The organism is Candidatus Odyssella thessalonicensis L13 (assembly GCF_000190415.1).
In the GTDB taxonomy this organism is placed as follows: Bacteria; Pseudomonadota; Alphaproteobacteria; order Paracaedibacterales; family Paracaedibacteraceae; genus Paracaedibacter; species Paracaedibacter thessalonicensis.
Genome location: NZ_AEWF01000001.1, coordinates 115,343 through 173,013, shown reverse-complemented (window position 1 = coordinate 173,013; position 57,671 = coordinate 115,343). Strand labels below are relative to the sequence as shown.

The 57,671-nt window shown below is 42.4% G+C and carries 52 protein-coding genes (2 of these 52 running past the window's edge); 24 read left to right on the top strand and 28 right to left on the bottom strand.

What is annotated here, in order from left to right:
• Positions 1-313 carry the 5' end (the start) of a hypothetical protein gene (locus HMO_RS0100845; RefSeq protein WP_010297411.1) on the bottom strand. The gene continues 1,106 nt to the left of window position 1, outside the view, so 313 of the gene's 1,419 nt are visible here — the first part of the coding sequence; its start codon is at positions 311-313; the stop codon falls past the left edge of the window.
• A gap of 231 nt (positions 314-544) precedes the next feature.
• Positions 545-2,035, bottom strand: a complete 1,491-nt coding sequence (locus HMO_RS0100840) for a S8 family peptidase (protein ID WP_010297409.1) — start codon at positions 2,033-2,035, stop codon at positions 545-547.
• Between the two features lie 334 nt (positions 2,036-2,369).
• Here HMO_RS0100840 and HMO_RS0100835 point away from each other — a divergent pair, with 334 nt between their 5' ends.
• Positions 2,370-4,478, top strand: coding sequence for an ankyrin repeat domain-containing protein (locus tag HMO_RS0100835; RefSeq protein ID WP_010297407.1), 2,109 nt, complete (start codon positions 2,370-2,372; stop codon positions 4,476-4,478).
• A gap of 562 nt (positions 4,479-5,040) precedes the next feature.
• Here HMO_RS0100835 and HMO_RS0100825 read toward each other — a convergent pair.
• The 4 genes from HMO_RS0100825 to gpmI are packed head-to-tail and all read right to left on the bottom strand — an operon-like array spanning position 5,041 to position 9,708.
• Positions 5,041-5,574, bottom strand: coding sequence for an RNA pyrophosphohydrolase (locus HMO_RS0100825; RefSeq protein ID WP_010297403.1), 534 nt, complete (start codon positions 5,572-5,574; stop codon positions 5,041-5,043).
• Positions 5,552-6,988, bottom strand: coding sequence for a divergent polysaccharide deacetylase family protein (locus HMO_RS0100820; RefSeq protein WP_010297400.1), 1,437 nt, complete (start codon positions 6,986-6,988; stop codon positions 5,552-5,554). The genes HMO_RS0100825 and HMO_RS0100820 overlap by 23 nt, the downstream gene beginning before the upstream one ends.
• Positions 6,988-8,172, bottom strand: a complete 1,185-nt coding sequence (locus HMO_RS13335; RefSeq protein ID WP_010297398.1) for a S41 family peptidase — start codon at positions 8,170-8,172, stop codon at positions 6,988-6,990. The genes HMO_RS0100820 and HMO_RS13335 overlap by 1 nt, the downstream gene beginning before the upstream one ends.
• Before the next feature lie 42 nt (positions 8,173-8,214).
• The gene (gene gpmI / locus HMO_RS0100810) at positions 8,215-9,708 is read right to left on the bottom strand and encodes a 2,3-bisphosphoglycerate-independent phosphoglycerate mutase (RefSeq protein WP_010297396.1); all 1,494 of its coding nucleotides are present in this window, start codon (positions 9,706-9,708) and stop codon (positions 8,215-8,217) included.
• A 302-nt stretch (positions 9,709-10,010) separates the two neighbouring features.
• Between gpmI and HMO_RS0100805 the strand changes: the two genes are divergently transcribed.
• The 5 genes from HMO_RS0100805 (at position 10,011) to HMO_RS0100785 (ending at position 14,147) form a co-directional block, all read left to right on the top strand.
• Positions 10,011-10,475, top strand: coding sequence for a hypothetical protein (locus HMO_RS0100805; protein WP_010297393.1), 465 nt, complete (start codon positions 10,011-10,013; stop codon positions 10,473-10,475).
• Between the two features lie 64 nt (positions 10,476-10,539).
• Entirely contained in the window at positions 10,540-10,992 is a 453-nt protein-coding gene (locus tag HMO_RS0100800) for a hypothetical protein (RefSeq protein WP_010297390.1), read from the top strand.
• A gap of 192 nt (positions 10,993-11,184) precedes the next feature.
• Positions 11,185-12,303, top strand: coding sequence for a Re/Si-specific NAD(P)(+) transhydrogenase subunit alpha (locus HMO_RS0100795; RefSeq protein WP_010297387.1), 1,119 nt, complete (start codon positions 11,185-11,187; stop codon positions 12,301-12,303).
• Positions 12,304-12,315: 12 nt separating this feature from the next.
• Positions 12,316-12,723 (top strand): NAD(P) transhydrogenase subunit alpha part 2, encoded by a 408-nt coding sequence (locus tag HMO_RS0100790; RefSeq protein WP_010297384.1) that lies wholly within the window; start codon positions 12,316-12,318, stop codon positions 12,721-12,723.
• A gap of 14 nt (positions 12,724-12,737) precedes the next feature.
• Complete coding sequence (locus HMO_RS0100785; protein ID WP_029448077.1) at positions 12,738-14,147, top strand: NAD(P)(+) transhydrogenase (Re/Si-specific) subunit beta; 1,410 nt, start codon at positions 12,738-12,740, stop codon at positions 14,145-14,147.
• 153 nt (positions 14,148-14,300) lie between these two features.
• Here the strand turns inward: HMO_RS0100785 and HMO_RS0100780 are convergent, their stop codons facing one another.
• Positions 14,301-15,200: a hypothetical protein gene (locus tag HMO_RS0100780; RefSeq protein ID WP_010297376.1), complete on the bottom strand. Its 900-nt coding sequence runs from the start codon at positions 15,198-15,200 to the stop codon at positions 14,301-14,303.
• A gap of 495 nt (positions 15,201-15,695) precedes the next feature.
• Here HMO_RS0100780 and HMO_RS16935 point away from each other — a divergent pair, with 495 nt between their 5' ends.
• Complete coding sequence (locus tag HMO_RS16935) at positions 15,696-17,309, top strand: hypothetical protein (RefSeq protein ID WP_010297372.1); 1,614 nt, start codon at positions 15,696-15,698, stop codon at positions 17,307-17,309.
• 101 nt (positions 17,310-17,410) lie between these two features.
• Here the strand turns inward: HMO_RS16935 and HMO_RS0100770 are convergent, their stop codons facing one another.
• Positions 17,411-17,938 carry a demethoxyubiquinone hydroxylase family protein gene (locus HMO_RS0100770; protein WP_010297370.1) on the bottom strand — a complete coding sequence of 176 codons (528 nt, stop codon included), beginning with the start codon at positions 17,936-17,938 and terminating at the stop codon, positions 17,411-17,413.
• A complete protein-coding gene (mutL, locus tag HMO_RS0100765; RefSeq protein WP_010297365.1) occupies positions 17,925-19,769 on the bottom strand; it encodes a DNA mismatch repair endonuclease MutL in 1,845 nt (614 codons plus the stop codon). The genes HMO_RS0100770 and mutL overlap by 14 nt, the downstream gene beginning before the upstream one ends.
• Before the next feature lie 124 nt (positions 19,770-19,893).
• On the opposite strand from mutL, the gene HMO_RS0100760 reads away from it, so the two are divergent.
• From HMO_RS0100760 to gcvPA, 4 genes are read left to right on the top strand one after another with little or no spacing between them, the layout of a single operon-like run.
• Positions 19,894-20,118, top strand: coding sequence for a CDGSH iron-sulfur domain-containing protein (locus tag HMO_RS0100760; protein WP_010297361.1), 225 nt, complete (start codon positions 19,894-19,896; stop codon positions 20,116-20,118).
• Positions 20,119-20,127: 9 nt separating this feature from the next.
• Complete coding sequence (gene gcvT, locus HMO_RS0100755; RefSeq protein ID WP_010297358.1) at positions 20,128-21,234, top strand: glycine cleavage system aminomethyltransferase GcvT; 1,107 nt, start codon at positions 20,128-20,130, stop codon at positions 21,232-21,234.
• 30 nt (positions 21,235-21,264) lie between these two features.
• The gene (gene gcvH / locus HMO_RS0100750) at positions 21,265-21,630 is read left to right on the top strand and encodes a glycine cleavage system protein GcvH (protein ID WP_010297352.1); all 366 of its coding nucleotides are present in this window, start codon (positions 21,265-21,267) and stop codon (positions 21,628-21,630) included.
• 7 nt (positions 21,631-21,637) lie between these two features.
• The gene (gene gcvPA, locus HMO_RS0100745; RefSeq protein ID WP_029448069.1) at positions 21,638-22,975 is read left to right on the top strand and encodes an aminomethyl-transferring glycine dehydrogenase subunit GcvPA; all 1,338 of its coding nucleotides are present in this window, start codon (positions 21,638-21,640) and stop codon (positions 22,973-22,975) included.
• A gap of 136 nt (positions 22,976-23,111) precedes the next feature.
• Here gcvPA and HMO_RS0100740 read toward each other — a convergent pair whose 3' ends face one another.
• The gene (locus HMO_RS0100740; RefSeq protein WP_139016791.1) at positions 23,112-23,744 is read right to left on the bottom strand and encodes a hypothetical protein; all 633 of its coding nucleotides are present in this window, start codon (positions 23,742-23,744) and stop codon (positions 23,112-23,114) included.
• Between the two features lie 336 nt (positions 23,745-24,080).
• Between HMO_RS0100740 and HMO_RS0100735 the strand changes: the two genes are divergently transcribed.
• Positions 24,081-24,269: a hypothetical protein gene (locus tag HMO_RS0100735; RefSeq protein WP_010297342.1), complete on the top strand. Its 189-nt coding sequence runs from the start codon at positions 24,081-24,083 to the stop codon at positions 24,267-24,269.
• A 60-nt stretch (positions 24,270-24,329) separates the two neighbouring features.
• Entirely contained in the window at positions 24,330-25,178 is an 849-nt protein-coding gene (locus tag HMO_RS0100730; protein WP_175282076.1) for a TraB/GumN family protein, read from the top strand.
• Positions 25,179-25,346: 168 nt separating this feature from the next.
• Here the strand turns inward: HMO_RS0100730 and rnc are convergent, their stop codons facing one another.
• Positions 25,347-25,985: a ribonuclease III gene (rnc, locus tag HMO_RS0100725; protein WP_010297336.1), complete on the bottom strand. Its 639-nt coding sequence runs from the start codon at positions 25,983-25,985 to the stop codon at positions 25,347-25,349.
• A gap of 327 nt (positions 25,986-26,312) precedes the next feature.
• Here rnc and HMO_RS0100720 point away from each other — a divergent pair, with 327 nt between their 5' ends.
• Entirely contained in the window at positions 26,313-26,984 is a 672-nt protein-coding gene (locus HMO_RS0100720; RefSeq protein WP_010297333.1) for an outer membrane beta-barrel protein, read from the top strand.
• A 613-nt stretch (positions 26,985-27,597) separates the two neighbouring features.
• On the opposite strand, the gene HMO_RS0100715 is transcribed toward HMO_RS0100720, so the two are convergent.
• Both HMO_RS0100715 and HMO_RS16930 read right to left on the bottom strand, forming a co-directional pair.
• Positions 27,598-28,962, bottom strand: coding sequence for a hypothetical protein (locus HMO_RS0100715; RefSeq protein WP_139016790.1), 1,365 nt, complete (start codon positions 28,960-28,962; stop codon positions 27,598-27,600).
• A gap of 1,040 nt (positions 28,963-30,002) precedes the next feature.
• Entirely contained in the window at positions 30,003-30,881 is an 879-nt protein-coding gene (locus HMO_RS16930; RefSeq protein WP_010297327.1) for a hypothetical protein, read from the bottom strand.
• A gap of 502 nt (positions 30,882-31,383) precedes the next feature.
• Here HMO_RS16930 and HMO_RS0100705 point away from each other — a divergent pair.
• The 7 genes from HMO_RS0100705 (at position 31,384) to rlmN (ending at position 36,849) form a co-directional block, all read left to right on the top strand.
• Positions 31,384-31,980 (top strand): OmpH/Skp family outer membrane protein, encoded by a 597-nt coding sequence (locus HMO_RS0100705; RefSeq protein ID WP_010297324.1) that lies wholly within the window; start codon positions 31,384-31,386, stop codon positions 31,978-31,980.
• Between the two features lie 10 nt (positions 31,981-31,990).
• Complete coding sequence (locus tag HMO_RS16925; protein WP_010297320.1) at positions 31,991-32,128, top strand: hypothetical protein; 138 nt, start codon at positions 31,991-31,993, stop codon at positions 32,126-32,128.
• Positions 32,129-32,171: 43 nt separating this feature from the next.
• Positions 32,172-32,624, top strand: a complete 453-nt coding sequence (gene fabZ, locus HMO_RS0100695) for a 3-hydroxyacyl-ACP dehydratase FabZ (RefSeq protein WP_010297317.1) — start codon at positions 32,172-32,174, stop codon at positions 32,622-32,624.
• Between the two features lie 12 nt (positions 32,625-32,636).
• Positions 32,637-33,434, top strand: coding sequence for an acyl-ACP--UDP-N-acetylglucosamine O-acyltransferase (gene lpxA / locus HMO_RS0100690; protein WP_010297313.1), 798 nt, complete (start codon positions 32,637-32,639; stop codon positions 33,432-33,434).
• Between the two features lie 100 nt (positions 33,435-33,534).
• The gene (gene lpxD / locus HMO_RS0100685) at positions 33,535-34,557 is read left to right on the top strand and encodes a UDP-3-O-(3-hydroxymyristoyl)glucosamine N-acyltransferase (RefSeq protein WP_010297310.1); all 1,023 of its coding nucleotides are present in this window, start codon (positions 33,535-33,537) and stop codon (positions 34,555-34,557) included.
• A 59-nt stretch (positions 34,558-34,616) separates the two neighbouring features.
• A complete protein-coding gene (locus HMO_RS0100680; RefSeq protein WP_010297306.1) occupies positions 34,617-35,441 on the top strand; it encodes an LpxI family protein in 825 nt (274 codons plus the stop codon).
• 307 nt (positions 35,442-35,748) lie between these two features.
• Positions 35,749-36,849 (top strand): dual-specificity RNA methyltransferase RlmN, encoded by a 1,101-nt coding sequence (rlmN, locus tag HMO_RS0100675; protein WP_010297304.1) that lies wholly within the window; start codon positions 35,749-35,751, stop codon positions 36,847-36,849.
• Here the strand turns inward: rlmN and HMO_RS0100670 are convergent.
• The 12 genes from HMO_RS0100670 to HMO_RS0100615 all read right to left on the bottom strand — a co-directional run bounded on the left by HMO_RS0100670 (position 36,846) and on the right by HMO_RS0100615 (position 53,497).
• Positions 36,846-37,271, bottom strand: coding sequence for a flagellar export chaperone FliS (locus tag HMO_RS0100670; protein WP_010297301.1), 426 nt, complete (start codon positions 37,269-37,271; stop codon positions 36,846-36,848). The two genes, rlmN and HMO_RS0100670, sit on opposite strands and share 4 nt — an antisense overlap.
• Before the next feature lie 71 nt (positions 37,272-37,342).
• Positions 37,343-39,520, bottom strand: coding sequence for a flagellar filament capping protein FliD (fliD, locus tag HMO_RS0100665; protein ID WP_010297297.1), 2,178 nt, complete (start codon positions 39,518-39,520; stop codon positions 37,343-37,345).
• 55 nt (positions 39,521-39,575) lie between these two features.
• Positions 39,576-41,060 (bottom strand): flagellin, encoded by a 1,485-nt coding sequence (locus tag HMO_RS0100660; protein ID WP_010297293.1) that lies wholly within the window; start codon positions 41,058-41,060, stop codon positions 39,576-39,578.
• Positions 41,061-41,479: 419 nt separating this feature from the next.
• Positions 41,480-42,973: a flagellin gene (locus HMO_RS15335; protein WP_010297291.1), complete on the bottom strand. Its 1,494-nt coding sequence runs from the start codon at positions 42,971-42,973 to the stop codon at positions 41,480-41,482.
• Between the two features lie 245 nt (positions 42,974-43,218).
• Positions 43,219-44,619 (bottom strand): dihydrolipoyl dehydrogenase, encoded by a 1,401-nt coding sequence (gene lpdA, locus HMO_RS0100650; RefSeq protein WP_010297289.1) that lies wholly within the window; start codon positions 44,617-44,619, stop codon positions 43,219-43,221.
• 309 nt (positions 44,620-44,928) lie between these two features.
• On the bottom strand, positions 44,929-46,152 hold the full coding sequence (odhB, locus tag HMO_RS0100645) for a 2-oxoglutarate dehydrogenase complex dihydrolipoyllysine-residue succinyltransferase (RefSeq protein WP_010297287.1): 1,224 nt from the start codon (positions 46,150-46,152) through the stop codon (positions 44,929-44,931).
• Positions 46,153-46,204: 52 nt separating this feature from the next.
• Entirely contained in the window at positions 46,205-49,081 is a 2,877-nt protein-coding gene (locus HMO_RS0100640) for a 2-oxoglutarate dehydrogenase E1 component (protein ID WP_010297284.1), read from the bottom strand.
• Positions 49,078-49,725 (bottom strand): hypothetical protein, encoded by a 648-nt coding sequence (locus HMO_RS0100635; protein ID WP_029448062.1) that lies wholly within the window; start codon positions 49,723-49,725, stop codon positions 49,078-49,080. Before HMO_RS0100635 ends, HMO_RS0100640 begins: the two co-directional genes overlap by 4 nt.
• A 28-nt stretch (positions 49,726-49,753) precedes the next feature.
• Positions 49,754-50,674: a succinate--CoA ligase subunit alpha gene (gene sucD / locus HMO_RS0100630; protein WP_010297279.1), complete on the bottom strand. Its 921-nt coding sequence runs from the start codon at positions 50,672-50,674 to the stop codon at positions 49,754-49,756.
• Entirely contained in the window at positions 50,674-51,843 is a 1,170-nt protein-coding gene (sucC, locus tag HMO_RS0100625; RefSeq protein WP_010297277.1) for an ADP-forming succinate--CoA ligase subunit beta, read from the bottom strand. Before sucC ends, sucD begins: the two co-directional genes overlap by 1 nt.
• 12 nt (positions 51,844-51,855) lie before the next feature.
• Entirely contained in the window at positions 51,856-52,818 is a 963-nt protein-coding gene (mdh, locus tag HMO_RS0100620) for a malate dehydrogenase (RefSeq protein WP_010297274.1), read from the bottom strand.
• Between the two features lie 19 nt (positions 52,819-52,837).
• Positions 52,838-53,497, bottom strand: coding sequence for an alpha/beta hydrolase (locus tag HMO_RS0100615; protein ID WP_010297271.1), 660 nt, complete (start codon positions 53,495-53,497; stop codon positions 52,838-52,840).
• 315 nt (positions 53,498-53,812) lie between these two features.
• On the opposite strand from HMO_RS0100615, the gene HMO_RS0100610 reads away from it, so the two are divergent.
• A complete protein-coding gene (locus HMO_RS0100610; protein ID WP_010297268.1) occupies positions 53,813-54,379 on the top strand; it encodes a hypothetical protein in 567 nt (188 codons plus the stop codon).
• Positions 54,380-54,648: 269 nt separating this feature from the next.
• On the opposite strand, the gene HMO_RS0100605 is transcribed toward HMO_RS0100610, so the two are convergent.
• Entirely contained in the window at positions 54,649-55,125 is a 477-nt protein-coding gene (locus tag HMO_RS0100605) for an Lrp/AsnC family transcriptional regulator (RefSeq protein ID WP_010297265.1), read from the bottom strand.
• 214 nt (positions 55,126-55,339) lie between these two features.
• Here HMO_RS0100605 and HMO_RS0100600 point away from each other — a divergent pair, with 214 nt between their 5' ends.
• Positions 55,340-55,687, top strand: coding sequence for a hypothetical protein (locus HMO_RS0100600; protein ID WP_010297263.1), 348 nt, complete (start codon positions 55,340-55,342; stop codon positions 55,685-55,687).
• A gap of 62 nt (positions 55,688-55,749) precedes the next feature.
• Positions 55,750-57,138 carry a mechanosensitive ion channel family protein gene (locus HMO_RS0100595; RefSeq protein ID WP_010297259.1) on the top strand — a complete coding sequence of 463 codons (1,389 nt, stop codon included), beginning with the start codon at positions 55,750-55,752 and terminating at the stop codon, positions 57,136-57,138.
• Between the two features lie 120 nt (positions 57,139-57,258).
• On the opposite strand, the gene HMO_RS16920 is transcribed toward HMO_RS0100595, so the two are convergent.
• Positions 57,259-57,414, bottom strand: a complete 156-nt coding sequence (locus tag HMO_RS16920; RefSeq protein WP_010297253.1) for a hypothetical protein — start codon at positions 57,412-57,414, stop codon at positions 57,259-57,261.
• Positions 57,415-57,497: 83 nt separating this feature from the next.
• Positions 57,498-57,671: the final stretch of a hypothetical protein gene (locus HMO_RS0100585; protein WP_010297250.1), read on the bottom strand. It continues 1,050 nt past the right edge of the window; 174 of the gene's 1,224 nt are visible here — the last part of the coding sequence; its start codon lies beyond the right edge, outside the window; the stop codon is at positions 57,498-57,500.

Here is a 57,671-nt window from a genome sequence, read left to right as displayed (position 1 = left end):
GTTTTTTATTGAGCTGAGCTCGCCTAATATCAGTTAATATACTTGCAAACAGTGAGTTCTTTTTGGCAAATTTAATATGCTCCTGCATAAAAAAGCTCTCTAAGCGCTGATGATACTCAATACGAGCTTGAATAAGCCTTAAATGGCTAGCGCAGGCTTCCCTTAAATTTTGAGCATCCGGAAGAGCATAAGGCGCTTCTACCTTAAGGGAGACAGAATTACGGTTAGGCTCGCTTGCACCACTTATCTCACACCCAATCGTTTTGGAAGAAAAAAGTGACACGGATAGAGAGCAAAGCAATATTTTTTTCATTATTATTTCCTTAAAATTTACCTTCTTTTTCTATTACATTTTCCTTCTCTACGGAAGAAAATATGATGCTGCTTTGTGAGAAAGAAGGCTTTGCCTCTAATCGCTCGGACTTTGAGAATAGTAGTATATGGCAGATTTTATCAATAAGAGATATGCTCAGTAATTAAAAGCAAAAGCTCGGGAAGTCCCGAGCTTTTTTAATAGACACATTATTCGCGAGTAAAGAGGCCCTTAAGCATCTTGTAACGTTTGCGAGGGCGCTTTTCTTGCTATCAGCTCTTCGGCCGCTTTGAAAGCACGGATGGCATTGACGCGTCCTTGACCAAAGATTTCCGGTTTAAAGTCGACTCCGTGATTATTGTCCTCCCAAAATGGATCGCAGGACCGAATTAGACACTCTTTCAGTTCCACCGCATTTAACTGGGGATAGTATTTGCTCATCAAGGTTAAAATCCCAGAGACATGCGGCGTCGCCATAGAGGTCCCTGACATTTTATCGAACTCATTAAAAGCAACCGTCGCTACCACGTTTTCACCGGGGGCAAAGACAAAGTTTTGATGCAACAAGCCTGGCAAATTGGAGAACCGGCTAATGGTCTGACCATCTTCTTTTAATGATCCTACCAGCAGCATGCGTTTTGCCAGTGCCGGATTCTTTGACAAAATCCAAGCTCCATGGGTCGCCATCCAGATACCGCGGGTCCAATAGCTTAAGAAATTCGGATTCAAATCATTGGTCACAAATTTTGAATCATTGCCAGCCGCCATTACCAGCAAGCGATCATTCTTCTCCAGCTCCTCCACCAGTTTATCAAAATCACGCATTTCCGTGTGATGAACCAAGTAATGGAAAGAGGCACTAATGATTTTTGCATCACTATTTTTGATGCGCTTAATTAAGGCATCTACTCCCTCAAATTCCACTGGAACTACTTCAGCTTCATAAGCAACCCCTTTATGCTTACCTGATTGTGCATCGCCGGCAATCGTACCGGCAACGTGGGTCCCGTGTAGGTCATTGCGTGAATAATCCTGACCGTTTTCTGGATGTTTCACATGGCGATCTTTAATGCTGAATTTGACGTGACAATTATCTACAAAGCCGCAGTCCCAAACAATTACCTTCGCCCCCTCCCCGTTGACACCGAGACTATGCAGCTGGTCCACGCCGGTAATTTTATGGGGGTGCAACGGGCCGTGTAACAAGTAAGCGGCTGGGTTTTTACGGACATCACTATCAATCTGTTTCCATTTTTCTACTTCCAGAGCTTCAGCTTCTAAAAACTCCTTAAAGCGTTCGGAAAACTTAACTTTGCCAAAATTTGGATAGGTATCATAGTCTGACAAGTTATATTTTTGCATAAAGCGGCGCGCATAGCCTACCCAATACTCATGATCTCTTAACTTTACAAAAGTGTAATTGTGCAGATCTTTCTTCTTATAAAATAACTGTCCAATGCTGGGATATTGATAGGGATTATGTTGCTTCTGTTGATTATAAAGGTACTCTGCTCGCCGTACTTCCATATTCAGATCAGCTTCCCTAAAATGGAAAGTATTAGGGCGATAATCTGAGCCCAGACGATTGACAATTTCACTCTTGACCAACATAAAGTCACGTTCGCGATCAAGATCGCGGTTAGTAATCTCTGAGGCACCACAGTCGCAAAACATACTTGATATTAAATAGACACTCAACCATCTCCCGAAACTTTTCTGCATAATTACCCCCAAAATTTGTAATAAAGAAAAAATTATTATCACAATTTTGAAACTAAATTATAAATTCCTAAGAAGAGGTTAAATTGAGAACAAATAATAGGGAAATCTTTCGGACAAGGATTACTTTTTTAATTTTAAGGATTATCCAAGGTAATACTGAAAACAACTAGAGCTGAAAGTTTTTTATAAAGTTCCGTCTACTATCTGACTGAAAAGCAACCAAGAATTAAATATTTCCTTGCAAATTTTTCCAGACCCCCCATATATAAATTGTTTAATACAAAAAATAGTGCCCAATACAATAAAAACAAATCGTACTATAAGGACATTACTCATGAAAATAAGAAGTATATTTGCTTATACCCTGCTTCTGTCAACAGCGACGATGGCCATGGATGCTCCTGCCGGACTCAATGGCAGCAGTCAAGGCAATCTCGACCGCGAGAACCTTCAAGCATTGATCACCCAGACGTTCGGAACTAATAGGCAAGATTTTGATCAGCTCTATCAGCGCTTTCAGGGTAACTCTGAACGGATTTGGTCCTTTATGGAAAATGAGCGGGAAACAGGCACTACTTCTGTCCAATGCCTAGTAAGAGATATAGATAATCTCCATCTCCCTCAGGATGCTGATCTGGAAGCCCAGCAAAAGCAAATTACTGCTAACCACGAAAAGGCTGAAGATGAATTGCTTAAGGGGAAGACAGAGCTTCAGAAAGTTAGCGATACCATTGCTCAATACACTGCTCAAATAGAAGAGCAAGAACAGCTTCTAAAAGATATTTATGCTAAAAATTTTCCGCGCCTAAAAAAAGATAATGAGTTACAAATCAGGAACCTAAGAAATGAGCTGAAGGAAGCTGAAGAGTTATATTCAGAGACCGCTAGACAGAGATCTCACTTCCGTTCCTGCCTTATAAGAAGTAAGAGTAATATAGCCGGTCATGAATCGTTAATTAGAAGCTATGAAGAATCTATTACAAGATTTAGAAGTCAAATAGAAAGATATCACACTAAAAATTCAGAATATCATCAACAGATATTGAGCGCGATACGTCAAAGTCAAAGCTATTCCTTTTATGAAAAATGGCAAGAGCAAAACAGACAAGAAATTAGTAAACTGCAACAGCAAATTGCTACGAAACGTGAAGAGATTTCTAGATTACAGCAAGATATAACATCTGAGCAAGAAGACATTAAAACATATTCTACACTTGTGGAGAGCGTTGATCAAGAATTGGAATTGATTTATAACCAAATCTCTCAGGCCCGTCAAAAAATTAAACAATATCAAAATGAAATTGACAGCGTTAATCCTCCACCGGTCTATTTTAACGAGGATGCAGAAACTGTCAAAAAGATCCGCACATCAATTGCACAATTACAGCAAGCAATTGAACAACAGGGGACAGTGAAGAATAAGATCGAACGCACCATCATGGCCACACATGCTACTATCACAAATCTGCAAGCCCAGAGAGCAGAATTAACTCAACAAATTCATCAAGCTCGCACGGCAACCAATGAACGTGTCCTTCGCCTTTTAAGGGAACAGATCGTTGCTGATGAGCGTGAAGATACCGCCATGCTAAACCGTCTTATTGACAGCCACATCGCTGAAATTCAAGATTATAGACAACCTGCCGAGACTATTGCTAGGGAATTGAGCACAGCGATCAATCAACAGCGTCAACAGCAACGCCTGGAAGCGGCAGCCGCAGAAGCAAAGCGCCAGCAGGAAATTCAGCAACAGCAAGCCTTTAAAGATAACGCGTTTGAGGCTCTAAAAACAGGTAATTTAGAAGCTTTTATGGCCAACTTTCAAGGTCTGACATCAAAGACAGTACATAACCCAGAAGGTTATCGATTAATCCACGTCGCAGCTGAGTACGGCAGAGTGCGTGAAGCTCAAGAGATTGCAAAGCACGCAGTTTCTCTGGAGAGATTAGTAAATGTTGAACTCCGCAATGGTTCTACTTCCCTCCATCTTGCGGCTGGAGCAGGACATACAGAATTTGTTCAATTCCTCTTATCCAATGGCGCAGATATTCTTAAAGTGACGCCAACGGGGGTCACAATTCTAGAGATGGCTCTCAATTATCTTGAAGGCCGGCTTGACGAAGACGATACCGCAGGTATTGAAAATGGCCACAAGCTTATAAACATTATCGAAGAAGCAATTACTAAAGCTACTGAGGATACCCCATTTAGTAGCAGCGCCTCCAGTCTTCAAGGTCTAAAACGCGCTGTTATATCCGTCATGAGAAGGATTAAATCCAAGCCGGCGACAAATGCCAACGAACGCTTACTCGAAGAATTAAAGCGGCTATTCTCCTCGCTTAGGGATATCAATGATAAAATTGTAGCAAAGGAACGCAAAAGAATGGAAGAGGAAGAAAGAAAAAGCAAACTACATTACCGTTCAATGCTTAACTTTAATTAATTCTTGAAAATTTTGATCACATTTATTTCAAGGCGCCTTTTTAATAGAAGGCGCCTTTTCTCATTGAGAATTCCATCATCTGATTGCTCACTTAAAGTTACCTAAGAAACTGCCGAAAACAAACAGATTCCTAAGCTACCTTGCAGAAAGGACACGCAGCTTTAGCAACTAAACAGCCCTTCTCAACCCACTTATTATTGGTGCAGGTAATTAGAGATCTTTAAGAAGATTTAAAGAAGGTTACTGCTTGATGTTTCGCCATGGATCTTGAGCATTTGCAGAACAGAGCTGAGTTAGCCCAACACCAAATAAACCTAAAGTTAAACAAGCAGAAGTCTTTTTGAAAAACTGTACCATATTTACCCCTCCTCTTATAACGCTTAAACTTAGCGCCGATGCTTAGAGAATTGCTATCATTAGTATTATTATAAAAACTATGAAATGATGCCTCTACTCAAAGAGAAAACAGTAAAATTTTTCCTCAATTTGTTTGTAGTAATTTAATCTTGGGAATGTATTAAAATTATAAAGCTGGTGAGCCCCATCTAAACCAACACATAACCTATTTATCTGCTTGCTCTTGCTTTAAAGCGCGGATATGGGGTTTGAATTCTGCAACAAGTTTATGATACAAGTCCCTTTTAAAATCGACAATCAAGTGGGGCAATTGTTCTAAATCAACCCATTTATAAGCAGTAAATTCAGGATGGGCTGTATTTAAATTAATCTCACTTTCATATCCTTCATAACGGAGAAGATACCATTTCTGCTTCTGTCCAACAAATCGTCCGCCCCACAAAGCCTTAGCCAGCTCTTCTGGAAAGTCATAGCTTAGCCAGTTCTTGGCCTCAGCAATTACTGACACTTGGGCTGTGCCAATTTCTTCTTTCAATTCCCGTAATGCTGCGGCTAAAGGGTCTTCATCAAAGTCAATACCGCCCTGGGGCATTTGCCAAGCATCCATCTGAGTCTGAGACATGTCAGCGCGCTGACAAACAAGAATTTGACAGTTATAATTAACAACCATCATCCCTACCCCTAAGCGATAAAAGGGATCATGCACGAGAAGATTATTATTTGTCGGACTTAGTGACATCTTTGGGCTCTCGCAGTAAAAATGATATTGGAACTATATCGATTTTATTATCGGATAAAATTTTTATCCATTGGTTAATTTTATCAATAATATCCTCTGAATCCATATCAAACACAATAATACCATAACCTGTGCGCTTGACTAAAGAAACTAATTCAGAGGCATAATTCGTATTAGGGTTTACTAAACTTACTCCAGCATAATTTGCTCTAGCTTGTACGGCAGCAATATGAAATTGATTCATCAGCACATCGGGAGGCGCAATAATAACTTTTTGCTTTTCTGATAAATATGATAAACATTCTAGCACTTCAGGATGGGATTTTAAAAATCTTTGCCCGCCTTCGGCATAGAAACCCGAACACCCAGTTGATAAGCTTAAGTATTGATTCAGTATTTCTTCTCTTTGCTGCTGACTTGCCTTAAGCCTTAAAGTTAAACGCCCAGAGTCTGAGTCTTGCGAGTATCCTTCCATGAAAAGGCTTAGCAATACATCAAATCCCTGAATTTTTAGAGTTTCAACAAAACTTTTAATATTAGGCGTATACGGGCTAACAGCTAAGGTAACATTAGGCGGTAACTGATCAGTAATCCTATCAGATTTTTCTGGACTGATTCCAAAACCTCGCACAATAATTGCTACTTCTTGCTGAGATGTGATTGGATTCTCGATCAGAAATTGCGGATTAATTGTATCGACAATTGTATTACTGAGATTAACATACGGCTGTTTACGATTAACTGCAAAATTTAAGCGCGATCTTTCTTCACCTTTGCTGTGAGCCCTGTCTTCATGATGGTTTGCAGAAGCATGACCTTTGATTTTATGAGCAGCTTCTTCTTTTTCTTCCCTTGACAATGATGGATTAGAAGCGGCAACCTTATCCTCTTTAGGATGAGAAAGGGCTGATTTTGCAGGAGGTAGAGGGCCCGTCGGCTCTGGTAAGAAGCGAGGGTAAGAGTACTTTCTCTCTGGCGCCTGAACAGACTTCTCATTCGCTGCCGATAACTCATGGGCAGCATCAGGGCCCGCCTCCTCCGATGCTTGCTCACTTGCTTGGGAAGAAGTGCCTTTGTGGCTACCCTTATCAAGATGATCTGAGGTATAATGGCTAACAACTTTAGTCAATTTCTGCCAAAGAAGCGCTGACGTCACTCCGATCAATGCTAACAATAAGAAAACGGCTGCCCAGATTCTTATCCCAGAGATTCCTTTTATGCCTTTACTATGCAATAATTTTTCTACAGGATCCGCTTTGGCTGGACTTGAACGCGGCACAATCTTACCCATAACCCCATTTTTTTTAATGCGGGCCTTTTGAATCACATGGGCCAACAATTTAAATGTATGCAGGGTATCCTGCAGAATATGCTTAACCTGATCTAAGAATTTGAAGGATTTTGGAAATTTCACTATTGCCACCTTTTTAAAGCAGCCACACTTTTGAGAATTTCAAAAGAACGCGATACTTGCAGGTCATCTTCATTCAGAGACTTATTAGAGATAAGGCTCATGTTCATCATATTTGGAGCTGAATCAACAGTAATATCGGGTTGCACCCCTTTCATCGTTAACTCTTCTCCTGCAGGAGTGAGAAACTTTGCCGTTGTCAATTTCACTCCCCCATAGCCAGGAATAGCAAAAACGCTCTGAATGGATCCTTTTCCATAAGAACGCTTACCTAAGATAACAGCGCGCTTATGATATTTCAGAGCCGCCGCCACAATCTCTGAGGCGGAAGCAGAACCGCTATTGATTAAGACAATCAAAGGCACATCAGGAAAACTGACAGATTCCTTGGTTTCAATAAGCTGAACCTTTTTTGTGCGATCAACAATCTGGGCAACTATTCCTTCTTTTATAAAATATCCTACTGTATTGACCGCTTGCTCCAACAGACCGCCTGGATTATTTCGTAAATCTAGAACAAGGCCGGTAACTTTCTTATCAAGTTTTTGAAGGGTATAGGCTGTTTCTTTTAAGCGTGCAGCTACACTCTCATTAAAGTATCCAATGCGGATATATGCAATATTATCTTTAATAATAAGTTTGACAGGATTAATGACGACAACACTGCGCTTTATTGGAAAAATTATTTCTTCTTCCCCGCGCTGAACCGTAACTTTAAGTAAGGTCCCAGGGCGTCCATGTAAGCAGGTGAGAATTTCAGAGTAAGACATCCCTTGTGTTGCCTTATCATCGATAGCAATAATCAGATCGCCTGGCTGAATCCCAGCTTTAGCTGCGGGTGTTTCATCAATAGCGCTGATAACCCGAACCCCGCCATCCGAGGGAAAAATCTCTACTCCAATGCCGCCAAATTCGCCGTATGCTGAATCGGCCAAGAGTTTATAACTATCAGCAGGCAAATAGGCTGAGTAACTGTCAAGAGAGCTAAGCATTCCACTTAAGGCACCGACAAGCATTTTATTGATATCTGGCTCTTTGACATACTTATCCTGAACAAGGGCGATAACCTCCTTAAACAGGGGATCATCTTCGAATGTCTTAGCAGGTTTTTGCTTCTTTGAGTTCCAGCATCCTGCCAGTAGACAGCATGAAAGACAACCAATAGCAACGGCCTTAAGCTTCATCATACAACCAATTTTAGAACGCGCTACTATCAGGATGACTGAAACTTAGGTTTCAATCAATACCTTACCTGTCATTTCCAGAGATGGTTTAAGATCCATTAAAGTTAAAACTGTCGGAGCAATATCGTGTAATCCACCCGAATTAACGTGTTTAACCTCTGGACTATTAATAAGAATAAAGGGGACTGGATTAAGGGTATGAGCTGTATGCGGCTTGCCTGTCACTTCATCCACCATCAACTCAACATTACCATGGTCAGCGGTTACAATCATTTGGTAGTCGTTGGTGTGAGCAGCTTCTATTAGGCGCCCCAAACAACTATCGATTGTCTCCACAGCTTTAATGATGGCTTCTTTTTTACCGGTATGGCCAACCATATCAGGATTCGCATAATTACAAACAATAAAGTCATGGGCACCTAAGGTCATGTCTTGCACTAAGAAATCTGTTAGCTCATTTGCTGACATTTCAGGTTGCAAATCATAGGTAGCCACCTTCGGAGAGGGGATTAAATGGCGATCCTCACCAGGGAAAGGTTCCTCTCTTCCCCCATTAAAGAAGAAAGAAACATGAGCATATTTCTCAGTTTCAGCGGCCCGAAGCTGTTTTAAACCAGCATTCGAGATAACCTCTCCCAAGGTATCTGTAATATCTTGCTTTACAAAAAGCGATGGCATTTGACGGCTTAACTCCTCTGAGTACTCCACCATGCCTAAGGTAGACGTAAAGTTATATTTCTTAAGCATTATATCTAAAATCTGTCTGACACGATCGGCTCTGAAGTTAGCAATTAAAAGGCTGTCGCCTTCATGGACACCATTATATCCGTAAGCTTTATGGGGCTCGATAAATTCATCACTAACACCAAAAGTATACATCTTTTTTACCAAGTCAATGGGATCGGCAAATAGCTTACCTTCCCCTTCGCCGATGGTATTAACGGCAGACTCTATCCGTTCCCACCGCTTATCACGATCCATCGCAAAATAGCGCCCGCCAATTGTTGCCAGCTCAATATTTGAATTGGTCGTGTCCTTAATAAATTTATTGAGATAAGTTACCGCCGACATAGGAGGCGTATCGCGCCCATCTAATATAGCATGAACTTTCACTTTAATACCGTAGGAAGCTAGAAGTTTGGCGAGGTAGAGAATATGGTCTTGGTGTGAATGCACTCCCCCATCTGACATTAAACCAATAAGGTGGACAACACCTTTGGCTCCAAGTGTTTGGCCCACAAAGTATTGCCATTGGGGAATAGCCGGTAAAGATTCCTCTTTAATACATAAATCAATGCGCGGCAACTCCTGCATAATAATGCGGCCGCTGCCAATTGTGGTATGTCCAACTTCTGAATTACCCATCTGCCCATCTGGCAACCCCACACTCGCGCCACAAGCGTCTAATTGTGAATGGGGATAAGTAGAGAGCATCTGATCCCAGACAGGCGTATTTGCTAGAGCAATGCCATTGTTTTCACGCTTCTCGCGTAAACCCCAGCCATCTAGAATACATAGCAATACTTTTCGTTTTGACATTTCAGCCTCCGTTTTTAAAATAACGTGAGTCAGCAGTAACTTGCAAGCAATTCCCCATCCTTAATAAGGATCCTCAGGCCTTCATTCATAATAATATAAAATTATCAACTAATTAAGCTAAACCACAGACACTTAATATCATTTTAGAATCTTTATAACCCTTCTTTGCATTTCTTTTGCAAGCACTACCTATATTAATCGGCGATTATTTTTCCCAATACTTTTTTTATTAAGCTATTGAAATATTTTAATTACCGCCCATATTTCTCTTAGATGACATTATACTTATAGGAATAGCGCTCATGAAGGCCTTAATCTTTTCTCTTACTTTATTGGCCGCCTCTGCGCCAGCGACTGAAACGCTTGACAGTGCTATGATAGCGGATGAATTAGAGCTTCTTGAATTGGAGCAAAGCCTAACCTCAAGCAGTGATCTGTTTCCTACAACTGCTGATGAAGAGTTTGATCCTGAGCTTATGAAAGAATTAGAGCAGTTAGCACAGACAGCAGATCTTGAATCACACGAGCAAGAGACTGTTAAACAAATAGACATTAATGATGAAGACGCTCTTAATGCAGAGATTAAAGCCCTAGAGCGCCAAATTGCTCAAGAAGCTAAAAATGCTTCTTACCTTGATGCTTTCTTAAAGCAGCACCAAGATACCGTAAATGCCATCAAAGTCAAGATACCAGCCGCTGAGGCAAGCGCTACTCCCTCTTACTGGGAATTAGCACATTCTTGGTGGACCCAATGGTGGGGAAAGTAAGAATTCTTGAAAAATAACTTTTTAACACTATATCAATAGTATAGCAATTATTGAGGTTCCTAAAATGAGGCTTACCTTATTATCATTACTGATCAGTTTAAACCTAGCCTACACTTTGGCAAGTGAGCCTACGTCCACTGAATCTGCTGCGATCCAATCCCAACATGATTTACCTCATGAAATTGCCGCCTGTATGGAGACTGCCCTTAAGCTAAATTCAGACTTTCAATCCCTGAACAAAGAGCTTTTAAAAGCGCAACAATTAAAGCAGGCATCCTTATCTAATTCTGCCGTAAAAAGTAAATTGGATCAGCGCATTAAAGAGCTTCAAGAACAGCGCAATGCAGTAAAGGCTGCCTTAGAAACTAATAATGCTAAAATCAGCAGTTTAAGTGGGAAGAATAAGCCCGCCCCAGCCGAAGAGAAGACTTCCTCGTACTGGGACTATGTTACGGCTGCCACAGCCAGCGTTGCTAGCTTTATCACGCCCTATTTAGCGTGGGAGTCAAAGCAATAATAATTCTTATAATTTGCAAAAGTCCTCACCTGCTAGCAAAGTATTGATCAGCTTACACAAAAAGCCATAGACAACTTATATCCCGCTTCCCAGAGATTGAACTACGCTTCATTCCTTAATGCATACACTCTTTAATATGGCGATCTAATATGGTAGCTTTAATTCATTGCTACCTAGGTTGAAAATTTACTTATGAAAGTACTTATCCTTAAAGAAACAGCTGCTCATGAAGGCAGAGTCTCAATTACCCCTGAAACTGCAAAAAAACTTATTGACCAAGGCCACGAGATCCTCGTGGAAAAGGATGCTGGTAAATCATCCGGAATTTCAGACGATCAATACGCAGCAGTTGGGGCGAAAATCAGTAAAGATGCCGCTAAAGATATTGCCAAGGTTGACTTGGTGACCTTAGTATCTTTTGAAGGAATGGATCAGATTAAAGGCATCAAGGAAGGCACCGTTTTAGTGAGCCTGATGAAGCCTTATCAAAACACCAAAGTTTTAAAAGATTTAGCTAAGAAGAATGTCACCGCGGTGGCATTAGAGCTTATTCCCAGAATTTCGCGCGCCCAAGCCATGGATGTCTTGTCCTCCCAAAGTAACCTTGCCGGTTATAAAGCTGTTATTGACGCAGCGGCGGAGTTTGGCCGCGCTATGCCGATGATGATGACGGCGGCAGGGACCATTCCCCCAGCCCGCGTCTTAATTTTAGGTGCAGGTGTGGCTGGCTTACAAGCCATTGCAACGGCTAAACGCTTAGGCGCCGTTGTTAGTGCTTTTGACGTTCGTCCAGCTGTTAAAGAACAGGTCCAAAGTTTAGGAGCCTCATTTGTGGAAATAGAGGCCGAAGAATCAGGCGATGGCAGTGGCGGCTATGCAAAAGAAATGAGTGACGATTATAAGCGGCGCCAGGCTGACAAGCTGGCCGAGGTTATTAAAACTCAAGATATTGTCATCACTACCGCACTCATCCCTGGCAAGCCAGCTCCCGTATTAATTACGAAAGAGATGGCCAAATCCATGAAAGAGGGATCCATCATTTATGATCTTGCCGTCGAAAATGGCGGCAACTGTGAATTGTCAAAACTGGGCAAGATTATTATTGAAGACGGCGTTAAAATTATTGGGCACGCCAATGTCCCTAGTCGTATCGGCTTTGATTCCAGCCAAGTTTTTGCCCGCAACATTTTCAATCTTCTGAAAATCATGGTTGATACTGAAGGCAAATTGGTTATGAATTTTGATGATGAAATTATCAAAGGATGCTGCCTCACACACGCAGGCGCAATTATACATCCTAACTTTTTATAATTGGAGATAAATATGGAGATCAATTCTTTGATCGAACGCATGGAAAAGCTGAAGGTCGCTCTGGCTGAGATCAACAATCACGCCACAAAAGTTGAAGCAAGCTTACGGCAGATGGCCCATTCAACACACGCTAGTCCTAGTGATCCATTTATTATGGGATTAACTGTTTTTATCTTGGCCTGCTTTGTCGGTTATTATGTGGTTTGGAAAGTTACCCCTGCCCTTCATTCTCCGCTCATGGCAGTTACCAATGCAATCTCAAGCGTTATTATTGTCGGAGCCTTAATTGCTGCAGGGCCGTTAGAAGCTGGTATATCAGCTTTTTTTGGATTCTTGGCCGTTACTTTAGCTGCTGTTAATATCTTTGGCGGCTTTATGGTTACGCATCGTATGCTTGAAATGTTCTCTAGAAGTAAATAAGGTCGAGGTTTAAAATGAGCGCAACATTTTCATCGTTTCTGTATTTAATCTCGGCAGTCTGCTTTATTATGGCCCTCAAAGGATTGTCTTCGGCAAAAACCTCTCGCATGGGAAATCTGTATGGTATCATTGGTATGGCCATTGCTATCCTTACCACCATCCTATCGCCGGCCATTGCCAGCTATAGCTATATCCTGCTCGGCTTAGGCGTTGGCGGCACCATTGGCTTTATCATTGCCAAGAAGATTCAAATGACCGCATTGCCTCAGCTTGTGGCCGGCTTTCACAGCTTTGTCGGCTTGGCTGCTGTCTTCGTTGCGGCCGCAGCACTGTTTTCACCGCAAGCTTACGGTTTAGGAGCTGCTGGTTCCATTAAGGCCGCGAGCTTGGTCGAAATGGGACTAGGAGCAGCAATCGGTGCGATCACCTTTTCTGGCTCCTTGATTGCTTTTGGGAAACTGCAAGGCTTAATCGGCGGTAAACCGTTATCCTTTAAAGGGCAGCATCAACTGAATGCCTTACTGGGTGGCGCTATTCTTGTGCTAATTATTGCCTTTGTGATGAGTGAATCCCACTTCCTCTTCTGGTTGTTAACCTTAACGGCCTTAGCTCTTGGTTTTCTGCTTATCCTACCGATTGGCGGTGCGGATATGCCTGTGGTTGTCTCTATGCTCAATTCCTATTCCGGTTGGGCAGCAGCAGGCATTGGCTTTACCCTCAATAATCATCTGCTGATTATCACCGGTGCTTTGGTCGGTGCCTCTGGAGCAATTCTAAGCTATATTATGTGTAAAGGTATGAACCGCTCAATCATCAATGTGATCCTGGGTGGGTTTGGCACAGAAGCTAATGCGGCTTCTCCCACAGGCGCCTCTGCAGCAGCGCAAGATCGTCCGGTTAAAGTCAGCAGTGCCGAAGATGCCGCGTTCATGTTATCGAACAGCCGCTCAGCGATTATTGTTCCCGGTTATGGAATGGCCGTTGCACAAGCGCAGCATGCCTTGCGGGAAATGGCAGATATCCTGAAGAAAGCAGGCGTTAAAGTCCGCTATGCGATTCATCCAGTGGCAGGGCGGATGCCTGGGCACATGAACGTTCTTCTTGCTGAAGCTAATGTTCCTTATGATGACGTGTTAGAGCTGGAAGATATTAACTCAGACTTTGGCACCACCGATGTTGCTTTCGTAATTGGTGCTAATGACATTACGAACCCGGCAGCAAAATCTGATGCTTCTTCACCTATTTATGGCATGCCTATCTTGGATGTTGAGAAAGCAAAAACCGTTTTCTTTGTGAAACGCTCCCTAGCCTCTGGTTATGCCGGAGTTGATAATGAGCTATTTTATCGTGACAATACCTTTATGGTACTAGGCGATGCAAAAAAAGTTTGCGAAGAGATTGTCAAAGCTTTAAATCACAGCTAAGATTAAGTGATTTCTCCTACAGGAAAACCCTGGTTTTATACCAGGGTTTTTTATTTAACTTCTTTATAAGCCTTATTTTTAAATTCTTTAGAATAGTCAAAAGACAGGAAAGTAATAATTGGAGTTATTAACCGAGATACATGGCTGATATATTTACAGGTGATCTCTAGATTCCTTATCTTTTATATCCATGGTTAATGCTAAGCTTATTACTTGCTGTATCAAGCAATCAATACGCGCTTCTTTTGAATAATTTTCATATGCTTCTGCTTCAACCTCTCGTAAAGTTGGGTTATTAAAGTAATATAACCCACCTGTTTTAGCGTTAATGACAAAATTACGCCCAGTAGTTATTGAGTGGGTTATCGAAAGAAAGTCAGATAAATCTTCTTTATTTTTAAATTTCTTGTTTCCTAATTTGGCCTGCAGATAGGCAGATTTAATTATTGTAGGATCATGTATTAGATCATCAATATCTAAATATATTTCCTTAACGCCTAACTGTTTCAAAGTGTTATAAACATCAACAAAGGTATAGGAATAATAAGAACTGATAAGAATAGCTTTTGAATGAGAATATTCTTTAGAATTGAGTTTACCAAGGAGTTTTGGCAGGCTATGCGTGTAGTGTTTAACACCATTACAATCATTATTTAAATGGGCAAACAGAGTTTTAGTCGGCGTTAAGATAGCAAGTCCAATGCACTGTTCCACCCAGCAGGTGCCGAGAACTGTATCTGCCTGTGGATTTTCGACAACAATTCCATCCCCCTCCTCAATACTGATGAATTTAATAACATCCAACGACGGTATTGGTGTGGGCACGGGTTTGGGTAAATTCTTGATCTCATTTAGCTGCTGTTCAGTTAAACCAAGATTGATTAGTTCTTGCTCAAATTCCTCACTATTAGCCGTCTGCATACCTTGTATCTCCTCTGCACACAGAGACCACAGACCTTCCAATACTTCGCCGGATTTCATATAATCAAACTCTTGCGCATTAATCGGACAAGACACTATTAATAGCGGTGCTACGAGGAGATGGTTTAACATTATTTTTTATTTCCCGTCGATAATTGACTCAATATAGTGGTTTTATGGTGACTAACATTTAATAAATCAAGCTTTATTTATACGTTGCGGTCTGGCAGCTAGTAGAATTAAAGAAATGAGTAGAAATAATTGTAGCTTTTATTTCCTTTTATGGCTGCAAAACAAATTCATACAGTCTTAAATGAGAAACGGCTTTGCATCTTTCGCTATTAAGGTTTACTTAGGGTCTTTTACTTAGTGCTGACTCAAAGGTTTTTACACAGACTTTCGGCTCTCTTTGTAGATAACTCCATCCTTATCTAACCTGAAAAATTCTTACTTTTTTATGCTTTAGTTATTACTTCCTTATCTTGACATAAAGGATAATAAGTTAGGATTGAGAGGGCAGCAAAAGTAATTAAAAGGTACAGATTTATTTCTCAATATCTATTCACTTGAAATCATCTGTCCTATTTCCTACATAAGAAATATAACAATAAGCTGATAGAGTATAAAATGAAATTGAAATCTTACCATCTCCTCCTCTTCATAAGCTCTGCTTTTTCAATGGAAGCACCTGAGGCTTTTACAGAGAGCAATTGTACTACTTCTGCTCTACCGCTTGTAAGAGGTGTGAGGTTGCATCAAGTTTCTAAGTCTATCGAAACTATAGACTATAGCTTTACTCAAGATTCGCAACGATTTATTACCTTAGATCCAAAGTTGCCAATTCCTATCTTACAGCAATATCGAAGCCAAGCTGTCGAGCTGTATCAAGCGCGCCAACTTTATTATAGAGATCAGATGGAATTTCTAAAGTATTTACGCCAGCAAGCGTCCAATCTGCAGGATAAAAACTTGCAAACACTGCATCCCTGGTTCTCTACGATGTCTGATCACGAGATTATTGCTAAGTTAGAGAAGAACACAAAAAACTATAGCCAATCCATTAAATCGCTCAACAATATAATTGAAGATTTAACAGATTCAACAGAAACTGTAGAGACTATTTTTCGTTTCCTAGTAGCTATACGCTCTGATACCCTTGATAGTCGACTGGAAAGAAGAATTGAGAAAGGGGTAAAACTTCCCTCAACAAGACCAGAAGATTTTAACACTTTAGAACTGTACAGTAAATTTGTTTGCCTAGAGGCGGTAACAAACTTTCGCATACTTGATGAACAAATTTATGCCCTCTTCCCCTATATTTCCCAGTCCTTCTTTGAATCTATTGACAGTTCACCGGACACCCCTAACCTTATAAAACAAGATTTTGCCCTAATGAAGTTCTTAAGCGGCGAGGTGGCTGTTCCTCATGATCCCGATACCACTGAAGAATTATTATTTAAACCACAGAACATGCTCTCTCTATTAAATGCTTTAACAGGCGTTAAAAAGCCAAGCAGAATCCCGAGTTACTACATTAGGTTGTACAATAACCTACGGGCTCAATTAGCCTCCAAACTAAAGCACCCTGATCCCTCTTATTTAGCAGATATTCTCAAACATCAGCCGCGGAATAAGCCCTCTAACAGGCAGAAGAATAAAAAGAAACTCACGTCTTCTAGGAAAAGAATCATTACTAGCGACCAAGCTCAGCTCGTAAAAATCGAAGCAGAAAAGCTGTCACAGACGACTATAGAGTCTTCATCGATTCTCGTTCAAAAAAGAATTAAGAAGACCCCTGATAAACCAGTAAAAGTAATGCCCCCGCTAGGAGGATGGAGTCTCCACGACCAACAGCGAAGCATTGAGGCAAAGGAGAGATTAGCCTGCCAATTTATTGCTGTGCCATCGGCAGATGTTCAGCAAACTCAGTTCCGCCCAGCTTCCCCGATCATACTCAGCTCCAATCACTACCAAACCTTACAAGAAATTCTATCTGAGGAAACCCCACCTTATACTTTGACATTCAATCAAGTTTGCGACTTATTCGAAGCAGTAGGTATCAAAGTTGACCGCAATGGCGGGTCGCATGCCCATATTCACACGCCCGGTCATAACCTTAAAACCTTAGTTGATATCCATTATGGGTGGACCGATAAGTATGGCCCGAAGACTATGAAAGGTCTGCGCACCCTGATGCAGAATCTTGGATTAGATAACCCAGAGAATGTGATTGAGGGATAAGAAAAGCTTAAGGGGCACAAGAATAAAGGTAGCTCAGTGCTGCCTTATTTTGTTCTTTTATGTACTTTTTATTCTTAAAATCTCTTGTTAAGAAAAATATTTTAAATTCTCTTGGACAGCCAGATAGCTGTTTTAGTAATTCCCTTAACGACTGTGGTAATTGTCTCATAGGCTGGAGCGTTCCGACCTCCTTCCAGTTCAGCATGATCTTTATGCTCCAACTCTTCGGCGCGGAACTGAGCAATGGTTTTCTTGAGCTCTGATTCTTCTGGCCCAAGCCTGTCCAGTTGGCTTTGATAGTGATCAGCAATGACTTCCTCGACGGCAATGGTACACGCATGGGCAGCCTTTTCGCCCATGAGCGCTGTTACAGCCCCCATTAAATAGCCCCCAACTTGCCATACGGGTTGCAAGATTGTTGGCTGGACACCCCGAGCTACACATAAATCATTAAAAGTCTTCAGATGAACTTCTTCTTGTGCTGCCATTTGCTTTAGCGTTGGACCGATGGCGGAGTTTTTCAGAACGGCAAGCTGTCCTGCATAAATACAAGTCGCCCCAAATTCACCTGCTTGATCCACCCGGATCATCGCTTCCACGTCTTTATTTAATTGCTTAGGCGCGTTCAAATAACTTCTCCATATCAGCTTTACTTAATTTAATAAAGGTTGGTCGTCCATGGTTACACTGATTGGCTAACGGCGTTTTTTCCATTTCGCGCAACAGTGCATTCATCTCTTCTAAGCTGAGGCGTCGTCCGGCGCGAATACTATTTTTACAAGCTTTGTCAGCTAGTATTTCATGGAGAGCAACTTCCACCGCAGTTGAGGTATCTCGTTCAATAATCTCACTGGCCAGATCAAGCATTAATTGCTTAATATTGCATTTATTCAGAAGCGATGGCACTTCACGCACGACAATGCCTTGTTGACCAAAGCACTCGATTTGGAAACCGTACTGACTTAAACTGGCGATAATATCTTGCAGGGCCGAGAATTGTTGACTATTGAGTTCGATAACAGTGGGAATCAGCAGCGCTTGGGATTTGACTAAACCATTGACTAAGTCCTGCTTCATCTTTTCATAGACTAACCGTTCATGAGCCGCATGCTGATCCACAAGCACTAATGCGTCAGCCGTCTCTGCCACAATATAAGTTTCATGAATCTGCGCTTTAGCATATCCTAAAGGATGATCTTGAGATGGTTGCTCAGGTCGGATAAATTCTGCAACACTGGCGGTGGTTTGTGCGACAATGGCAGGGGACGGGGCCATATAGGCGGCCTTAGTCTCAGCTAAGGGCTCGTATCGACCAGGAGTCGGCATTGTTAATCGTGTCTGATGCATGGGGGGTGGTGAAACTGAGGCACTTTTAGTAAAGGACGGTACTAGCTGAGGAGCAGAGCGTGGCGCTACAGCTGATGGGGGTACTTCTGGGCGATCAAACACCATTAAGGCTTTATCACTTAAATGAGAAGATGTCCGCGGTGCCATTGTCTTTAAAGCATCTCTGATTGCCGCAATAATAAAGCCACGCATTAAATTAGGATCACGAAAACGAACTTCAGCCTTAGCGGGATGAACATTGATATCCACATCTTCTGGATGGCATTCTAAGAACAAGCAAACGCAAGGATAACGATTACCAGCTAAAACATCTTGGTAAGCAACTTTTAATGCGGTTGCAAACAATTTATCCTTGACTGGACGACCATTAACAAATAAATACTGGTCCGATGAATTGCTGCGGTTAAAGGTGGGGATGCTGATCCAACCGCGAAGCCGCGACTCTTCTCTTTGAAAATTAAGGTCTAAGGCATTCTCTCTAAAATCTTTACCTAAGATCCCATTCAAACGATCAATTTCCTTGGTAAAATTGATCACCGAGCGCTCATCATGGCGCAAGGTAAATTCTACTCCTGGGTTAGCTAAGGCCTGACGGTAGATAATATCCGTAATATGATTAAGCTCAACAGTAGGTGATTTTAAGAACTTCAAGCGCGCGGGTGTTGCATAAAATAGATCGCGCACTTCGACCCGTGTACCAGCTGGCGCTGAGGCCGGCTGCGGCGCTCCTTTAACGCCTCCTTCAACGGTTAACTGCCAAGCCTCGCCCTGCCCTTGCTTGGTTGTAATCGTGAGACGGCTGACAGAGCCAATCGAGGGCAGCGCTTCGCCTCTGAATCCCAAAGTCCTGATATTAAAAAGGTCTCCATCGGGAATCTTTGAGGTGGCATGGCGTTCCACACATAATAAGAGGTCATCTTGCCCCATGCCACACCCATTATCAGTAATCGAAATTAATGTCCGGCCGCCATCGCGGACAACAACATCGACCCGAGTCGCTCCAGCGTCAATTGAGTTTTCAACTAATTCTTTAATAGCAGAAGCAGGCCGTTCAATCACTTCACCTGCGGCAATCTGATTGATTAAGGTTTGATCTAAATAGCGAACAGCCATATTTTTCTCCTTTGCCCCAGAGTAAAAGAATCTGTGAGACAATACAAGTCAACTAGCGCTTGTATTTTGTCACAAATTTAACTTACTCTGTAACTAATTTTCTATTTAATAAGAGTTAACAATCATGGCCACCCCTATTGAAGTTGAATTAGAAGCTGACAAAAAATATTGCTGGTGTACTTGTGGATTATCCGCCAAGGAGCCCTTTTGTGATGGAACCCATAAAACAGCTGACACGGATAAACGCTCTTTGCATTTCCAGGTAGATGAGACTAAGAAAGTTTGGTTATGTACCTGCAAACGCACCCAAACCCCACCGTATTGTGATGGCAGCCATAAAGACAAATAGGAGACGGTAATGCAAGTTGATGCCTCTACCCTGCAACGGGTCCCCCTTGATCATGTACACCGCAGCTTAGGGGCGCGGATGGTTGCTTTCGCCGGTTATGAAATGCCGGTTAATTATCCTAAAGGCATCCTGCAGGAGCATGCTCATACCCGCAGTCACGCTGGCTTATTTGACGTCTCGCATATGGGTTGCATATTCATAGAGGGTGACTCGGCCGCTATCCACTTAGAGCGTCTACTTCCGAGCGATCTTCAAGAAATGACGTTAGGACAAGTTAAATATAGTTTTCTGATGAATCTCAATGGGGGTATTGAAGATGACTTATTGGTTTCACGGCTCGCCCAAGGGTTTTTGCTGGTGGTTAATGCCAGCCGTAAGCAGCATGATCTTTCTTATTTGCAATCTCACTTACCTTCCGAGGTAAAGATTACCCCCCGCTTTGATAAGGCCATGTTAGCCCTACAGGGACCTAAGGCGAGTCATGTCATGGAACAGCTTTGTCCCGCGACTAAGACTTTAAAATTCATGAATATTATGGAAACTTCCCTTTTAGGATATCCTGTCTTTATTTCACGCACCGGTTACACGGGGGAAGATGGTTTTGAAGTTATCTGCTCCGCTGAGGCAGCATTGCCTATCTTCCAGCACTTATTACAGCATCCAGAGGTAGAACCAATTGGCTTAGGGGCGCGAGATAGTTTGCGTCTTGAAGCCGGCCTCTGCCTTTATGGTCATGAATTAAATGAAACTATATCTCCTATTGAAGCGGGGCTTAGCTGGGCGATTGGCAAACGTCGCCGTGTGGAAGGCCAATTCTTAGGAGCGGAGCGCATTCTTAAGGAACTACAAACGCCGCCCTTACGGTGCCGCATTGGCCTTACGCCTAACTGTAAATCTATTCCGCGGGAAGGATGCCTTATTTATATCCCAGAAGGCCAGCAAATTGGCCAAGTTACCAGCGGCAGCCAGAGCCCGTCTTTAGGGTTCCCTATAGCCATGGGTTTTATAGAGCGGCAATATATCGGAGCTCCAATTCAAGTGAGTATCCGAGGGCAGTTATATCCTGCCCATCAAAGCAGACTTCCGTTTATTCGTCCTAATTATTGTCGAGATTAATTTTTAGAAAATTTGACTAAGGAAACAGCTATGAAAAAATTTAGTGATCAGCATGAATGGATTGTTGTTGAAGACTCTATCGGTACAGTGGGGATCTCCGATTATGCCCAGCAGCAACTCGGTGATGTGGTCTTTACAGAATTACCTGCTATTGGTAAACAGTTATTCCGAGGCGCTGAAGCGGCAGTGGTGGAATCAGTAAAGGCAGCAAGCGAAGTTTATTCCCCAGTCTCAGGCGAGGTTACAGAGATCAATACTCAATTAGAAGCTTCACCCGATCTTGTCAACTCCGCTCCTGAAAGCGAAGGGTGGTTCTTCAAGATCCGTCTGACAGATCCAGCAGAGTTAGAAAATCTCATGGATGAGACTGAGTATAAGAAATTTATTGGAGCTTAGATCCTAAATGCGTTACTTACCTCATACTGAAGACACTCGGCGTTCTATGTTGCAAACCATTGGCGTCAATCATATTGATAATCTTTTTCAAGATATTCCCGCCTCAACCTTAAACCCTGACTTATCAGAACTGCCGTTACACCAGTCAGAATTGGAGGTGGATCAGTTTTTCAAGCGCCATGCTGCCAATACTCTTCAGGCGAGTGAGGCCCCATTTTTTCTAGGAGCTGGCTGCTACCGACATCACATTCCGGCGGCTGTTGACGCATTAATTCAGCGGGGCGAATTCTTAACCTCTTATACGCCCTATCAGCCTGAAATATCGCAAGGCACACTGCAATATTTATTTGAGTTCCAGACCCAGGTAGCTTTGTTAACAGGAATGGAAGTCGCGAATGCTTCTATGTATGATGGCGCAACAGCAGCCGCTGAAGCCGTAATGATGGCCCAACGCGTTACCCAGCGCCGCCAAGCCATTTTATCCGGCAATCTCCATCCTCATTACGCTGACGTTATCCGCACCTATGGCCATTATGGTAACTTTGAAGTGGACCAGGCCGCCCCTTCCCCGGCAGGTCCAACAGCATCTTTCAACTTAAGCGCAGAGACAGCCTGCGTTGTGGTACAATATCCTGACTTCTTTGGCCATATTCAGGATTTTACCCAGCTCGCAGAAGCATGCCATGCAGTAGGAGCTCTGTTAATTGTCTGCATTAACGAAATCGTGGCCCTAGGCGCCCTTAAAGCTCCTGGGGAAATGGGAGCCGACATTGTTTGTGGCGATGGCCAATCTTTAGGAGTGGGGCTAAATTTTGGTGGACCAACTGTGGGACTCTTTGCCACTCGATTTTCCTACGTGCGTCAGATGCCTGGCCGCATTTGTGGAGAAACAGTTGATGCGGACGGCAAACGCGGCTTTGTCCTAACCTTATCCACACGGGAACAACATATTCGCCGTGAAAAGGCCACCAGTAATATTTGTACCAATTCAGGCCTATGCGCCCTCGCCTTTACCATCCATTTATCCTTGCTTGGAGAAGTAGGACTGCGCAACTTGGCGCGCCTCAACCATGCCAAAGCTATCTCGTTAAAAAATAGATTGCAAAAAGTTAACGGTCTAACAGTATTAAATACCTCCTTCTTTAATGAGTTAACTGTTAAAATCTCAGCAAGTGCAACTGATGTAGTTGAATCGCTTGCCGAGCAGGGGATTCTGGCAGGTGTACCCGTCTCTCGATTACTGGGTAACGATTATGACCAATATCTACTCCTTACGGCCACCGAAACGACCGCTGAGGAAGATATTGATCAGTTAGTTCTTGCGCTAAAAAAGTCCCTGTCATAGAAAATATTGTTCTAGGGCCAGGCAAAGAGCGCCGAGGCTAACATTACTTAGGATTTCAAGAGGGCCATTACTTCCTTAATAGCCTTCTCCAACTATTTGCCACTTCAGCTTGAGCGTGAGAGGATCCTTATAAATCTTAAGTGGAATAAAAGTAGAACTTATTCTCATCCTGAAGTTGATTGAACAATTTGGTTGTTTTAGCATCAAGGCACGCATAAATACCTGCTGTCGCAGGACTATAAAACTCAATGTACTTAACTTGAGGAAAGTTTCTCATAAATTGTGAAACAATGTCTTGCTCACTCAAATTCAGCATCTGACCGGTAGATTCTATATCACCCTTCATCAAGGATAAAGCATACGCCATAGCATCTAAGAGATCATCCGCATCTGGGGTGGATAAGCGAGTGGATAAGCCACTTGCATAAGTAGAGCTAGCAAGAGTTATTAACCTTTTTAATCGAGCTCTTAAGCTTTGGTCGTACAGTTCTTGAGGATCCAGATTGATGCGTAACCATTTAGCGCAGAGCAAACGTTCTGGGGTATTATTTCCCTGGTAATCAGGATACTCGATACAGCTCGTGAAACGATCCTCAAATTCACAGTTAAGTATGGGCTGTAGTAGTACAGTGGTATCATAATATAGAGGAACATATAATGCTCCAGGATTGGCAAGTAGATTAGGATTATCGTTCTCCATTGCTGACAGTGGAACACTCAACACTAAAAGCATTTTTATTGCTCTCACATATCTTGACATATGACTCATGGATGTAATCTCCGCTATAAAATTGTTTTTTAGCATCTTTAAGGGTCTGGCCCTGCCCAGATAATAAAGATCTAGTCTTGGCATCCACCCTTTTAAAGCATGCTAATTTTATAGTGTAATTTTATTTAAAGTTTATTTAAATATTTTTCTAATAGGTCTAATAGTATTTTAGCTTTAAGCAAGGAAGAGAAAGGCACAAATTACTTAAGATCTTATCTAATTTGTCGTCATCAGTAGGGACAGTTTAAGCCAAAACAAACCTCCACAGCTATTCAGGATATCATTATTATGGTAAGCTTAGCGGTGTAAGAAACAAGGAACAAGAATAGGAATAAAATGATTTCTTTTAGGGCGCAAGCTTTTATATTTCTAGCTTTTTTAGCTAATGCTACAGCATATACTAGTGATAAATTGGATCATCTCAGCCAAGATAATAGCCAAGTTATTTTCTGGCCCGGCCCTATTATCTCCCCTGAAAAAATTATCAAAAAGGAGATCCAAGAAAAGGCCGTGATTCATTCCTAGATTACCCAGAAGCGTGATTTAAGGTTGATTGATTATACTGATCTTCTGGGGGAAGCCTGGTTGTCAGCTCAATCAGTCCATAAAATCTCGAAACCTTTCTTGTATCGGCTTATTAAGGATAATAAAGTAGGCTATTTTCTTGGATCCTGCCACTATATCCCTTTATCATTTTTTTCTGAGGAGTTCTTTAAAATTATCCAAAATTGCCAAAACTTTGTCGGTGAATCAAGCGGCACACCTCCAGTAACCCGAGAAGTTCTTGAAAAAGTTGGTGCAATAATCACTTCCTCTAATAAAGAGGAGCATTGGTTTGAGAGCTTGGATGATCTTACCAGAATTTACTTAAATCATATCTTTCAATCAAGGAGTTCTTGCCTTATAAAAGAGATGGCTTTGAAAGAAGCTACTTTCCCGCTGGCTTTTTTAATTTATAAGATGTGTGCCCAGCAGAAGATAGGAATGGATCAACAAATTGAAGAGCTCTTTCCCAGAACTCATATCTATGGGCTAGAAACAATAGCCGAGTCTCTTCCTCTTATGTTACCTGAGATAGCAGTTCCTTCTTTAATGGAATGGCAGGAACAACTCTATACTTGCATTTATAGTGGCAAGGGAATCCTTGATGAAAGCAGTAGAGAATTTATTGTTAATTATCAGAACGGTATTATAACTGTGGAGACAGATCTTTTTCGAAAAGATGGCGGCCTGATAAGCCGGAATTACAATTGGATGAAAGTTTGGCATAAGTATTTTGCTGATTTAGATACCCCTCTTTTTTGCGTGGGGGCGGCTCACATCTTTGGTGAGCATGGAATCCTAAACTTATTACTGCAGGCGGATTATTATATTGAATACCCTTTTGGCTTGCCTTTACCCAGATGTGAACTCATCAATTATGCTGAACAATAATTTCAAATGGGGTATATAATTTCTTCCGAATTGTAATTGTAACTTGAGATGGTGCTATTGATTATTATACTTACACAATAATTTCCACTTCTCCGAATTCGGTTACCCTCTTCCCTTCCCTACCAATGCATATTGGGAAAATTAGGGAAATAGGAGAAAACAATACCCTTACTGCATTGCATGCTTAATTTGCAACATTTGTTTAGCTGCTTCTTGCTCAGCTAATTTACGTGATTTGCCACGGGCTTTAACACTGTGATCGTCTACTTTGAGGAGAATCTCAAATTCTGGTGCATGAGCAGGGCCCGTTTGATTTACAAGTTCATACGCCGGAATACCTAAGCCACGACTCTGGGTCCATTCTTGCAATAAACTCTTGTGATCCTTTGGCGGGGCTTGAGTGATAGCTAATCGCTTCTCCCATAAGGGAAGAATATGTTGCCTGGTCACTTCTAGACCTTGATCTAAGAACATTGCCCCAATAAGTGCTTCCATAGCATCACTGAGGACGGCCGAATTGCCATCAAGTCCTGTGCCGACAACTTTAATATCTTCATGTAGCTCAATTTCGTAGGCAATTTCTTGACACACATCGCGGCTGATTAATACAGCCTGGCGCTTTGCTAAATCCCCTTCTTTTTCCAAGGGAAAAGCTTTGTATAACATCTCCGCAACAATAATGCCGAGCACACGGTCGCCCAAAAACTCTAAACGCTCAAAATCATTAACTTTACGACGCCGAAAACTAGGATGAGTTATCGCTTTATCAAATAAGGAGGGGTCTTTAAAGGTGAACTTAAGTTTCATTCATTATTTTCCAAATGGTTAGGAGTATCAAAGCACACAGGCGCTAGCTCTAACATGTTTGCTATCAAACAGATAAAAGGCAAAATTGCATGGGTAAAAATCTTCTCAATCTTTATTCTAAATTTTTAAACTTGCCACTTATAAACTAGCTCCCATTAATAATCCTTTTTAATAGTTATCTTCATAAATACTTGCTAAAACCGCCCCTCTAATATTGTTACATTTTTATCACAAATGCAAATTTTACGTAAAGTTGCCTGTAGGTATATTTTGACCCCTTAATCTATTGATTATATAATAGCTTTGTTTTCAACGTAGGAGAAAAACATGAAGAAGATTTTATCACTTACACTTGCCGCTGCTGCATTAAGCACCGCCGCAGATGCTAAAGCATTCAATGGTTTGTTTGCAGGTGTAGATTTTGGTTTGTCCAGCATGAATGTAAACTTTAAAGGTGCTTCTGCTGATAGAATAGCCGTTGACAATATCCGCGGTACTGCGAATAGACCTAACCTGGGAATTTTTCTTGGGTATAACAAAGTGTTTACTAACTGTCTTACCTTAGGTGGCGTGTTCACTTCAGACTTCCAGTTAGCAGGCGTAAAGCCTATTCAAAAAGGTGATCACAACGCAATTAGTCATAAACGCGACACCTTCAGCTGGGGGGTGGTAGCAACTGTCGGTGCTTTGGTTAATCCAAAGTCCATGGTTTTTGTTGGATTAGGTGTTAAATCCCTCAACAACAAAGTGGTATACATTGAACCTAATCCTAAGCGCAACTTTACTATCAAAAACAATAAAGTAAGGTTTACAAGCTTGATTGGTCACGAAACACTCCTTGCTAATGATAAGATTGGCCTTCGAGTTACTTATGGGTTTACTCCAGGATCATCAAAGAGCAAAAGTAATATTCCTGTCGGAAGTCATTACTATCCTGGGTCAACTGGTTTTAAAGCGCATGAACATCAAGTTAAATTAGGGATGTCTTATCGTTTCTAATTACCGCAGAATATCTTATAGGAAGCCACCTCTTGGTGGCTTTTTTTATATGCTTTTAGCTAGAGCCCTCTCCTCATAACAAATGCTACCTCCCTCTCTCTATAATCCATAAATTCAGGTCTCAAAATTATAAGGTACCGACTCAGAAAAAAATGAACCTTACTTAGATTCTGATCCATAATAATAATTTACTTATTATCAAACATTAATTGCCTAGCTAGCATGGCAAATCTTTAGCAATATCAACGGCTAACAGCAGAGGAAGACAAATTCTTTCTGAGTCTTTCAAAACAATGCCAGCGAAAAGGTAACCATACAATCGCAACCGTTATTTTTTAAAAGTTATATTTTTTTGGTTAAGAGAGTGACATCTGTTAACCCAGATTATCTTTAAATTGCTGAGAATTCTGCAGAGACCTAAAAACTTTTCAAATGTTGATCTATTAAGTAGGTAATTGCTTCACGATTTAGAAAGCATTTGTAGCTTTAGAGGTAAGAGTCTAGGTATTAGAGAAGGATTATGGTTTAGGTAAAAGCTTAATAAATAGAATGCCTTTATCAGCCCGCCTCTAAACTGATAAAGACATACTAGGAATGTTACAGTTGGATAATTTTAATCTGCCCGACGAAGTCTTGACCAATCTTCCCCATTGAAACGCCATAACCAGCCATTCTCAGTTTTTATCTCTCCTACCCTAGGCTGAGCAATTTGGGCAGCTGCTGCACGAGGTTGAGGCGCTACGGCGGGCACAAGAGGAGCTAAGCGAGTGTACAACTGTGAGAATATATCAGGTCCTGCTGATACACTAACACTAGGCACTGAAAAACTTGAACGGGGCTGAAAAGCTTGTGCTACGGACTGAGTAACAGTGGTAGAGCTTGAAGAAGCATCTCTGGTGCCGCGGTGCGGCGTAGAATTCTCGTACTTGGCCCTTTCAAGATTTTGATTAATATCACCCCGAAATATCTGCGGAGCTTCTGCTTCCGAGTCTGAATCTTGTTGAGCCTGAGCTGCACTATTAATCAGCCCCCTATATCCTCTTAAAATCTTCTCTATTCCATCAAGTGTTACCTTAAGTTCAAGACTATCAGGAGGGAAGTTAGCGTGAGCTGCATCAATCCAACTTTGCGCGGCTCGATCAAGTAGATTGATTACCTCTTCCGGAGAAACATTTGAGGGTAAAGGTTCATCACTAGCCGCTAATGTAAGGGGATGATCTTCACTCAAAGAATTGGCGTATTCAGCCAATTTAGTTTCGAATTTTTCAACAAATATGTCAGGGGTGTCTTTTTGCGTTGCTCCGGAGTTTGTAAGCTCAATGTCACCGTCTAGAGCAATACCATCATAATATCCTTGTAAACAATGAAGGATTCTGGAAGATACGCCGACATTACATACACCATGTCTATCGTCCTCAATGTTTTCTGCTAAACCACGCTTTAAAAGAGTAAGCAGCATATTCTCTTGATCTCTCTCAACTCCCTCGCGTTTCCCTGTGATCTCACCATAATACTTAATAGCAGCCCAAACCCAAGCAAGCATCTGTCTCATACTGTAACGTTTCCCATAGATTGTATGGGCAAAATTTAGGGCCTCTGAATTTCTAATGCGTTCAAATTCAGCTATTGCATCATCTACATAGTTATAAACAGTATTAGTATTAGGGATGTGACGCTGAAATAATGGATTATTTCTATTTTGATTATGTAACCACCACCCTATATCTACCATTTCTTCCTCATAAGTTTCCGGTATGCCTGCAGCTTCCATGATCGCTACCAGCCTTTCGCCCGACCTTTTACAAGCTTGTTGGCGAATGTCACGCATCACGTTTTCATTCTCACCGCCATAAATATTTACCATCCCTCGATCATCTATAACGTTAACCCTAGGGGCATCCATCGCACTCACAATTGTTGTAGATAACAGCAAAACTGCTAGGGATAAGCTTCTAACCATATTTAAAGATTTATTCATTTCCTCTTCCTTTTTTATCATTTATTCCTATTTAAAAATCTCCTCAAGCTCTCAGTAAACCGCATTAAATAGCCTCCTGAATGCTCAATGTAGATATGGGAATATATTTTTATTACTCTAAATTATTTTCTTTTTAATTTTCCTGGGAAGCTCAAAAGCTTGTCTTAAATTATTAACGCACCCTATACACCTCACCATTAATACCTTGGCCTGTGAGATCAATCATTTTTATCCCTATAGGTAAGCTTTTGAATATAGTTCTCGAATTAGCCATCTTGTTTTCATTGTTGATTAAATAAATGTTACCCACAAAAAGCCCTTAGAGTTTAAATAAACTTCGACTAAATAGTATATTAATATAACTTTTTTGGTTAAGAGTAAAGGGAGCTCCAATATAATTTTACTTCTAAACATAGGTATTTTTATAAATTGTTTATTAACACCTGTTGTAATATAAGTTAAATTACTGCATTCATCTTATAGACATTTGTTTACCTTAAAAGGCACAGAAACCTCTATTCTAACTTCATCACTGGAACGGAAAAACTGAAAGATTTACCTTACTTTTATATAGATCTTACCATGATTAATTAACTTAATTCTTTTTATAGCATGCCCTAAGTTTCGCACAGTATCACTTAGAAATCATCTAAATTTAAAGCCATATTCCTTTACTTTTAATAAAGATATCTAACCAGTGCTTTCTTCTTTAACCGCGGGTTACCAAGATATTTTAAAACCCTCCCGTCTTTCGTTCACCAACGCCATCAAGAAGAGTCAAAACTGAGATCCAACTAAAAGACGACAATAGTTACAACTCATGAATGTAATATAAGCTTACCTACCTGCTTACAGATGAAAGTGTTATCTCTTAATCTGATCAGAGCGATATTCTAAACCAGTCATCCATACCTATAGAGCTCTTAAATTTAAGAATAAGCTTTCTCAAACGTAAGAATCATAAGATTATATGAGTTAAGGAGTACATTAATAAGTGATAACAGTACTACTTTGATCAATGTACCCCTTATTTAATTTAATTATCCTCTACGTAAACGCGACCAATCTATACCGTTAAATCGATACACCCATCCATCTACAATCTTAATAGTGCCTAATGTAGGCTGAATAGGAGCTCCCAGAGCTGATTGTGCTTGTACAGGAGCGGCTGCGGGTTGTGCTTGTACAGGAGCGGCTGCGGGTTGTACTTGTGCAGGAGCGGCTGCGGGTTGTACTTGTGCAGGAGCGGCTGCGGGTTGTGCTTGTGCAGGAGCTGCTGCGGGTTGTACTTGTGCAGGAGCGGCTGCGGGTTGTGCTTGTGCAGGAGCTGCTGCTGCTTGCACTGGAGCTGGAGCGGCTGCTGCTTGCACTGGAGCTGGAGCGGCTGCTGGGTGATGTAAAACCCATATTCGATCAAGAGTGGTGGCTATATCGGGATGCTGCCGGAATAGAGCAACGACCTGAGGATGGCGAGAAAATGCCTCCATATTATTAGCTTGCAATAAGGCTAGGATCTCTCGCTGCTGCAATACAGCGATCAGTTCCGGGCGTGAGAACAGAGCGGCTAGCTCAGAGTCTAGCGCTAAAGCGGCTTGTACCTGTGGGTTCTGTAATATTGATTCTAATGGAATAACGTGCTGATCGGCTGCAGCTGCATTTCGTGGCGAATTTTCAGCGCGATCTCCATCAGCATCTGCGAGAACACTGCCTTCACCATTACTATCTACTTGAAGGGGGGGTAATAGCGTGGCAGGCGTACTTACGGCAGCATTATCTTGAGGAGCAGACTCCATGGGGCTTTGCTGCACCAGATTCTGCTCCGGAGTATCGTCAATTAAGTCAGGTAGATCTGTTGCCTTTACTAAAGGGAGAGTAGCAATAGACAGAGCTACAGCGGAAAGTAAATGTAATCTGCTCATAATTCGGTGATTCCTTATAATAAAATTAAACTTTTATATAAATAATTTATCTCCCCCATTTAGCTATAACAAGCGTAATTTTATCGCAAAAAATTATGTACATGATAAAAAACATCTTTTTGGGTTTAGTTTTAATTTTACCAAAACTTTAATAAGAATAGCGTTGGAGATTTGATAAACTCAACCTTTTACAAGGTATTGCCAAAGCCATTTCTAAAGCTTCAAATAGGCAGCATCTATAAAATTTAAGAGTTAGAAATTAGTTGGCCTGCTTAAGTAGATCATTACTTTTTCGCCCCCTGAACATATTAAGTTACTTCCTAAACTCTCTTTAAGGACGGCTCTTCTCCTCTGCTTGCCATAATAACCCTCAAAATTTAAGGGGTTTACGCCCCTACCGTAAAGAATGGCTAAATTCATGCATTTTTGTTTGTGATTCTACAGTCTTTTGTTATCATAAGCATCACAAACCTTAAGTTTTTAATGAAAGATACTCTATTAAATGAGAAGAATCCTTTGGGTCCTCGCTCCATTTATTGTCCTCACGGTAATAGGTGCAGTAACATATTTTCTGCCTAAAGCATTTAATGGCTCAGTCAGAAGTGTCTCGGTCCCTTCAGCACAAATTGGCTTTGTGAACTTAAGCCGCGTTAAAACAGAAGCCCAAGCAATGCGACATTTTAGAGAGCTCATTGAAAGACAATATAAGATTTTTCATGAAGAGATTCTCAGTAAGGAAAAAAAACTTCAAGCTGAGTATGAAGAAATAAGAAAGCTCGAAAAAGATACCACCGAGACAACCAAAGACCTTAAGGCAAAGAAAGATAACTTGGATCGGCAAATTAGTGAACTTGATAAAATACTAAGAAGTCGCAAAGAAAGTCTTAATAAAAGCTTCGCTCAAATTGTTGAGGAAATTGAGCAAACGATCCGTGAAATCGTCAATAATGTTGCTAAACGACGCACCTTAAATCTTGTCTTTAATGCAACCATTCTTGATGCCTCAGTCGTTTTATATGGAGGACCAGAGTTGGATATAACTGATGAGGTTTTAGAAGAGTTAAATCATCGATTGCCAACGGTTCACCTACCTTCCTAAAGGATCAGCCATGAAGAATGAGCAATTACTTACGGATGTAAAGGCGGAAAAGCTGGGCTTAATTACTTTAAGATTCAGCAATGCCTTAGGTAAGGCAGTCCCAAAATTTTGTCAGCTACCCGATCGCATTTTAAAAAGATACGATTAGCGTATCGTGCTCTATAAATAATTGAAGTAAAGGAAAAGCAATAATGACGCAATCCAGCCCAGATATTTTAATCAATGAAATTATGGACTTAATTCCCCATCGCATTCCCATGCTCTTGATTGATAAACTTGTGGATGTCAAGCTTGGACAAAGTGCCACCGGCATCAAGAATGTCACCATGAATGAATGGTTCTTCCAAGGTCATTTTCCGGGGCATCCCGTTATGCCTGGGGTTTTAATTGTCGAAGCCATGGCCCAGGCGGCGGGAGTACTCGTCGTGAAATCCATGGCGCAGGACACAAAGGATAAAATTGTTTATTTTATGTCCATTGAGGAAGCAAAATTTCGCAAACCCGTCGTACCGGGAGATGTCTTAAAGCTCAAAGTAACAATTTTGAAATCTCGAGGCAATATTTGGAAATTTAAAGGAGAAGCTTGGGTAGAGGATACCTTGACTGATGAAGCAACTTTTACGGCAATGATTGCAAATAAATAGGGGAATAAGTTTATGATCCATCCGACTACTATCATTGAGGCCTCGGCCAAGATCGGAAAGAATTTTAAAGCCGGACCTTTTTGTTATATAGGACCGAATGTAACTATTGGTGATGATGTTGAACTAAAATCTCATGTGGTTATTGAAGGGCATACCACCCTTGGCCATCGTAATATTATTTTCCCTTTTGCTACCATTGGTCATATTCCCCAAGATAAAAAATACGCTGGCGAAATGGCGCGCCTTGAAATTGGCGATGATAACAGGATTCGCGAATATGTCACCATGCACCCTGGTACTGCCACCGGTAACACGGTTACAAGCATTGGAAATCGTGGCCTGTTTATGGTGGGCACTCATATTGCTCATGATTGCATTATTGGTGATGACGTAATTTTCGCCAACCAAGCAACCCTGGCGGGACACGTTATCGTGGAAGATCATGTGATTATTGGAGGCTTGTCTGCGGTTCATCAATTTGTACGTATCGGCGCTCATGCCATGATTGGTGGAATGTCTGGCGTTGAACATGATGTTATCCCCTATGGAATTGTTATTGGCGAACGCGCTCGTTTGTCCGGCCTTAATTTGGTTGGCCTGAAACGCCGCGGCTTTTCTCAAAAGGCAATTAGTGCCCTCAGAGAAGCCTATAAGACTTTATTCACGCCCGACTTAGTGCAAGAAAACAACACCTTTCAGCAAAGATTGGCGCTCCTTAAAGAGGCGCAAGCAGATATCCCAGAAATTGACGCCCTAATTCAATTTATTCAGGGCGAATCTCATCGGAATTTATGCATGCCAAAGGGGTAAGATTTTTTACCTATGCAATTCTTAACACTGATTATAAAGTTTGATATATTGTCTTTAAGATCATTCGCCTTACTTCTCACTTTTTTAACAAGAGCCAATTATGCCTGATTTACGTTTCTATATTAAAAAGGGGCCATATACACTCAACCAGATCTCTAAACTCCTGGGTTTACCCCTATTAAATTGTGATAATCCCTCGTTATTAATTGAAGAACTCTCCCCGCTTCAATTGGCCGAGAGTAATCACTTAGCCTGCTACCATAACCATAAATACAAGGAACAGTTTCAATCTACCCGGGCGGGTGCTTGTATAATTGCAGAAGATTATATTAAACATGCCCCTGAAAACCTACCAGTTTTCATATCAAAAACCCCTTATCGGGATTTTGCCCGTCTATTATCATTATTTTATGAAGAAAGAAAAAGATTAGAAAGCATCAGTCAAACCGCTATTATTCCTGCCTCTGCTAAAATAGGGGCCGGATGCAAGATTGGACACTATGTGGTGATTGGTGAAAATGTAGAAATTGGCGAAAATACAACCATCGGTGATTATACTCTCATTGATAGTAATTGCATAATTGGCAAAGAGTGCAGCTTTGACTCTCATGTTAGTATAGCGAACAGCATAATTGGTAATTATGTGTCAATTAAACCAGGCGCCCGCATAGGTCAACGAGGGTTTGGGTTTGATATGGATGCCAAAGGTCATGTGCCTGTGCCTCAATTAGGCAGGGTTATCATTGGTGATTATGTGGACATTGGTGCGAATACTACAATCGATCGTGGTTCCAATGCTGATACAGAGATCCACAAAGGGGTCCGTATGGATAATCAAGTTCAAATTGCGCATAATGTTGTGGTGGGGGAATATTCTGTCTTGGTGGCTCAGGTGGGCATTGCAGGCAGTACACGCTTAGGGAAATTTGTTATTGTTGCCGGCCAAGTTGGAATAGCTGGACATTTGAGGATTGGCGACAATGTAAGAATTGGAGCCAAATCAGGCATCATGCGTGATATTGAACCAGGAGCAACTGTTGCTGGTCTGCCAGCCTTCCCTATAAAAGAACACTTCAAACAAGTCGCCGTATTAGCAAAGTTAGCCAAGACCTCAAACAAGTAAGGCAAGATTAAATTAAGCAGGTCTATTATTAGAATCTTTTAAGGGAGTAAAAGTTAAGCATGGCGGCTAACAATAAAGTTGTAGGTTTAATTGCAGGTCAAGGGGATTTACCCAGGCAGATAATCCAGCAATGTCAACGCCAAGAGATTCCCATCGTGGCGGCCGCCTTTGAAAACCAAACGCCGTCCGACACAGTTCAATCGGTTCCCCATACTTGGTTAAAGTTGGGCACAGTCGCGGCATTATTGAACTACTTTCGCTCACAATCTGTAACCCATGTGGTTATGGCTGGTAGCATCAGACGGCCAAGCCTTGCAGAATTATCGCTCGACTGGACAGGCACAAAACTTTTGGCCAAGCTAGGGTTTAGCTCAGTCGGGGATGATGGCCTGTTAAGCGCCATTGTAAAATATTTAGAAGAGCAAGGTTTCACTGTCCTCGGGGCCACTGAACTTTTGGATGACCTAATTATGCCATCTGCTTGTCTAACCCTTACCCAGCCAACCGCAGAGGAAATAAGGGATATCAGAATGGCTCAACAGATATTGCTAAAGCTTGGGGAAGCGGATGTAGGCCAAGCCTTAATCATTCAACAAGGGTTAATTCTTGGCGTTGAAGCTATCGAAGGAACTGAAAAACTTATTAGCCGCACCCAAGAGTATAAACGATCCGGCCGCTCTCCGATCTTGGTCAAGATGGCAAAGCCCCAACAAGATCTAAAGGTAGATTTGCCAACCATTGGCTTAGAAACTGTTAGCCAATGTGTGAAAGCCAGCTTTGCCGGCATCGCCGTCCAAGCAGGAAAGACCCAGTTTTTACACAGAGATAAAAGTATACAACTGGCTAATCAAAACAATATTTTTATTATCGGATTTGAGGAATAAGGGCACCTGAATCAGACTTGCTGTTTTTATCAAAACTGACCTCAGTCCTTAATAATTAGAGCTTAAGAAATTCTTGGAGCAACATTTACAGGGATCTCATTTGCGGCAAGAGGCTTAAGCCATTTAGGGCTATCGATTTAAAAAAGCAAATAAGGCACTCTATGCAGCTGATTATTTCCCCCCTCTTCGGTAAGGGCGGGAGACAAAGATTGCTATAATCTGCAGTTCAGATTTAAAAAGAAATGACTTTCTTATCGCAATTTTCATGTAAATGCATTATATCAGTAGGGTAAGTCAAGGAAATCAAATGAATCAAAAGCAAAATATAATTGGTATAGCCAGAGAAGATTTGGAAAAGGAATTCACTGATGCTGGAATTGCAAAGTTTCGAGTAAAGCAAGTTTGGCATTGGTTATACTTTCAAGGGGTCAGAAGTTTTGAGGAAATGCAGAATCTTCCCAAAGATCTGCGTCAGACATTAACGGATACCTATATGATCCATCGCCCCGACATTACCAAGGCATTAAGATCTTGTGATGGCACTCAGAAATGGTTATTGAGATTTGCGGATGGAGAAGAGGCTGAATGCGTCCATATTCCTGAAGTAGACCGAGGTACAATTTGTATTTCCTCCCAAGTTGGCTGTACGCTAACATGTAAATTCTGCCATACAGGAACGCAAAAGCTTGTCCGCAATTTAACATCAGCGGAAATTGTCGGCCAGCTGATGCTCGCCCGTGATGCTTTCAATGAGTGGCCAACGCCCTTTAGTAATCGCCATATTTCAAATATTGTCATGATGGGAATGGGTGAGCCACTTTATAACTTTGATAATGTCGCTAAGGCGTTAAAGATTATCATGGATCCAGAGGGTATATCTTTATCAAAGCGAAAAATCACTTTGTCCACCAGTGGCGTGGTGCCGATGATGGACCGCTGTGGTCAAGAAATTGGGGTTAATCTTGCGGTCTCCTTGCATGCTGTAAGAGATGATCTGCGCAATATTCTTGTCCCTCTTAACAAGAAGTATCCCATTAAAGAGCTGATTGAGGCGTGCCGCCGTTATCCAGGCGTTAATAATGCCAATCGTATCACCTTTGAATATGTGATGCTTAAAGGGGTTAACGATACAAATAATGATGCCAAAGAATTAGTGCGTTTAATCCGAGGCATTCCGGCAAAGATTAATTTGATCCCATTTAATCCCTGGCCTGGCTCAACATTTGAATGCTCAACCGCCGATCGCATCGCAGCCTTTTCAGAGATTGTTTCAAAAGCTGGGTATTCTTCCCCGGTGCGCACCCCTAGAGGGCGCGACATACTTGCTGCCTGTGGTCAGTTAAAGTCTGAAAGTATTCGCCCGTCGAAAAGCTTGCTGAATCCAGGGCCGACCGCCCTCACCGCTTAAACATCTAGGGACAGGGAGCCCGCTTCAGGAGAAGATGAATTTGTCTTCTCCTCAATGCGAGTATGACTATCAGCCAGCCGCCATATTGAGGCCATTTCTGCCAAGGCAAATTCTACCTTCTCGCACAGTGCCGCCTCTTGTTTTAGGTTAATATCAAGCAACGCTATGATCATCGTATTAAAGAAAGCATTTAACTCGACAGCCTCAGCAGAAGTCTCTATTGCCAGACTTGACTGAATTGAGCTCAGAATGACCATAACTTTCTCGGTACAAAGATAGCGCTGTTCATAATCTTTTACCTCGATCGCGACCTTTGTTCGCCGCAAAAGCTCAGCACAATGTTCAAGCAATATAGCCACCTGGGCTATTTTGGAAGCGGTCATCGCTTCTACGCGACGATAGGTGCGCATTTTGTTATACATTATCTGTCTCCCAATGCCATGGATCGTGGAGGAGCTTCTATCCTCCGGCTAAGCAATTCAAGCAAATACAATTAGTTAGCCTTATTAAAGGAATCAATCATGTTCATGATATTTTCCAGCTCAAAGGTGGCTTCATAGACCTTCATAAATTCTTTCTCTATCCGGGCCGACTCTTTCTTGATATCGCCCTCAATTCTGTCAATTACTTTCTGCTGCGAGGTAGTACTGGTGTTAAGATTATCAATTTCAACAAAGATAGTACCTTTCTTCTTACCCGTAGCCGGATCAAGCGTGGTATCGATCACTCGCAGAATCTGACTATCTAAAGCGGCCATACGTCCTTGGGTAATGTTAATATTAGCCGTTGCTGAGGAAGAATTAGGCATGCTCTGACCGTATAAAATATTTATGCCGGCAAATGAGGTACCCGCCTTGCCCCGGATATTTATTCCCACGTTATCAATAATCACGTCAGCTGCATAATCGGTGCTGCCTAAGGTAAATTTAGCGGTTTTGACCCCCAAAGCATCACTGACGATTTCTACCTTAAAACCATTCTCAGCTATATCGTTGGGCAGAGTCGTCGGAATATCGCTAACGCTAAAACTGCTATTACTAATACTGACCATATTTGAAAATAATTGCTTAACATCCGAGAAATTATTATCGAGAGCTGCGGCAAAAGCTGCCATATCAGTGGTTAAAGTACCATTGGATGTATTACTATCTTCCTTGTTAACCCCCACCCCCATTGAAAGCAGCGTTGAGACTCGAGCAGAACCATTAATGGAGGCCCCCGTATTTGCAGCTGCCCCTGCCACCGACCCGAACAAGGAAGATTTTATTTGATTAATTGCTGAACGAGCAAAACTATTACCGTATAAATCAGCACCATCTGCCCCTTCGCCAGCAATTGTCCCATCAGATTTCATTTTGGGTTTAGTTTGGTCATTATAGAAGGTAATAAGGTCATTGTAGGCATCAATAAAACTCAAAAATTGAGCAGCAAAAGCATTTTTATCATCCGAAATTACGGCAGTAACTGTGGTTGCTGGGACTGTTGTCGGTGGTACTGAAACTAAATCCAGTCTGACATTTGGAACAATATCATAGATGCTATTGGTTGACCGCTTAAAATCATTACCATTTATGTTAACTTTCGCACATAAAGTATTGAAATCCACCCCGGGGGCATCCAACCCTAATTTTTTTAATGAAGTGGTATCTGAACTGGGATCAATCAAAATATTTGTACTAGGAGTATCTGTTGAGGTCAGCTTAAGTTGGTATATGTTACTAGACGGATATGGCCGCTCATAATCAGCTTGAACATTGGTCGTCCCTGTAATGGCGTTAATCTGAGTTTTTAGATTATCGAGGGTCCAAGCCGGGTTAAGAGCCAATATCTGTTGGGCTCCTCCTGCTCCAAAAACCAGATTGCCAGTCAAACCCAGAGCGGTTGATTCATTGGTCGTACTGATGACACTACATATTTGGGGGGAAGCTAATTGAGGGATACCCAGTTGATCTAACGGAGTCGTCCCTGCATTATTCTTAAGGAGGATAGCTTCCCCCATATTTTGAGCATTAAGCCTTAGTTCAAAGGTAGGCGTCATTCCATAGGATATCTGCGTGACGCTCGCCGTCACATTTGTGGTGTTTGACACGCTATTAATTGCACTTCGGATTGCATCTAATGACATGCTTGAGTCTATAGTAATATCTACCGCTGTTCCATTCATGGAATTGATGGAAAAGCTTCCCGTGATACCTAAAGCCGCATTAATGTTTGAGGCACTAACTACTCCTTTTTTAGAGTCATAGGTCGCTAACTGATCGACGCGTGCACTGAAGCTGCCCTTGTCGGCATTTTCTAAAGGCGTTATATTAATAATTTTGGTATAATCTGAACCATTAGAAGCGGTAGCACTCACGGTTCTTTGGGCAAAAGCATTCGTCGTTTTTCCATAATAGGTACTCGATATACGATTCGCCATAGTTCTGGCGATATCATCAACAGCTTTCAATTTATTTTGAAATGTTGATAAAGCTGCTAAGGTTTTTGTATTTTTATCAATTTTATCTTGATAAGGCTTTTCTTGCGTTTTCTTAGCATCTTTATAAGCGGAGAGATATTCATCGATATCAATGCCAGCAACCTTTTGTGAGATTCTGGGGGTTTTGCTTTCCTCATCAACGATGACTTTACCTAACCCCATTCCGAAATCACTTTTGACACTTGTTACCATGTTACCCTCGCTCTAAAACAGTTGAAAGCCTTATCTTACTCTTTTATTCCTCTTATTAGCGTACATTTTGAACCATTGTTGTTAAATTAGACTGCTCATTAAGGGCCTGGGTAAACACTGTATTAGCTACCTGGGCTAATCCTTTAAAGCGCTGCAAAGTCAACATGGATTCAGCAATATCAGCATCAACGAAGGTCGATCGAGCTGCCGTTTGGTTCTGAATACTGATTTTAAGAGTATCAGCCATGAAATTAAGCTGGCTTGCTTTACCACCCAACTCGGCAATCATCGATCCTACTTGATCTTGAGCATTGTCAATACTTCTAGAGGCTATTTGAGCTGCAGCCTTTGTCAGAATTGTTAAATTGTTCAGCTTTAAGGCTGCTGTCGAGGCGCCCTGAAAGACCACAGTTAACATATCGCTTGCTTTATCACCATATTGGAAAGACTGAACAATTTGGCTGCCAGCGGTTACGGTAAAGGTTTCTTGCGCTAAGTTTGTGGTTCCATCAAAGTTATTTAAGGAAAGGTTAATACCGTTCGGGAATGACACCGTTGTTGTCATCGGATTCAAGGCATCGAGGGTCGTGGTATAATATTCTGATCCTGAAGAAATTCTAAAGGTACCGGTCTGAGTCGTGGCATTATAATCATAGGTCATCGCCCACGTACCTGCGGCAGTTGCAGCACCAGGTGAGAATATAAGGCTCGTACCAATGGCAGCCGCACCTGTACTCAAAGAGGTGAAGGTGGCACGAGCAAGAGAAGGACTGATCCCTAAAGCTTGGCGCAATTCTGATTGAAAGATTGTGGCATCGGGAACAGCTACACCCGAACCTAAATAGTCAAGGCTAATAGAAGCTGTGGGATCGGATATGCTAACAAGAGTTAGTTGGCCACCATCTAAAGGAGCACTGGTCATAGCTTTGAAAGTTTGTTCTCCAACAACCACCGTCACTTCATAAAGAGAACCGTTAGCCACCACAGTCGCATCCAAGGCAACACCACTTATATTACCTTGGGTATTAGTAGCATTTAAGGTTCCGGCAAAGGCATTGGTGGTAACATTAAGGCCCATAGCAGCCTCTGCGACTGTACCATTTGCGGTACTCGTCCCTACACCCCCTGAAAACAGGGAAACTCCGCCCCAACGTGCACTCAGGGCATTAACAGTAACTTGATTGAGAAGCTGTTGGAACTCCTCGTTCATCATTTTACGTTCCCCATCACCTACGCCGTCCGTATTAGCCTTTGCGGTCAATTCTTTGAGGCGTGTTAAGACCTCCTGCGTCGCACCAAGCGAGCCTGTTGCCATCTGAATCATCGCTGTTGCTTGTGCCACATTCGAGCTTGCTTGTACCAAAGATTGCACATTTGCCGTTAAACGATAACCAACCGCTGAGGATGAAGGATCATAGGACGGGTTAGAAGCTTTAAAACCGGACGCCAATTCCTCAGTGGCCCGTGTCGCCTTTTGTGTGTTGATCTCTAAGTAACGCTTAGCGGCATTAGCACCTAGGTTTGTTGCTGCTGAAACCATTCTCTTTACCTCTTCTCATCTTCCTGTCGTTAAACTGACACTCCACCACCACGGAAAAGTGTTAAAATGTAGATTGTTCCGTATCCAAATGGAGCAAGCAGTATGCCAAGAATAAAAAATAAAATAAATTCAACATGTTATAAAATTTTTTTATATTTTAGCTATAATTTTATATTTATTTTTAGGAATTTTTTTCCTCTATTGTTGCTGTTTTACCGTAAAGAGGAAGTTTTTGCCTAGGAGTTTTTTCAAGCTCGCCTTACAGATCAGCCTTTAATTTAATTTTTTGAGGAGAAGTTAATGAATGAGTTTATAGCTTTTTTTAGGTGGTCACGTCCGGGGGCGAAGTTTAGTCTAATCAAATAAAAAAGGGGGATTATCTCCCCCTTTTATTGGCTTTGTTTAAAGCTTAGCTTAGGTTAGCGCACATTCTGAACCATCATGGTCAGCTGAGTTTGCTCATTCATTGCTTGTGTGAACACTGAGCTTGCTACTTGTGCTAAACCTTTATAGCGCTGCAAGGTTAACATAGAGTCAGCAATGTCAGCATCAATAAAGCTTGCTCTTGCAGCCAGCTGGTTCTGAATGCTGACTTTAAGAGTATCACTCATAAAGCTAAGCTGGCTAGCTTTACCGCCGAGCTCAGCGATCATGCTACCCACTGCATTTTGAGCCGCATCAATCAATCCAGATGCAATTTGAGCTTGACCCTTAGTAACAATATTAGTACCAGATATACCCAATGCTGAAGCTGTTGCTCCTTCGAACGTAACACTGAGCACATCAGTCGCTTTCTCTCCATATTGGAAAGTTTGGTCGATCTTAGTACCGGCTGCTACGTCAAAAGTTTCTTGAGAAAGTGCGGCAGTTGCGTCAAAACCGTTCAGAGTCAGCAAGATACCATTAGCAAAGGAGACAAATCCTGACGTTGAATTAGTTGGATTGTCAACCGCTGCTGTATAGTATTCTAAACCGTTAGAAACACGGAATTCATGTTTAGTACTATCATAGTTCAACGTCCAAGTACCAGCAGCTGCACCTGATCCTGGCGAGAAAACCACGCTAACACCGGCACCTGAGGCTGTAGCAACAGCCGCATTACCCGCATTTGCTGAGGTAAAAGTTGCCCGCGTTTGACCTGAATTGAGACCTAAGAAGTTCTTTAATTCAGATTTAAAGTTAGCAGCGTTATTGAGACCGGTTACGTCAGCATCATAAGTAAAGCTGATAACTGAGTTGGGATCTGTCGTACTGACTAAGCTTAAGGTACCGTTGATCACGGGTGGAGCAACAGTTGCTTTAAACTCCTGGTCACCAATTTTAACGGTTACATCATATAAGCTGCCATTTGCGACAACATCAGCATCAGCTGCAAAGCCATTGATATTACCGATAGTTGAGGAGCCCAATGTGGCAGTAAAGGCATTACCGCTAGCAGTTAAGCCAAAAGCATTGGCTGTTGCTGCAGTCGTACTGTGTGTTGCAGTTCCTGCACCACCAGTAAACAAAGAGATTCCACCCCAACGCGCACTTTGAGCGTTGACATCCACTTGCTTAAGTAGCTGTTGGAATTCTTTGTTCATCATACTGCGTTCGCTATCACCAACAGAGTCAGTGTTTGCTTTGGCGGTCAATTCCTTCAAGCGCGTTAAAACGTCTTGAGTTGCACCCAACAATCCGCTGGCCATCTGAATAACGGATGTCGCCTGCGAAACGTTAGCACTAGCTTGATATAAGCTTTGAACGTTCGAAGAAATACGATAACCAACAGCTGCTGAAGACGGATCGTATGATGGGTTGGATATTTTAGAACCTGACGCAAGAGCTTCTGTTGCACGTGTTGCTTTTGATGTGTTGATTTCAAGATAACGCTGAGCTGCGTTAGCACCCAGGTTTGTTACTGCAGAAACCATTTTATACCTCTTTCACTTCCTGTGATTAAACCAATACTTATCCTTATCGGATGAGCATACGAACTTACCTGCTCGCATTTATAGGGAAGCAAGGGCCATGCCAAGTATAAAAGTCATGATTTCTAAAGGTTTTACAGCAGTCAATTTCAGCATAAATAAAAAACCGGCAAGTTTTGCCGGGTAATTTTTTCTAGCCTTTCGCAAATGAGGCAAAATTTGCCGATATTAAATCTCTTGCTCGAGACTTACATATGAATAGGTTTTGCGAACGCTGCCATAGCCGCCTCTTTCAAGGCTTCAGCATGGGTAGGATGAGCATGGCAGGTACGAGCAATATCTTCTGAAGAGGCACAGTATTCCATGGCTAAGACCGCCTCAGCAATCATATCGCCGGCATGTTCGCCAATGATGTGAACTCCTAAAACTTTATCTGTCTGCGCATCAGCAATAACCTTCACAAAGCCGGCTGTATCTCCCACAGCTTTAGCTCGACTGTTAGCCATAAATGGAAACTTACCCACTCGATACTTAAGCCCCTGCTCTTTTGCTTGGTCTTCTGTAATCCCCACACTGGCCACTTCTGGCTGAGTATAAATTACAGAAGGAATTGTGTGGTAATTAACATGACCGGCTTGGCCTGCCAAAAATTCCGCCACTGCCACGCCTTCCTCTTCGGCTTTATGAGCCAACATAGGCCCCGGTATCACATCTCCAATGGCATAGATATTGGGCACAGTCGTCTGATAATGACTGTCCACCGTAATAAAGCCACGATTGTCCAATTGAACACCGATGCTTTCTAACCCAAGCCCTTGAGTATAAGGACGGCGGCCAACAGCGACCAAAACTTTATCGCATGTAATAATTTCAGGAACTTCCGTGGGATCAGCCTGAGCCGGGATAACATGCAAAGCCAGCTCTTTGGGTTGTTTGACAATGTTAACAACTTTGCGGCCTAATCTGAAGGCCATGCCTTGACTCGCAAGAGCCTTTTGAAACGCTGTCGTTACCTCAGAGTCCATGGAAGGCACAATCTTATCCAAATACTCGACCACAGTAACCGCAGAACCTAAGCGTGCCCAAACCGACCCCAATTCAAGGCCAATAACGCCGCCGCCGATGACGACCAGATGCTTAGGAGCCTTATCAAACTCTAAAGCACCGGTGGAGGAGACCACTTGCTTTTCATCAATTTCAATATTAGGAAGTGAGGAGCTGATTGATCCGGTGGCAATTAATATATTCTTTGTTTCAAGAAGCTGCCCCTCTTGAACTTGCACTTGGTTTGGCGATTTTATAGACGCTGTCCCATTTATAAAGGTTACGCCATATTTTTTAAATAAGAAGCCGATGCCCTTGGTGAGCTCTGTGACCACATTCTCTTTACGCAGTTGCATTTTCTTAATATCAATTTTCACGTCTGCTGTAATGCCATGGTTCTCAAAGTGTTCGCGCGCTTCCCAATATTTATGAGAAGAAGTGAGCAACGCCTTAGAGGGAATACAACCCACGTTTAAACAGGTGCCGCCGGCCACAGGCCGTTTATCAATGCACGCCACCTTTAATCCTAATTGGGCTGCTTTTATAGCAGCGACATAGCCGCCTGGACCAGCACCGATAACTACTAAATCAAATTGTTCAGACATATTCATTCCTTACTTTTAAAGCCGCCGTTAAAAGAACTATAGACTTTTCTAAATTCATACCCTGTCATGCCATTGCTAAAGCTTAAATGCTGCCTCCTCCCTAAGCGCTCCATATACTGCATATAATATAAGCTGCCGGTTTATGAGCTTCTATTCATGAGAGGCTGTCTTAATCTCCAGAAATGCTTTTGCATTTAGATAGAGATTGGGACAGCCCCTTCACAGACAACTTAGCGCCTAGAGACACAGAACGAATTAAATAAATTCTTTAGTTGCTTTAGGCATAACTTTTACTCTTGTCACTGCTATTTACATAGCCAGAAGCATACGCTCAGGATTTTCAATATTTTCCTTAATCCGCACTAGAAATGTTACGGCTTCGCGGCCATCAATTAGACGATGGTCATACGACAAAGCAATATACATCATGGGACGGATGACGATTTGTCCATTAATGGCGACAGGACGTTCCTGAATTTTATGCATTCCCAAAATCCCTGTTTGCGGAGAATTCAGGATAGGAGTTGACATCAATGACCCAAAAATACCGCCATTAGAGACAGTAAAAGTTCCCCCTGTCATTTCATCAATTGTTAACTTACCATCGCGAGCGCGCAGTCCCAGACGACCAATTTCTTTTTCCACATCAGCGAAACTTAATTGATCTGCATCCCTTACGACCGGGACCACCAATCCTTGCGGAGCGGAGACAGCGACGCCAATGTCATAGTAATTTTTATAGATAATTTCATCGCCATTGATCTCAGCATTAACTTCCGGTATCTCCTTAAGGGCTTGGATGGCAGCTTTGACAAAAAATGACATGAAGCCTAATTTAACGCCATGCTTCTTCTCAAACGAATCTTTATAACGATTTCTTATTTCAAAAACGGCTGACATATCGACTTCATTAAATGTTGTCAAGATAGCTGCTGTTTGTTGAGCTTGCTTTAACCGTTCAGCTATTTTTTGGCGCAAGCGTGTCATTTTTACGCGCTCTTCCCGGCCCTCACTGATGCGCATCGAACTCTGTTGCGACGTAGGGGTCGCCATATGCTGGATGACATCCCCCTTTGTGATGCGACCATCTTTACCGGTGCCCGTGACAGAAGCAAGATCAACATTCTTCTCTTCTACTATTTTGCGAACAGCTGGTCCATTGGCCTCAACATTATAAGGGGTAGATGCAGCAGGTACAGATGCCTGTTTAACTGTTGTCGGCTCAGCAATTACGTCCTTAGCGGGGGTGCTTGCGGCTTTGCTATCGCTTGTACTTTGAGACGCACTGGCCCCAACGTCAACCAAACCCAACACTTGGCCAACTTCCACATTAGTCCCTTCTGGAAAATTTATCTTTGATAGCACGCCTGCCGCGGGGGCGGTGACTTCTAAAGTAACTTTATCTGTTTCTAACTCTACCAAAATTTCATCAACTTCTATTGCTTGGCCCTCTTTCTTTACCCAGCGTGAAACAGTTGCCTCACTCACTGATTCACCCAACGGTGGGACCTTAATTTCTTTATTTTCTGCCATTCCTTTTTCTCCGAGTTTATTTAATATAAATTTTATTCACTCTATCAATTTGTTAACTAATTGCTTTGAGCCGAGAACCATTTAACCCTAAAGCTTGGGTAATGACTGCACGCTGTTCAATTTCATGGCGTGTGGCATTACCGGTCGCTGGCGAAGCGGCCTCTGGGCGCCCTGCATATTTAAAGCGTGGCGAACGGGCTCCCAATGTCTCGAGTATTTTCTCTAATTTTCGATCTAAGAAAAACCATGCCCCCATGTTTTCTGGCTCTTCTTGGCACCAAATAAACTCAGCAGTTTTTGCATAGGGCTTTAGAGCTTCAATTAAATGCTTCTCAGGCAAGGGATAATATTGTTCAAGGCGAATTAAGGCGACATCTTCGAGCTGTTGAGCTTGTCGCTCTTGATAAAGTTCATAGTAAATTTTACCACTGCAAAGCACGACTCGGTTAACCTTATCTCCCTTAACCTCAGTGTCAGCAATAATCGGCTTAAAGGATGTCCCTTCAAACATTTCCTCAATTTTTGAGACCGCAGATTTGTGGCGCAGCAGTGTTTTAGGCGCCACGACAATTAACGGCCGCCGGGTTTCACTCACAAGCTGACGCCTTAAGGCATGAAAATAGTTAGCAGGCGTTGTACAGTTAACAACACGCATATTATTCTCGGCACATAATTGTAAATAGCGCTCAAATCGACAAGAAGAATGTTCTGGGCCCTGCCCCTCATATCCATGAGGGAGCAGCATGACTAATCCCGACAGCCTTTGCCATTTACGTTCACCCGCAGAGATAAACTGATCTATAATAACTTGGGCTCCATTAGCAAAGTCTCCAAATTGCGCCTCCCACAAAACTAAGGCGTTAGGATCTGCTAAGCTATAGCCGTATTCAAAGCCCAGCACTGAGGCTTCAGCCAAAGGACTATCAATGACACTAAACAATGCTTGCGCGGAGCCGATATTGTTTAAAGGAATGTATTTCTGCTCTGTTTCTTGATCGACCCAGACCGCATGACGATGAGAAAATGTTCCCCGTCCTACATCTTGGCCGCTCAGGCGCACAGGCTTGCCTTCAAGCAATAAGCTACCAAAAGCGAGAGCCTCACCGGTGGCCCAGTCTAGATTTTGCCCCGATTCGATGGCTTCTTGCTTCGCCTTCAATACCCGCTGCAAACGCGGATTAATTTTAAGACTGTCGGGAATGCGCGTTAGAGCTTCAGCGATCTTTTCCAAATGGTCAAGCTTGGCTCCAGTTGCAGGTGCTATATCTACTTCTTCATTAATAATGCGAGGTGACTTAATGTGCTTCCAGGCTCCGTCCAACCATTGCGGTTTAGAAATCAGCAACTTTGTCTTATTTTCATCCAACGAGTCTAAGGTTTGCCTTAAATCATTCTCATAGCGATTCACCAGCTCCTTCACTTGAGCCTCACTGAGGGTCCCCGCCTCGATCAGTTTCTGAGAGTAGACCTTGAAAGTGGAAGGGTGCTGATTAATCTTGCGGTACATAAGAGGTTGAGTGAAACTTGGTTCATCAATTTCATTATGCCCATGACGACGATAACACACCAAGTCCAGTACAACATCAACGGAGAACTGGCGGTGGAAGTCTACGGCCAAGCGCATTGCCCAGACCACAGCTTCTGGATCATCCGCATTAACATGAAACACCGGCGCTTGAATGGCTTTGGCAATATCAGAGCTATATGGAGAACAACGTGAATGGGGCGGGCTAGTGGTAAAGCCAATCTGATTATTGATAATAATGTGAATTGTGCCGCCGGTAGTATAGCCCTTAAGACCTGACAAAGCCAAAGTTTCAGCCACCAGTCCCTGGCCAGCAAAGGCTGCATCCCCATGCATCAACACCGCCACCGTACGACGACGTTGCTCATCGCCATGGGTATCTTGTTCGGCTCTCACTTTTCCCAACACCACAGGATCAACTGCTTCAAGATGGGATGGGTTCGGCATTAGGGACAAATGAAGCTCACGACCCCGGACCTCACGTTTGACTGAGTAGCCTAAGTGATACTTAACGTCCCCTGTTCCTTGAAAGGATTCGGGATCGACATCACCGCCTTGGAAGTGAGCAAATATTTCCTCATTGGGCTTTTTCAATATATTAGATAACACATTTAAGCGGCCGCGATGAGCGGTACCGAAAACAATCTTACTCACACCTTCATCCGCTAAACGATCAACCATCGCCGTCAGAGCCGGAATTAAACTTTCCCCTCCCTCAAGGCCAAAGCGTTTTACTCCTGGATATTTTACCTGTAGAAACCGCTCAAAGGAGTCACCAGCGATCAAGTTTTTAAGGATCTCAATCCTATCCTCAGCATCAACCCGTTGGGCCGGCGGCGTGTTCTCTACCCGTTCTTGAATCCAGCTCTTTTGATCAGGGTGCTGAATATGCATAAACTCAACCCCAATGGTTTGGCAATAAACAGCTTGCAGTTTATTATAGATATCTTGCAAGGTCGGATTTTGTAATCCTAAGACATTATCCACATAAACACGCTTTTGCATGTCTGCTGCTGTAAACCCATAGCTTTGGGGCATTAACTCCGTGTGATCTTGTCTATTATCCAAGCCTAAAGGATCAAGCTTCGCATTCAGATGGCCACGCACACGGTAGGAGCGAATGAGCATTAAAGCGCGGATTGAATCGCGAATTGCTTCGGCTGATAATCCCGGCTCTGTCTGGCCACTAGTCCCTGTTTTAGCAGCCGGTCCTGATTTCTTCCAAACGGGGGCCCGATCGTCCTGAATTAGACCCGTTTTTAATGAGGGGTCAAGCTGATCAAAGAATAAGCGCCACTCCCTATCCACGGCATTGGGATCCTGGACATAAGATTGAAATAAGTCAATAATATAGGGCGCATTGGCGCCGCTTAAAAAGCTTTCGGGATCTATTGTACGCGTCATTTTTTGTCCTGTTGTCCTGGTTTGCTTCGATCTACTTCGTTTAAATTCTCAATAAAAATGGTCTCATTTTCGTGACGATACTGAGGCATAGCTTTCTCCTCAGGTGCCAAGTTTTCCCACCGCTGCAGGTTTTGCCATACAAAGCGCGTTAGTACATTTTCAGCATCTTCAGAAATCAACTTGTTTCGACTTAAAGCCGAAAATACAGCACTAACTCTCTCATAAGAGTTGAATCTTATGTTATAGTTTTTTTGTAACCAAATGATTAATTTCCGAGCCCAAAAATAATAGCTATAATTTGGTTCAATGGATCCTGACTGAAAATTACCCCACACCTTTAAAGCATCAGCATGAACCCACGGGGCCTGTTTTTTGGAAGCACTCAGGGCTTCCATCACCATTGCTTCGGTGATTTCAGGGGCCGGGTTATCGGAGCTTGACGAGGGGGTCGCTGAACTGTTGGCAGAAGAGTTACAGACAGCTGAGGTAGAAAGGGTTATCAAAAGCATTAAGGCGCAAAAGCTAAGCAGGGGAAGCTTAGCCAAGGGTTTCTTTAAACGCCTCTCGCATTTCAGTTTTAAACTGTGGTAATCAGGCTTTTCACCAGGCAATACATGTTTGCCTGGCTGTGTCTGTGAATTCATAATGCTCCCCTTATAAAGCTAGCTTTATTTATGCATTCACAGCTTTTGATGATACTGATGTCTTGCTGCCATTCATGGAATTAAGCATGGTCTGGCCTAGAGTTGCCGGGGAATCAGCCACTTGCACACCGACTCGGCGCAAGGCTTCCATTTTTTCTGCCGCACTTGCCCCTGCTCCCGCAATAATAGCACCCGCATGCCCCATACGGCGGCCAGGAGGCGCCGTTACTCCGGCAATAAATGCCACCACAGGTTTATGACGGCCTTTTGCATATTGATGGGCAATATATTCAGCAGCTGCTTGTTCATCATTGCCCCCAATTTCACCAATAAACAAGATGCCTTCTGTTTGGGGATCCTGCCAGAATAATTCTAGGACATCTGTAAAGTTCATACCTCGAACTGGATCGCCACCGATGCCGACGCAAGTGGATTGGCCCAAACCAACAGCAGTGGTTTGCGCAACCGCCTCATAAGTTAGAGTACCCGAGCGTGACACGATGCCAATCTTACCTGATTGATGAATAAAACCAGGCATAATTCCGATTTTACATTGATCGGGGGTGATAATGCCTGGGCAATTAGGACCGATTAGTCGTATGTTACTGCCAGCCAAGGCACGCTTAACCCGCACCATATCTAGGACCGGTATTCCCTCTGTAATACAGACAATAAGCTCAATGCCCGCATCTGCAGCTTCAAGAATAGAGTCTGCGGCAAAAGGCGCAGGTACATAAATCACAGAGGCATTCGCGCCGGTGGTTTTCACAGCGTCGCCGACGGTATTGAAGACAGGTAGGCCTAAATGCTGAGTACCACCTTTACCGGGGGTTACGCCCCCCACCATCTTAGTTCCATAGGCAAGAGCCTGCTCCGAGTGAAAAGTTCCATTCTTGCCAGTAAACCCCTGACAGATGACCTTAGTTTCTTTATTGACGAGAATTGACATTATGCAGCCTCCTTCGTTGCGGCAACAACCTTAGCGGCGGCCTGGGTCAAATCACCTTCGGAAATAATTTTTAGCCCGGAATCATTTAATATTTTTCTGCCTTGCTCCATATTGGTTCCTTGCAAACGGACAACCATGGGCACTTTTAATTGGATATCCTTAGCGGCAGCCACAATACCTTCGGCAATAACATCACAACGCATGATGCCGCCAAAAATATTAACAAGGACAGCCTTAACGTTTTTATCTGCGAGAATAATTTTAAAGGCTTCAGAGACGCGTTCTTTGGTGGCACCACCGCCAACGTCAAGGAAGTTCGCTGGCTCACCGCCATGTAACTTAATAATGTCCATGGTTGCCATAGCCAAACCGGCACCATTAACCATACAGCCAATACTGCCGTCCAGTTTGACGTAATTTAATTCATGTTTATGGGCCTCAATTTCAGCGGGATCCTCTTCATCAAGATCACGCAATTGCTCAATCTCAGGATGACGGAAAAGCGCATTATCATCGAAAGAAACTTTGGCATCCAAGACCACCAATCCGCCTTCTTTGGTCACCACGAGGGGATTGATCTCAATTTGATTGCAATCCAGATCTATATAACACTTAACCAATGATTCAGTTAACTTAATCATCTGTTTATGGGCTTCACCGTCGAGCCCCAAAGCATAAGCTAATTTGCGTCCATGATAAGGCATATAACCGGTTGACGGATCAAAGCTAAACTGAACAATTTTTTCCGGTGTTTTAGCGGCCACTTCTTCGATATCCATACCGCCCGCTTGAGAAGCAATGACAGCGACCCGTCCAGAATTACGATCCAAAACCAGACTGATATAAAGTTCGCGGTCGATATTGCAACCGGATTCCACATACACTTTGCGAACGACCTGTCCTTTAGGGCCTGTTTGATGGGTCACTAAGGTCGTTCCCAGTAGCTTTTGCGCCGCAGCTTTTACATCATTTACAGTTTTGCATAAGATCACACCGCCGGCTTTACCGCGCCCGCCCGCATGAATTTGAGCTTTGACCACCCACACAGATCCGCCCAACTCTTGAGCGCCAGCCTCTGCTTGCTCAGCGGTAAAGGCGATCTTGCCGGGTGAAATAGGTGCGCCAAATTTTTTAAGCACTTCCTTGGCTTGGTACTCATGAATATTCATTAATTCAGTCCTTTAACTTGCTTTTGCCGTTAACTTTTGAACATCGGAAACCAGTCCTCTCACGGCGGTCACTGATTGCGTGAACCCTTCCTGCTCTTCAGGTTGAAGTTCTAATTCGATAATTTTCTCCACTCCGGATGCGCCGATGACAACTGGAACCCCTACATATAAATCTGTAACTCCATACTGACCTGTCAACCAAGAGGCACACGGCAAGATGCGTTTTTGATCGCATAAGTAAGATTCAGCCATAGCAATCGCGGAAGCAGCCGGCGCATAAAAAGCAGAGCCCGTCTTTAAAAGATTAACAATTTCAGCTCCGCCGTTCCGGGTGCGGGTAACAATTTCGTCAACCTTTGCTTGGCTAATGGCACCCCGTTCTATCCACGTGGACAAAGGAATGCCCGAAATCGTCGTATAACGCGGCAAAGGCACCATCGAATCCCCATGCCCCCCTAGAACAAAGGCTTGAATATCATGGCTAGATACTTTCATCGCTTCAGCTAAGAAGTGCTTGTAGCGACCACTATCGAGGATCCCCGCCATACCAACAACCATATTATGCGGCAGGCCTGATTCTTCTCGCATTACCCAGACCATAACATCAAGCGGATTGGTAATCACAATAACAAAGGCTTTGGGACAGTGAGTTTTAATATTATGGGCGACCGTGCGAATGACGCCGGCATTGATGGACAATAAATCATCCCGGCTCATGCCGGGCTTGCGGGCAACACCAGCGGTGACGATCACAACATCAGCACCCTTCATTGCTGCGTAATCATTACTGCCTTCGATACGGGCATCAATACCATCCACGGCCATGGCTTGCGACAGATCCAATGCTTTACCTTGAGGAATTCCTTCAGCTATATCGATAAGCACGACATCGCCTAACCCTTTAAGGGCTACTAAATGAGCAAGGGTTCCACCAATATTTCCACTTCCTACAAGAGCAATCTTTTTACGCGCCATAATTTTGCCTTTCTGCCAATTAAGCCAATATAACTGAGTCTGTCCGTGACAAACTTTCCACTAGAAACTTTCCGCCAATTTTCAAGCCATCCATATCGATACTGTGTCCCAAGCCATGAAGGGTATGAGTTTGCGGCTGAATGCCACACTTTTGAAGATTTCGTTGCGCTTCGATTAAAGCTAAATAAGGAACCACCATATCCATATCCCCATGAATAAGGCAGACACTTGGAAGGGGTGGCTTAATTTGTTCAGCAATGGGAGGATAAAATGCGCCTGAATAGCCAACAATTGCGCTAATCCCTGAAAGCTGGAAAGCGACATCAAGGGCGACCATGGTACCTTGGGAAAATCCCACCAGTGCCAGATCAGCTGGGGTTAAATTACGCTCCTGGAGCCAAATTTTAAGCTGTTGGACAACTGACGGGATAACACGGTCAAGCCCGGCGCGAATATTGAAAGGTGAAAAGTCTTTCAAGCCAAACCATTGATAACCGATCCCCATTTCACAGTCCTCAATACCATTCGGGGAGATGAACTCAGCGTCTGGCAAAAGATCAGACCAGTAGCCGCCAATATCTATTAAATTTGCTCCATCAGCGCCGTATCCATGCAGAAATACAACCAATTTTTTTGGTTTGCCCCCATTTTTGGGCGGCAGAGTTGGACCAATCAGCATGATCTCAACAATCCTATTAAAATCGCAGTTAGTTTACTTTACCGCGTTCTGCAAGCACCTTCAAGAAAACATTAAAACTGCTTAAAAATTTTCTTATTAGCTTCCGCCTCTAGGTTGAAAAAATCCCTCTTTTGCCAAAAACATAAAGATTAACAAAAAGTTACTAATAATTTAGCTGTAAATTAAAAATACTAAACAATAATTTCGTGAGAAAAAATATAAAAAATTAATTTAAATAAAAAAATTTTACACAACTTTGGATTTGTTATAACTTTATTACGTTTGAATCTATAACTATATAAAAAGAAATAAAAAATGAAGAACTATATATTTAATATATTATTAGCCTTAACAACCTGCAGTATCATGCCCGCTAAGAGTAATGAGATATCGACGCCCCATCATAGAGGAGAAATTGATAGATCAGAACTTTTAAATAATTTTACAAGTTTTTATGATATACAAGCTCAAAGCTTCCCTGAACTTGCTCAATTAAAGGGCTACGTAGACTTTGAGAATATTGTAGAGTCAATATTAGGAGAACTTATCGAGCATTCTTATGATAATGCATTAACTTTCTACGAACCTTCGAAACTACTTCAATATTTTATTCGGCATTCTATAGCAAGCATCTATACATCAGGAAAAATTGATGAGGAAGAAGAGAGGGCTAGTGAGGAAGAAGAGCTTATTCTTAAAGCTCTCAATAATGATGAGTCAAAATTCACCTGCGTACCGCGACCTATTTTTCACTTAACTGAGCATCTTAGCAACCAATTGGTATTAATTTATATTACTGCTCAGAATTGTGAATATAATCAGAGACTATATCTTGATCAGATTGGGATCGCTCCAGCGTTTAAGCGTAGGTTCATAAAATAGGATTAGCAAGAGAGCAATAGCATTGCTTGCTATTTTCTCCTCTTTCTCAACCTCTTAAGGGCGTCATTTTTTAATGAGCCCTCATTTAATCTGGATTGCCAATGTAAAAGATTGAGATTAAGAGTTTAGGCCGTTCAAGTGAGAACTGTCCCTTCTCTGCTTAACATTTCTTTCCTAAGACATATTTAACGGCTATGTTAAGGATAGAATTAACTGTAGTAACAATTATAGGTTTTATTGACTCAGTCCCCTGCCCAAGTTCTTCGCTTTTAAATTTTTATTTCTTCAATAGGCACACCCGGCAACTGCTTAGAAGTCCTAACCACGAGCTTACTTTTTACGTTTCTAACATTGGGGGCGGAAGTGAGTTCATCAGATAAGAACCGTTGGTATTCATCCCAATTCCGAGCCACAATCTTGAGGACAAAATCCGCATCACCGGCAACCATATGACATTCCCGCACTAAGGGCCATTCTGCAGTTTTTGATTCAAAGGCCCGCAAGTCGCTCTCGTTCTGACTATGAAGACCGACTTGTGCAAAAACAGCAACCCCAAACCCTAAAGTCGATGAATTTATATCCGCATGGTAACCCCGAATAATTCCCGCTTCCTCTAGACCCCGCACCCGCCGCAAGCAAGGCGGCGCTGAGATGCCCGCCCGGCGTGCTAACTCAACGTTAGTCAATCGTCCATCTGCTTGAAGGTCATTTAGAATCTGCAAATCTATTTCGTCTAAATTAAACATACTTAACGGGGATACCTAGTTGGGTTGTAATTGGGTACAATTATTATCATCCCCCGCGGTAGAAACAAAACAATTTCTGACAAGAAACTTGATCTTTTCTTAACGTGTTGCATAGATAACATATTAAATTATTGATAACTTTTTTGTTAACCTCAATTTAACGCCTCATGGATAACAATAAAAACGTGGCTATCTTAAAATCTGGGGACCATTAATGAAAGTGAGAGCTTTATTAACAGCTGCATTTATAGGGCAGATAATATTAGTAACTGCATCTCACGCAGCCTATTTTGAAAAGCTCAGCGTCACTCAAACGGCAAACACGACAACGCTTACACTACGAGCCTATATTCCTACTGGCTATCTTCATCCCCAGCTCATTAACTGCCTCACTACCGGAAGTAGCTTAACCTGTGATATGAAAGCCCATAAACCTGAGGCAAGTTTAATGCAAATCAGCAGCCCGGTTCCCCATATTTTAAGTATAACCTTGCCTTATCGCACTGATATCTGGCAAGTCAACATTAAATACCGGGGCAAGATCTATAAAGCAGGCAGCTAAGGACCCCCCTTACGATGCTTTGCAAGCCAATGAATGAGAATTAACTTTTAAATAGGCGCAACATGAACAGGATCATCTACTTTGCCCTTTTTATCAGTACAATTGCTGGCTTAGGTGCCGGTATTCTGTATTTAATTCCCAATCCTGACCATCTCAGCTGGCTGAAAAAGGGATTTGAAATTTTACTACTCACTTTTTCAAGCTGGACTTTATTAAGATTATTAAATCGATTTATCTGGCCCAGCCTGCGCGAGAATTTCCAGATCAGAGTTTCTCATTTACTCATCGTAATTATCAATATTTTTATTGTAGTAACCTTGGTTTTTGGCATTACGGTTGGCATTTTAGACCTTGAGATTGACTCCATCCTGACCACCAGTGGCTTAGTATCCGCCGCTGTCGCCATAGCCTTACAAGGCCTTATCATTGATGTAGCGGCTTCAATAATTATTGACTTAGATCATCTTTATAAAATTGGCGACTGGATCAAACTTGATGAGGTAACAGAAGGCAGGGTGATTAGCATTGGCTGGCGCCATACTGAAATATTAACATTAACGCAAACGCATCTTATCATTAATAACGGACGCATGCTAACAACCTCTATTCAAAATTTTGGCCAAGCGCCCCGCTGGGCCATCGATGAAGTCAAGATCGCTGTGAGTCATGATATCCCATCGCACCGCGTTAAACGAATTGTTGAAACCGCCCTGCAGCGTCACCATTGCGCCAGCCAACATTATGCAGAAGTCCTCGCAAGGACCTTGGATTCAGGGGGCGTCAATTACTTCGTCCGTTATGGCATAAATGATCAGGGAAGACGCTGGCAAATCCGTCATAGTGTTATTGATGCGCTGCGCCAGGAGCTGCATTCGTATGGATTGCGGATTTCAGAAGGATTAGGAGAGTACGGAATATTTCGTGGCAATCAACCGTTGATTGAGAAAGAGTTTTCGCCACCTCATGACCAGATCTTAGGCTCTGAGCTTTTCCAAGGATTTTCACCTGAACAAATCCAAAGAATTATTACTCTTTCAAAACCCATATTTTTGCCTGAAGGTGCCATCATCGTTCAGAAAGGCAATCGTGACCAAACGCTCTATCTCATCGGAGAAGGAACTGTAGAGCTTCCCTTAACCGATCAAGAAAAACGCTTACTGCACAGCGGCGACTATTTCGGGGAACAAGGATTTCTTTTAGGCAACCCAAGAACCACCGATGTCATTGCCAAGACAAATGTCTTACTTTATCACTATTCAAAAGCAGATCTAGAGCCTATTCTAAGGCTGCGTCCTGAAACATTGACGCAAATGCTTGGAGTCATGCTGCGCAGATCAAAGGACTTGAAAGAAGCCTTAACTGCAGTCAAACGCACCTCCCCTGATGAAACTCTTGAAGAGCTGATTGTCAAAACGGTTAAAGAGTTTTTCTCCCTAAATACTTCTCTCTGAAGTATTCATTAACCCGTTGAAATAAATAGATTATATAGAATTTAGCCCCTTATAACTCTGCAAGGTTTTAGTGTTATATAAGGTGAATCTTGCAAAAATGCTGTCTTCAAAAATCCTTTCTTATTTGTTTGTAAGACGTAGAACCGCTTCAAGCCTTACAAACTCAATCATATAACGTTGAGTGGCTGAATCAGTCGGAGCCTCCTGTGCTCCACTAACATCGACCGAAAACCAGCCTACAACGATAAACACCGAGCTTAGAAAGTGTTGAAGCATCTCAAACTATCTCTTGGTATAAGACCATCCTTTTTAATCAGGGGCGCAGCTTGTAAAAGGAGTCAATATGCTTAAGCCAATTTTCAATCTTCTATCGAGGTCTGCCTATAGTTTCTCAGATCAAAGATAACCTCATTGCCGGTCCGGACATGATTATTCCCATTCTTGTAAACTGTATCAACGAGCTCAATAAAAGCTTTGGCGGCGTTATAAATCTCTTTGGTATTTAAGAGACCTGCTCTTTCTTCAAACATCTT

Bases quoted from the DNA above. Each gene is read 5' to 3' on its own strand.
- HMO_RS0100840 (WP_010297409.1), bottom strand. From the start codon at position 2,035: ATGCAGAAAAGTTTCGGGAGATGGTTGAGTGTCTATTTAATATCAAGT.
- HMO_RS0100835 (WP_010297407.1), top strand. From the start codon at position 2,370: ATGAAAATAAGAAGTATATTTGCTTATACCCTGCTTCTGTCAACAGCG.
- HMO_RS0100825 (WP_010297403.1), bottom strand. From the start codon at position 5,574: ATGTCACTAAGTCCGACAAATAATAATCTTCTCGTGCATGATCCCTTT.
- HMO_RS13335 (WP_010297398.1), bottom strand. From the start codon at position 8,172: ATGATGAAGCTTAAGGCCGTTGCTATTGGTTGTCTTTCATGCTGTCTA.
- gpmI (WP_010297396.1), bottom strand. From the start codon at position 9,708: ATGTCAAAACGAAAAGTATTGCTATGTATTCTAGATGGCTGGGGTTTA.
- HMO_RS0100805 (WP_010297393.1), top strand. From the start codon at position 10,011: ATGAAGGCCTTAATCTTTTCTCTTACTTTATTGGCCGCCTCTGCGCCA.
- HMO_RS0100800 (WP_010297390.1), top strand. From the start codon at position 10,540: ATGAGGCTTACCTTATTATCATTACTGATCAGTTTAAACCTAGCCTAC.
- HMO_RS0100795 (WP_010297387.1), top strand. From the start codon at position 11,185: ATGAAAGTACTTATCCTTAAAGAAACAGCTGCTCATGAAGGCAGAGTC.
- HMO_RS0100790 (WP_010297384.1), top strand. From the start codon at position 12,316: ATGGAGATCAATTCTTTGATCGAACGCATGGAAAAGCTGAAGGTCGCT.
- HMO_RS0100785 (WP_029448077.1), top strand. From the start codon at position 12,738: ATGAGCGCAACATTTTCATCGTTTCTGTATTTAATCTCGGCAGTCTGC.
- HMO_RS0100780 (WP_010297376.1), bottom strand. From the start codon at position 15,200: ATGTTAAACCATCTCCTCGTAGCACCGCTATTAATAGTGTCTTGTCCG.
- HMO_RS16935 (WP_010297372.1), top strand. From the start codon at position 15,696: ATGAAATTGAAATCTTACCATCTCCTCCTCTTCATAAGCTCTGCTTTT.
- mutL (WP_010297365.1), bottom strand. From the start codon at position 19,769: ATGGCTGTTCGCTATTTAGATCAAACCTTAATCAATCAGATTGCCGCA.
- HMO_RS0100760 (WP_010297361.1), top strand. From the start codon at position 19,894: ATGGCCACCCCTATTGAAGTTGAATTAGAAGCTGACAAAAAATATTGC.
- gcvT (WP_010297358.1), top strand. From the start codon at position 20,128: ATGCAAGTTGATGCCTCTACCCTGCAACGGGTCCCCCTTGATCATGTA.
- gcvH (WP_010297352.1), top strand. From the start codon at position 21,265: ATGAAAAAATTTAGTGATCAGCATGAATGGATTGTTGTTGAAGACTCT.
- gcvPA (WP_029448069.1), top strand. From the start codon at position 21,638: ATGCGTTACTTACCTCATACTGAAGACACTCGGCGTTCTATGTTGCAA.
- HMO_RS0100740 (WP_139016791.1), bottom strand. From the start codon at position 23,744: ATGAGTCATATGTCAAGATATGTGAGAGCAATAAAAATGCTTTTAGTG.
- HMO_RS0100735 (WP_010297342.1), top strand. From the start codon at position 24,081: ATGATTTCTTTTAGGGCGCAAGCTTTTATATTTCTAGCTTTTTTAGCT.
- rnc (WP_010297336.1), bottom strand. From the start codon at position 25,985: ATGAAACTTAAGTTCACCTTTAAAGACCCCTCCTTATTTGATAAAGCG.
- HMO_RS0100720 (WP_010297333.1), top strand. From the start codon at position 26,313: ATGAAGAAGATTTTATCACTTACACTTGCCGCTGCTGCATTAAGCACC.
- HMO_RS0100715 (WP_139016790.1), bottom strand. From the start codon at position 28,962: ATGAATAAATCTTTAAATATGGTTAGAAGCTTATCCCTAGCAGTTTTG.
- HMO_RS16930 (WP_010297327.1), bottom strand. From the start codon at position 30,881: ATGAGCAGATTACATTTACTTTCCGCTGTAGCTCTGTCTATTGCTACT.
- HMO_RS0100705 (WP_010297324.1), top strand. From the start codon at position 31,384: ATGAGAAGAATCCTTTGGGTCCTCGCTCCATTTATTGTCCTCACGGTA.
- HMO_RS16925 (WP_010297320.1), top strand. From the start codon at position 31,991: ATGAAGAATGAGCAATTACTTACGGATGTAAAGGCGGAAAAGCTGGGC.
- fabZ (WP_010297317.1), top strand. From the start codon at position 32,172: ATGACGCAATCCAGCCCAGATATTTTAATCAATGAAATTATGGACTTA.
- lpxA (WP_010297313.1), top strand. From the start codon at position 32,637: ATGATCCATCCGACTACTATCATTGAGGCCTCGGCCAAGATCGGAAAG.
- lpxD (WP_010297310.1), top strand. From the start codon at position 33,535: ATGCCTGATTTACGTTTCTATATTAAAAAGGGGCCATATACACTCAAC.
- HMO_RS0100680 (WP_010297306.1), top strand. From the start codon at position 34,617: ATGGCGGCTAACAATAAAGTTGTAGGTTTAATTGCAGGTCAAGGGGAT.
- rlmN (WP_010297304.1), top strand. From the start codon at position 35,749: ATGAATCAAAAGCAAAATATAATTGGTATAGCCAGAGAAGATTTGGAA.
- HMO_RS0100670 (WP_010297301.1), bottom strand. From the start codon at position 37,271: ATGTATAACAAAATGCGCACCTATCGTCGCGTAGAAGCGATGACCGCT.
- fliD (WP_010297297.1), bottom strand. From the start codon at position 39,520: ATGGTAACAAGTGTCAAAAGTGATTTCGGAATGGGGTTAGGTAAAGTC.
- HMO_RS0100660 (WP_010297293.1), bottom strand. From the start codon at position 41,060: ATGGTTTCAGCAGCAACAAACCTAGGTGCTAATGCCGCTAAGCGTTAC.
- HMO_RS15335 (WP_010297291.1), bottom strand. From the start codon at position 42,973: ATGGTTTCTGCAGTAACAAACCTGGGTGCTAACGCAGCTCAGCGTTAT.
- lpdA (WP_010297289.1), bottom strand. From the start codon at position 44,619: ATGTCTGAACAATTTGATTTAGTAGTTATCGGTGCTGGTCCAGGCGGC.
- odhB (WP_010297287.1), bottom strand. From the start codon at position 46,152: ATGGCAGAAAATAAAGAAATTAAGGTCCCACCGTTGGGTGAATCAGTG.
- HMO_RS0100640 (WP_010297284.1), bottom strand. From the start codon at position 49,081: ATGACGCGTACAATAGATCCCGAAAGCTTTTTAAGCGGCGCCAATGCG.
- HMO_RS0100635 (WP_029448062.1), bottom strand. From the start codon at position 49,725: ATGAATTCACAGACACAGCCAGGCAAACATGTATTGCCTGGTGAAAAG.
- sucD (WP_010297279.1), bottom strand. From the start codon at position 50,674: ATGTCAATTCTCGTCAATAAAGAAACTAAGGTCATCTGTCAGGGGTTT.
- sucC (WP_010297277.1), bottom strand. From the start codon at position 51,843: ATGAATATTCATGAGTACCAAGCCAAGGAAGTGCTTAAAAAATTTGGC.
- mdh (WP_010297274.1), bottom strand. From the start codon at position 52,818: ATGGCGCGTAAAAAGATTGCTCTTGTAGGAAGTGGAAATATTGGTGGA.
- HMO_RS0100615 (WP_010297271.1), bottom strand. From the start codon at position 53,497: ATGCTGATTGGTCCAACTCTGCCGCCCAAAAATGGGGGCAAACCAAAA.
- HMO_RS0100610 (WP_010297268.1), top strand. From the start codon at position 53,813: ATGAAGAACTATATATTTAATATATTATTAGCCTTAACAACCTGCAGT.
- HMO_RS0100605 (WP_010297265.1), bottom strand. From the start codon at position 55,125: ATGTTTAATTTAGACGAAATAGATTTGCAGATTCTAAATGACCTTCAA.
- HMO_RS0100600 (WP_010297263.1), top strand. From the start codon at position 55,340: ATGAAAGTGAGAGCTTTATTAACAGCTGCATTTATAGGGCAGATAATA.
- HMO_RS0100595 (WP_010297259.1), top strand. From the start codon at position 55,750: ATGAACAGGATCATCTACTTTGCCCTTTTTATCAGTACAATTGCTGGC.
- HMO_RS16920 (WP_010297253.1), bottom strand. From the start codon at position 57,414: ATGCTTCAACACTTTCTAAGCTCGGTGTTTATCGTTGTAGGCTGGTTT.